Genomic DNA, 57671 nt, shown 5'->3' on the forward strand with positions numbered 1-57671 from the left:
AGGCACTAGATTATAGTAAGTTTGCTAAACATCTAGATGTGATCAGCTGGGATGCGTACCCTGCGTGGCACAACGATTGGGAGAGTACGGCAGATTTAGCGATGCGGGTTGGTTTTATCGATGACTTATACCGCAGTCTAAAGCGAAAGCCATTTTTACTAATGGAATCTACCCCAAGCGGTGTCAATTGGCATAACGTCAATAAGGCAAAACGTCCAGGAATGCACTTACTTGCATCGATGCAAATGGTTGCCCATGGATCTGACAGTGTCATGTATTTCCAATGGCGGAAATCACGCGGTTCATCGGAAAAATTCCATGGCGCCGTGGTTGATCATGATAATAGTTCAGAAAATCGTGTATTCAAAGAGGTTGCAAAGGTTGGCCAAACATTAGGAAAACTGTCTGATGTTGTTGGAACCAATCGTCCGGCAGATGTGGCGATCCTGTATGATTGGGAAAGCAATTGGGCACTAAATGACGCTCAAGGGTTTGGATTGGAAACCAAGCGATATCCGCAAACATTAGTCGATCATTACCGTACCTTCTGGGAACAGGATATTCCGGTTGATGTTATTACAAAAGAACAAGACTTTTCTTCTTATAAACTATTGATTGTGCCAATGCTATATTTGGTAAGTGAAGAAACCATTACACGTTTAAAGACGTTTGTTGCCAATGGCGGCAGATTAGTCATGACCTATATCAGCGGCCTTGTCAATGAACATGATCTAACGTATTTGGGCGGCTGGCACAAAGACTTGCAAGAGATGTTTGGCATGAAGCCGGTTGAAACTGATACGTTGTATCCAAGTGATAGAAACTATGTAAGTTATCGCGGCCAGGTATATGAATTGAAAGATTATGCTACTGTGATTGAGCTTGATACCGCCAAGGCTGAAGGTCAATACAAGGTAGACTTTTATGCCAATACCCCAGCGGTTACGAGCCATCAATATAATGAGGGTAAAACCTATTATATAGGCGGCCGTTTAGATGATGAGTTTCATCACGAATTTTATCAGGAGCTAATCAATGAGTTAGCACTAAAGCCAGTAGTTGCTGTAAAACACGAAAAGGGCGTTTCGGTGCAGGTAAGACAAGCTCCTGAACATGACTATATATTTGTTATGAATTTTACGGAGAAGAAGCAGCCGATTGTACTGGAGGACCATGTAAAAGATTTAGTTACTGGTGAGGAACTTACAGGTGAGTTGACATTGGGAACGTATGAAGTTCGTATTCTGGAAAAGGCAACAAATAATTAATGGATGATGATGAGCGTGGGCACTTCCCGCTCAGATTTATCCAATCTATAGAAAACATCCATTTTAATATATAAAGTGGGTGTCTTTTCTATAGATTAAGAGTTTTACAGTTTTATGGAAACGCTCTCTAAGGAATATAGCAATTTTCTTGCTTAATTCATAAATAACGAGAAGGTAGGGTGAATATGCGAGGATTAGTTAAGCCGTTTGCTTTCCTAGTAACAGTTGTATTGGCAGTATCTACACTTCTGTTCAATGGTCAAATCAGTTTTGCGGCAGAAAATTCACAAACACAATATTTAACAAACGGAGGTTTCGAAAGCAATTTTTGGAATGATCATTCATGGAATATTGAAACAAGCAATTGGGACAATTTTGATATTCAACAATATGCTTATGCAAATGATCCTTGGATGACGAAAGATGAAGGGGACCATGCTTTAAAGTATTGGATTAAAGATACGGCAACAGGGACTCCATCGTTTACTGCAAAGCAGATTATCCCGACACTTCCTGCAGGTAGTTATGAATTATCGGTTAAATCGATGGGGGGAGACAGTGCTCAAGCTGGTAGTGTTAGCCTTTTTGTTGGTACAGAAACAATAAATGCTGTGGCAACAACAGGCTACAATGCTTGGGGGACAATTACCTTGAAATTTGATTTAAAACAAGACACATCTAATCTTCAAGTGGGGGCTACTGTTACCGGAGCACCAATGGCATGGGGGTATTTAGATAATTTCACCTTGAAATCTGTTCCTAAGGCCGTTGATGCTGATATTTTTGTTAAAAGAGTAGATGGACTCGATAAGGACTTTATTAAAGGTGTTGATGTTTCTAGCATCATTTCTTTAGAAAACAGCGGTGTTAAATTCTACAATGAGGCTGGAAAAAAACAGGACATTTTTAAAACACTGCATGAGGCTGGAGTTAATTATATTCGTGTCCGTTTATGGAATAATCCTTATGATTTAAAAGGCAATGGATACGGCGGCGGTAATAACGATTTAGCCAAGGCGATTGAAATTGGAAAAAGAGCAACCGCTAACGGGATGAAGCTGCTAGTAGACTTCCACTATTCTGATTTCTGGGCCGACCCTGCTAAACAGCAGGCGCCAAAGGCATGGTCAAACTTAAGTTTCGAAGATAAGAAAAAAGCTTTATATAACTATACAAAAGATAGCCTGCAATCCATGGAGGCTGTGGGAATTAATATAGGTATGGTTCAGGTGGGCAATGAAACGAATGGAGGAGTTGCAGGGGAAAAGGATTGGACAAAAATTAGTGCTTTATTTAATGAAGGAAGTAAAGCAGTAAGAGCAGTTGATCCGAATATCTTAGTAGCGGTGCATTTTACAAACCCTGAAACAGCAGGCAGATATGCTTCCTATGCTAAAACTCTTGCTGAAAATAATGTAGATTATGATGTATTTGCAAGTTCCTATTATCCATTCTGGCATGGCACATTAAGCAATTTGACGTCTGTTCTAAAAAATGTTGCGGATACTTATGGGAAAAAAGTAATGGTGGCTGAAACCTCATACACCTATACCGCTGCAGACGGTGATGGACACGGAAATACCGCACCAAAGGATGCTGGACAAACGTTAAATTATCCAATAACGGTTCAAGGGCAAGCTAATTCCGTACGTGATGTCATTCAAGCAGTTGCTAATGTCGGTTCTGCTGGTATTGGTGTTTTTTATTGGGAACCTGCTTGGATTCCAGTGGGAACCCCTGATAAACTAAAACAAAACCAAATGAAGTGGGAAAAATACGGTTCGGGCTGGGCAGCTAGTTTCGCTGGCGAGTATGACCCTGATGATGCGGGCAAATGGTATGGCGGGAGTGCAGTAGACAATCAAGCAATGTTCGATTTTACTGGCCGCCCGCTTCCGTCCTTAAATGTTTTTAAATATGTAGATACAGGAGCCGTTGCCACTTTAAAAATTGATGAAGTCAAAGATCTGTCTATAAGTGCTATTGCAGGTGAGGATATTAGCTTACCTTATACAGTAGTAGTGACATATAATGATGGAAGTACAGGATATGCCTCTGTTACATGGGATAATGCTGCCCTTCAGCAAGCAATCAGCACTGGTGTTGGTACCTATGTGATTAATGGAACAGTCGAAGGTGGAATGGCTGTAAAAGCTAAGTTAGATATAAAGCCGCAAAACTTTGTGATAAATCCAAGCTTTGAAAATAGTGATCGGAGCATGTGGAAGATTATCTATGGAACGGGTACTACGCCGCAAGCCGATTACCAGCTAAAAGCATCAGATGCTAAATCAGGGGAGTATTCTCTGCATTTTTATTCAGGTACGGCTGTCGACTTTAAAGTGGAGCAGACGATTACTGGCTTAAAGCCTGGGTATTATAATTTATCCATGTTTTTGCAGGGGGGAGATGCCCAAAATCCAGAGATGTATCTATATGCTATATCTGGCGGAAAGGAATATAGAACAGATACCTCTGTAAATGGCTGGGTGAATTGGAGCAATCCTCAAGTTAATAACATTCTTGTAACAGAGGATGGAACCATCAGGATTGGAGCGCGTATAAAGGCTGATGGCGGGGCCTGGGGAAGTATAGATGACTTTAATTTATATCAGATAAGTAATCAATAAGATGTAATTAGAGGCGCATGAAAACGTTCATGTGTCTCTTCTCATTGTCAACTTTTTAATAATATTTTAGTAAGTTATATTCGATAGATGAGATTCCCTTAGCATGAATCTATCTTCCTTTTACCAAACCACTTCAAGATTCCCACTCTCCTAAACTATTCGTTTTAACCTCATCCCGGTATTGGAAACACGGAAACCTCTTGGTACGAAAAAGTTCCAAGTTGGAACCTTATGGAACCACTTTCCAAAATAGAATCTTCAATTATCGCATATTTTCAACAAATCATAATTGGCACAATACTTGCAAGTATATAAGTGACATTGTGATGTGATTCCCAAAGGAGTGAAATGTATGCGCTTAATTAATTCGTTGGCGGTAATTTTGAATGACAAATGTACCGGCTGTAAAATTTGTTCTCAAGTTTGTCCGACTTTAGCAATTACCATGGAACCTGTGCCAGGAACGAAGCATAAAAAGCTGGCTGTGGTCGAGGAGGAAAATTGTACGGGCTGTACGGCGTGTGAACAGCGCTGTCCGTTCGATGCGATTGAGATGACCAATCTGGAAGAGTCTCGTATGATCGGCGTGGATATTAGTCTATCAAACTATGAAGAAGTACAAAAGATTTGTTATGATGCCCATTTACATCCGGAGCAAATTGTTTGCTATTGTACCAGTACACGTGCCGACGAGGTAGCTGCGGCCATTCTTCAAGGAGCGGATACACCGGATAAAATCTCACAAAGAACCGGCTTGCGTACAGGTTGTACGGTAGAATGCCTCCAGCCGGCCATTCGCATGCTGAAATCGGCAGGTATTGAACTCGAAGCTCCTAAAGGCCGTTACCAGTGGTATGGAGAAACACCGACTATTTGGAGTATTCCGGACGAAGTAAAAGAGAAATATTCGAAACGTGGTTTCCATTTTGATGAGGATATTGAATTCCTGGAGAAGCTGCGTAACGCTCCATTATCAAGTGCAACTTGTCAACTTCAAGTGAAAGGGGAGGAAAAGTAATGTACCCAGCACCAATTAAACCACTTAATCCACGGCCATCACGATATGGTATCGACCCATCATTGGTGAAAAACCGTTTTGCTGAGCTTCCGGAGATGACCTCACTAATGCTAAACGAATTGTTTCCGGATGTTCCGGATGTCATTTATCCAAGTTCAGAAGGAATCTACTCAATCCGCCGCCACGCTGAGGCAGCACTCGAAAAAGTGGATCTATCGATGATCCAACCGAATCATACGGTGAATATCTTGGCTTCCCACCACGGATTTACACTTCTGGGCGGAGAACCGTATGCCGAATTATTAAAAACAGTCTATGACGTAGTTAAGCAGCGTACAGGCGCCAGGGAAGTTCGTTTACGTGCAGGCGTGGGTCTGCGCTTTAGAGAGACGGAAGAATATATTAAACGTTTTGAGTTGAATAAGCATTTTGATAGAGCAAGAGGAATGGCCCCAATTGATGAGGGCATTCCGATCGAAACGGAAATCGGGACGCTTTACGGGTTGAAATGGACGTATGATGCTACTTGGATTATTCACGTTCATAACAGTGACGTGCGTGAGGTTCACTTCCACCGCCAGGTAGACCGTGCGGTGAAGCCGTTTGGGATGTCTTATGCGCGGATTGAAACTCGGTCGACTTACCATCAAAACCTAGGACCGCGCGGAGCTAACTTCACTGCTCGGGCTATCTTTGAATCAGAGTTTGTCCAAAGCAAGTTCGTTGGAGCTGTGTTCCTCAACATGTCTCCAAGTGGTGTCATCAGCGTCGAGGCAGATAATGACCTGTACAAGATTAACGATGTCATTACCCTTAGTGGTTTACGTCACTACGGTAAAGTGTTCCAGCTGTTAGGCGAAATTGATGAGTGTATCGTTGGTTTGGACTTCCCATGTCCGGTGCCATATGTATTCTCGGCAGGGGTTATTTACTGTAACTTTGTTGGGGCCAACTGCGATTTGTTTGATCTCGATGAGAGACTCGCACCGTATACATGGTATGCGGAAGCGATGTACGGCAGAGACGGAAAACCGCTCGTTTCAGATGTAAAACCAGTCAATCCAGCTATTAAGATGGTCGTTCATAACTACGCGTGGATCGGATATCCGAGTGCATTCTTCTCTCAGCAGGTGCCAACGCTGGTAGTTGGAAAAGAACAAGCAGACCTGTTTGAACATGATTCGCAAAACATCGAGTATATGAAATACGCGATGGTAGCGGATAACTTACATGATTCCATGAACTTTGCCTATAAAACAACAGGAACAGACAAAGTCATCGTATTTGACGGTGCCGTTGGCGGGATCAATGTGAGCCGCTCCTTGGCAGATCATCTGATGGAAGTTGCACCAAGTGTCAGCGACAAAGTCGATAACATCCTAATGCCAAAATGGCTAAAGCAAAGAGGCATTTTGGTCAACGCATAGGGATTATTGAAAAACGAAGGGTCACCCTAGACCCCCAATATACAGTAAACGTTCACTTATTATGTATTGGGGGTCTGCCCCTTTTGAACATCCTCTCCAACAAGAATTTTTAAAAATGAAACCGGATTCATAGAATTGCTCTGTAATCGTAGCAAAATGATGAAAATGTGGAGGAAAAAATATGTCTAATTTGTCTAGCTCTTCAAATTTAGCAAGTAATCCAAATTCAAGTCCAACAACAGGTGTTAGTAATAGTCAAATGATAAAGGCCTCTATTGCATCTGTATTAGGATGGTCACTCGATCTTTTTGATTTATTTATTCTTCTTTATGTCGCTCCTGTTGTTGGTCAAGTGTTTTTCCCTTCCCATGTCCCGGTGCTTTCACTGGCAGCTGTCTACGCATCTTTTGCGGTAACATTAATTGTCCGTCCGCTTGGTTCCGCCATTTTTGGTGCTTATGCTGATAAGCACGGAAGAAAGGGTGCAATGACTGTAGCATTTATTGGTGTCGGACTGGCTTCTGCTTCATTCGGTCTTCTGCCTACTGTTGATCAAATTGGTATTGCCGCTTCAATCATTTTCCTTGTCCTCCGTATAGTTCAAGGGGTTTTTGTTGGTGGCGTTGTTGCATCTACGCATACAATCGGTACCGAATCTGTTCCAGCTAAGTGGCGCGGAACGATGTCAGGTCTGATCGGCGGCGGCGGTGCAGGTTTGGGAGCATTATTTGCATCGATTGTCTATCTTATTGTTACACAGCTTTTTCCAGGCGAGGCATTTAACGGCTGGGGATGGAGAGTCATGTTCTTCTCGGGAATTTTAAGTTCGGTCATGGGGATCTTTGTATTTAAATCACTAGAAGAATCTCCACTATGGAAGCAATTGAAGAAAGAAAAGGAAAACAAGAAGACTGTACAAATACAGCCAGAGCTTGAAAAATCGCCTGTTAAGATTATTTTTACAAAATATCGCTCCGTATTTTTTGTCAACTTGATGATTGTTTTTGGTGGTGGTGCTGGTTACTATTTAACATCCGGATACCTTCCTACACTCTTGAAGATGGTTAACAAAATTAATCCTACAACAGCATCGTTTATTCTAATGGGAGCTAGTGTTGTGGCCATTATTACACCGATCGCATTGGGATATTTAAGCGATCAAATTGGAAGAAAGAAAACCTTCTTAATTATCGGGGTTATCAATGTTATTGCGCTTCCGGTGCTGGGATTGGGATTGGGACATGCTACAAGTATCTCAGCTATTGCGTTTTATGCGATTGTGTTTTCAGGACTAGGCAATGCCGGATACGCACCTGTTATGATCTTTTTGAATGAGCGCTTCCCAACAGCTATCCGTTCCACTGGTACTGGTATCTCTTGGAACACAGGATTTGCACTTGGCGGAATCATGCCAACATTCGTTTCCTTGGTTAGTAGTGTAACTGGTGGCATTCCTGTTGCGCTGGCTTGCTTCCTTGTTGGAATCTATTTGATTTTCATAATTGGAAGTATCATTATTCCAGAGACAAAAGGAAACTTCTAAATCTTGTAAACTACAGGAGGTGAATAAACATGAAAATGGTCGTGGGTATTTCCGGTGCGAGCGGTGCTATATATGGCGTTCGCACCGTGGAAGCATTGTACCGGCTGGGGGTGGAAGTTCACCTTGTCATCAGTGAAACAGCCAGGAAAACGATCGAGTACGAAACAGATTATCGTTTTCAGGATGTTTATAGAATGGCTTCAGAGGTATATGAAAATCGTGATTTGGGGGCCGCTATTTCAAGTGGTTCTTTTAAAGTAAAAGGAATGATAGTCGCACCATGCTCAATCAAGACACTGGCCGGTATCGCTAATAGTTTTAATAATGAATTGCTGACCAGGGCGGCAGATGTTCAGTTAAAGGAACGCAGAAAGCTGGTGCTTCTTCTACGTGAGACGCCCTTACATCTTGGGCATATCCAACATATGATGAACGTTACCCAAATGGGAGGAGTGATTCTTCCGCCGGTTCCGTCTTTCTATCATTTACCTAAAACAATTGATGATATTGTAAATCAAAGTGTTCAGAAAGCACTTGATCAATTTGATCTTGAAGCTAATTTATTTACGCGATGGTCAGGTATGGAACATCCGATAGAAAAATGATAAATGAATGGACATGAGAGGAGTAGGGATATGTCTACATTAATCGATCAAAAACAGACTACATATTACAATTTCATCAATGGGGAATGGACGGAATCTTCTTCAAAAGAATTATTGGAATCAAAAAACCCGGGTACTGGTGAAGTGGTGGGCTACGCGCAAAAATCAACGGTTCAGGATGTGGAACATGCAATTGATACCGTTTTTCATGCGTTTAACACTAGTGACTGGGGCTATAATCCGAAGCGGCGCTACAACGCTTTGTTAGGTTTAGCACAAAAAATGGAAGAGAACAAGGAACATCTTGCTAGAGTTTTAACGATCGAGCAAGGGAAAACCATCAATGAATCCCGAGGCGAGATTGCCGGTTGTATTGATACCTTAAAATACTTTGCCGGTGCATCCCGGACCGTATTTGGGCGCTCGATCCAGCTTGAATCGCAAAATTTTGGGGTCATTGCAAAAGAGCCGATTGGCGTAGTTGGAATTATCAGCCCATGGAACTGGCCGGCCCTTTTGATGGTTCGGGAATTAGCTCCTGCTTTGGCAGCTGGTAACGGTGTAATTGTTAAACCGGCAAGTCTCACACCGGCTATTTCAGTGGAAATTTTCAAACTTATTGACCAAATTCCTGATTTCACCAAAGGGATAGTGAGCATTGTGACTGGACCTGGACGATCAATAGGTGCAGCGATGGGAACAAGCAAGAAGATCGATATGATCAGCTTCACTGGAGATACTTCCACAGGTAAGACGATCATGGAAATGGCAACAAGCAATATTAAGAAGCTGGCATTAGAACTAGGTGGAAAATCGCCCAATGTTGTATTTGCAGATGCAAATTTAAGGAAGGCAATCCCTCTGATAGGCCGCTCGATCTTTAACACCGCCGGACAGATTTGTATGGCCGGTTCTCGATTGTTAGTCCATGAATCAATTAAACATGAAGTGATTGCCGGCTTAAAACAATATGCGGAGAATCTAAAGGTCGGGAATGGAATTCTTGAAACAACGGATATGGGGCCAGTTATTTCGCAAAGTCAGTTGGATATCGTGACAGACTATATCGAAATGGGACGTAAGGAAGGAAAAATCGTTACAGGCGGTTACCGCTTAACAGGTGGGGAATACGATAAAGGCTTTTTTATAGCACCAACAATTATCGATGAACTGTCGTCATCCTCTAGAGTCGTGCAGGAGGAAATCTTTGGACCGGTTCTAGCTATTCAGTCTTTCTCTAATGATGAAGAAGCACTCGCCATGGCCAATGATTCCGATTTTGGACTCGCTGCTGGTGTCTGGACAACCAATTTAAACCGAGCCATGAAAATGTCGAAAGCAATTAAAGCAGGTACCGTATGGATTAACACGTACAACAGGAACTTCCCAGAAGCTGAATTTGGCGGTTATAAGCAAAGTGGTCAAGGACGTACTCGCGGTATTGATGGATTAAATGAATATTGTGAGACAAAACACATTCATTTTGAAATCGATTAATCAAAACAGGGATGCAAAGGAGGGAATACCGTGACAACAGGACACTTAGTAAAGGCAGCGGATTTTAAATTCTCGTTTAATCTTCCTACTCTAATTGAATTCGGGTATGGAAAGTCTGTTGAGCTGGGACAACGGCTTCAAAAGCTTGGAGTTAAACAGGTGTTTTTAGTAACGGATAAAGGGGTCGAATCAGCTGGGTTGCTTGCAGGATTAACTAGATCTTTGGAAAAATCAGAGATTTTATTCGATATCTTTACAGGGGTAGAACCCGACCCGAGTCTTGAGACCATCAAAAATGGTTATGAAGTTTTTGGGCAAGAAGTGTATGACTGTATTGTCGCAGTCGGCGGTGGAAGTCCAATTGATACGGCGAAGGGGATTCGGGTTGTTGCAGCAAATGGAGGCAGTATCGGTGATTTTGCCGGGGTAAACAGGGTTCCTGTTGCGCCAACGATTCCGCTTATCGCCATCCCAACCACATCTGGTACCGGTAGTGAGGTAACCATGTTCGGCGTTTATTCGGACTGGCAAAATAATGTCAAGGTAACGGTGACTAGTCCCTATATAGCGCCAACAATTGCGATTGTTGACCCTGCATTGACAATGAGTTTACCGGCAAAAATGACCGCTGCATCAGGAATTGATGCTTTGGCTCACGGGATTGAAACCTACTTTTCAATTCTATCCAGCCCTGCATCGGATGCACTTGCGATGGAGGCTATCCATATGGTAAATGGACATCTTCGCAGTGCAGTCGAACGAGGGCATGAAGTGGAAGCACGCGTTGGCCTATCACATGGCAGCTTATTAGCAGGGATGGCTTTTAATAACGGATTTTTAGGATTAACCCATGCGATTGGGAGCGCCCTGTCCGGACACTGTCATGTTCCACATGGGGTTGCAATTGGACTCTTACTCCCAAGTGTAATTGAATTCAATGCGGCTGCTCTTCCGGAAAAAGCAGCAAGAATTGCTGAACAGATGGGAGTGAAGGGTGAGAACCAGGAGGCGTTAGCATCTCAAGCAGGTGGTGCTGTTGCAAGCCTTGTTGAGTCAATTGGGCTTCCAACAAGACTAAGAGAGGTGGGGGTAACGGAGGAGAAGCTTGCTGATATTGCGAAGGATTCATTCAAGAGCGGGATGATGAAAATGAATCCGCGTCAGCCTTCTGACGATGAAGTTTTAGCCTTATTAAAAGCTATATTGTGATTATAAATGGGAAGAGGGATCGACAGTGGCTGCAAGTACGATTATTTTGGGCATTGCTTTACTTTATGTACTAATTACAACAGGCATAGGTCTCTACACCAAGAAATTTTCAAAAAGTTCTGATAAGTATATGACAGGTGGAAAAGAGTTTGGCCCCTTAATCATTGGTCTTTTAATGATGTCCGAGTTTATCGGTACCGGTTCAACTCTAGGGACGGCACAAACCGCTTTCGACAAGGGGATTTCCGCCTCTTGGAATCTAATTACTCTAGCGCTTGCGTTCATACTATTTGCTTATACTCTTGCCAAAAAGTTTCATGAACGAGGGGAGTATACCATTTCCGGTGCCATTTCCAAATCCTATGGAAAAAGCGCAATGGTTATTACTTCGCTTATTATGATTTATGCATTATGTGTAGTAAACGTCTCCATGTATGCAGGTGGTGCGGCAACATTATCTGCGATTCTTAAAATACCACATTCATTGGCAGCTATTTTAGTAGGATTGATCACTGTGGTGTATGTTACTGCAGGCGGAATGTTTGCCGTAGCTTATACAAATTTGATCCATGTGGCATTCAAGTATTTGGGATTAATCCTTGCCTTATCATTTGGATTGGCGGCTGCGGGAGGAGTTGCTGGAGTATCTTTAGACCTTAAACCCCAAATGTTTAGCTGGACTGGAATGGGCTGGCCTATGATTATTGCGTGGACCATTGCCAATATTGGGTCGATTTTTTCAACTCAATATATAATCCAAGCGGTATGTTCCACTAGTGACCAAGCACAGGCAAAAAAAGCAAGTATTTATTCAGGATTATTGGTTATTCCTGTTGGGATTATTGCGGCGGTAATTGGGATGGTTGCAAAAAGCCTGTTTCCAACTATTCCTTCAGCTCAGGCTTTGCCGATCATGACTACTTTGATGAACCCTGTTCTTGGTGGATTGGTCGTAGCCGGTTTGATTGCTGCGGTCTTTGGTACTGTTGCTGCAAGTACAATTGGTTCTGCGGCTTTGATACTAAAGGATTTTTATATTCCCTTTTTCAACAAAAAGGCAACCGAAAAGCAGAAGCTGCGGTTCTCCCGAATTGCGACTGTCGTGATGGGGCTGCTTCCGATCCCTTTTGCAATATTTGCTCCGCAAATTTTAACGACAATCTTTTTTGCTAGAGCATTGCGGACAACGATCGCGGTAATCGTTGTGCTGATGTTCTACTTCCCGAAATTCAGCAGCGGCCGCGGGGCAACCTGGGGAATGATTCTTGCCGTGATCATTACGACCGCTTGGTATTTGAATGGAAATCCGTTTGGCATCGATAATATTTATATTGCCGGTGTTACACCGTTGGTTGTCATGTTAATTGATCACATTTTCAAACAGCCAAAACAGGAGATTATTTTGTTGGAAAAAAAGGAGAATTTTTAAAAACCTTTTCATACAAAAAACCAAACGGAAATCCTTTTATTTGCAAATCTTTTTAAGGAGCAATATCAGCAAGTTTAACTTGTTGGTATTGCTTTTTCCTGTATCTATCAAATTCTATCAAATTGCAATTTAATTGTGAGCTGAGGTGTATCAACCATGTTCGTACAAACCTATACTCCCATCACACCAGCCGGCTGGTCGGTACTCTTGGGTATCTTACCATTGTTTATCCTTTGCCTGCTGCTTATAATGGGTTGGCTAAAACCAGCCCTTACCTATGGTTTGGTTTTACTTCTAACCGCCGGATTGGCCGGGACAGTGTGGGAAATGCCAGTACCGATGATCACAAGTACCGTGTTTTATGGGTTTCTTTTTGCTCTTTTTCCACTCTTTTATATGATTTGGAGTTCAATATTTTTATTTCAGGTGTCCGATAAATGCGGGTATATTAATCGGATTAAGAATACGCTGAAGACGGCCGAAAAGGGAATAGAATGGAAAGTGCTTCTCGTCGGCTTTGGATTGACGGCTTTTATTGATAGCACAGCGGGGTTCTTGGCTCCAGTGGCGATTGTTACGGCGCTTCTGGTGCAATTAGGCGTTGAACCAAAGAAAAGTGCGCTCGCCACTCTATCTTCCAGTGCGATACCGGCTGTATTTGGTGCAGTTGGAGTTCCAGTGATTCTCCTTGCCGAAGTGACTGATCAGCCTTTGGCGGAAACAATAAGGGTGGTTGCTTTTTTCGATATCATTCCTGCCCTGGCGGCCCCCCTTATTACCTGTTTAGCCACCTGCGGCTTTCAATCAACAAGGAAATTTTTTAAACAGATCTTTATTGGAGGCTGCAGTTATGCTGCCGCTACTTTGTTGAGTGTCCTTTTTATCTCTCCCTATTTAGGAGCGATTGTCGGTGCAGCTGTCTATATTGTTGTCATTTTTCTGTTAGGCATAAAGAATGGGATTTTTACAGAAAAATTGTCACCGAAAATATGGTTGAAAAGCTGGTGGCCGTTCGTGCTCTTAACCGTGTTTGTTTCCATCTGGAATATCCCATCCATCCAATCAGTATTGGGAATGGCAGGGAAAGGATGGCCCATTCCGTTTCTGGATCGACAGATTATGACAGAAGCTCCATTTGGACATGATGTGATATCTGTATCCTGGAAAAATAATTTTCTTGCCTCACCGGGAACAGCCATCATTTTAGCTTCGTTGTTTACTGCGTTAACATCTGGTATGGGCTTGCTAAACTGGATTAGGATGCTGTACTCTTCTTTACGTTCTGTTGGAATGGTGGCATTTAATTTATCGATGATCTCATCTGTTGGGTTTTTAATGGTTTATAGTGGTATTGCTGGTACGCTTGCCTATCCATTTGGACATTTAGCCGCTGGATATATGGTGGTAGCTCCACTAATGGGCTGGCTTGGAACCTTTTTAACGGGCAGTAATGCAGCTTCAATTGCCCTGTTTGGCGGTATGCAGGCTTATGCGGCCAAAATTACCGGTCTGCCCGCTGTTGGAATTGCGGCTTGCTTTGCAGTTGCGGCGGTCGGCGGGAAAATGATAGCTCCTCAAGCGCTCGAAGTTGCTGTTAAATCATCCGGTATGGATTCCAGTTCCGAGGCGAAGCTGCTCAGAAAACTGATCGTATTTAGTTTGTTGGTTCCCTGTCTATCCATCGTGGTGATTGTGATGTGGAAACTTTTTAGGACAGAATAGTTTCCATTTTGGAAGTGATAGGCACCAAAACTGGTCATTAAAGTGACTAGTTTATCGTCGTCTGTAATCATATAGCAATTGGCACAATACTTGCATTAGATTAATTGACTTGTGAAATTAAGCTCAGAGGAGCGGAAGAATGCGCTTATTAATTTATAGGCTGTTACTATCAATTACAAATGTAATGGCTGTAAAAATAGGTTAGAAGTAATTTTGAACATCTAAACATTTTTTATAAAAAATAAATAGAGTTACCTAACATTGATTTTATATAATAGGGGGAAATGCTAGTATGCGAGCTAAAACATTCAGGACATGGTTGCAGCACCTTCAATCCGAAGGCCGTCTGGCTGTTATTAATCGAAACGTCAGTTTACAGTATGAGATTGCCGCAGTAAGCAAAAAATTGGATGGAAAAAAGGCCACTTATTTTACAAATGTAGAAGATTATTCAATACCAGTTGTTTCTGGCATTTGTTCCAGCCGTGAAGATTTTGCTGAAGCACTCGAAACTGATCAATTCGGAATTATCCATAAGTTTAATGAAGCGGTGGCTTCGCCGACACCCTGTCGATTGGTGAATGATGCGGAGGCTCCTGTTAAGGAAAATATCATTCTCGGAGATATCGACTTAATGAAGCTGCTTCCGATTCCCGTTCATCACGAGAAAGATTCAGGCAACTATATTACAGCTGGACTGTTTATTGTTCGGGATCCTGAAACCCGCAAGCAGAACGTCGCCATTCATCGTCTACAGGTTTCAGGAAAGGACAAACTTGGCGTCTTACTCCTTCCACGCCACACATTTCATCTGTTTAAAGAGGCAGAGGAGGCGGGAAGGGCATTGGAATGTGCCATTGCTATCGGAGTAGACCCGGTTACATTACTAGCTTCGCAAGCAAGCACGCCATATGGTGTGGATGAATTAGAGATTGCCGGCAGCCTGCGCGGAGAACCATTGGAAGTGGTTCGCTGCGAGACGGTTGATATTGATGTACCTGCATCTGCTGAAATTGTCCTAGAGGGCAGGATTTTGCCCCATGTTCGCGAGCCGGAAGGACCTTTTGGAGAATTCCCCAAATATTATGGACCACGCAGTAATAAGGAAGTTGTTCAAATTAGTGCGGTCACGCACCGAAATAACCCGATCTTCTATACGATTGTACCTGCATGCTACGAGCACTTTTTATTGGGAGGGATTCCTCGGGAGGCAAGCTTGTTTCAAAGCATCCGTCAAACGGTTCCAGGCGTTAAGGCCGTCCATATGAGCCCAGGAGGAACCTGCCGCTATCATGCAATAGTGTCGATTAAGAAAAGAACCCAGGGAGAGGCGAAAAATGCGATTATCGCCGCCTTTGCGAACAGTTTCGACATTAAACATGTGATTGTCGTAGATGAAGAGATTGATATTTTTAACATGGAGGAAGTGGAGTGGGTGATTGCCACCCGCTTTCAAGCCCAAAAAGATTTGGTACTCATCCACGATTCCCAGGGATCGAAACTGGACCCTTCTACAGAGGATGGTGTAGGATCAAAGATGGGATTGGATTGTACCGTTCCGTTGAATAGTGAACCGATGCGTTATTTACCGGTATATATTCCGGGATACAATGAAGTGAAAACAGAGGATTATGTTGATTTTAAGGCCTCTATTAAAGCTGAACATCTAGAATAGTGAAAAGAATAGAAAACTAGTGATGTCTAACTAGCAATCAACTACGCAGCAGAGAGCACCCTTTAAATGATTGAAGACTGCTGCCGGGCCAAACATATTATTAAGACAGGAGTGGGAAAAATGGAAGGCAGCTTACTATCTATACTATTTTTAGGATTTATTCTTGGGATCAAACATGCGATTGAACCTGATCATGTCATTGCGGTTTCTACAATTGCTAGTCAAAGTAAAAAATTATGGCGTTCTTCTCTGGCAGGGGTTTTTTGGGGAATCGGGCATACTGCAACACTATTTTTAGTTGGAATCATCTTGATTATTATGAAGGGGAACATACCGGAAGAGTGGGCGATGTCCTTTGAGTTTTTAGTTGGGATTATGCTAGTTTATTTAGGCATAGCAAGTATTCTTTCCTTTAAAAAAGTCCATCATCATGAACATCAGCATAATGAGGTTGTTCATGATCATTTTCATCATCGCGCTGAAGGTGCTCCACACTTGCATGAGCATAAAAAGATTTCCTATCGTAAGTCTTTGCTGATTGGCTTAGTGCATGGGCTTGGCGGAAGTGCGGCAATGGTGCTGTTAACCATGAGTTCAGTTACAAGTATTTGGGAAGGGGCCGTATATATTCTTATCTTTGGCCTGGGAACGACCATTGGTATGCTTGGATTTACAACGATTATTGGCATTCCGTTTGTCCTTAGTGCGAAAAAGGAAAGTGTAAATTTAAAACTGACAAGAATTACCGGGCTAATCAGTACCGCATTTGGACTTTACTATATGTATAACTTAGGAGTAACAGAGGGCTTATTTAAAATTTGGATGCAGTAAATTGACATCTGATCTCATATTGGGATAACAGGATAAGCTATATTTCATAAAGTAGGGGTTGACCAGCTAAAACAAGCTAGTCAACCCCTATTCCTATGTATGGTTATTGTTTAGATGTGAATGGATATTGTGCCAGAGCCTCGCCTAGAACGGTCTGATAGACTCGTTTTCCTGAAATTCCGAGGGATTCAGCTACTTGTCGACAGGCTTCATATTCCGGAGCCACATTTACAATTTCTCCGTCCAAGAAAGCAATCTTGACCGGCAATTCACCAAAAGATGTTTTAACCTGGACAATTTTATGGGGAACGGCCCAACCACTGACTGTATAATGACGCATCCCGATGGTGGTTGTCTGACGTACTATTTCCTCTTGGATTTCTTTTTGCCGTTCAGTCTTACAGGCTACCCGAAGCTGCAATCCAGGGCGTCCCTTTTTCATGATGATTGGAATGATGTACGCATCCATTGCCCCAATGGATAAAAGGCGCTGGATGAGATAGCCTGCTAATTCAGGGTTCATATCGTCAATGTTGGTTTCAATCACAATCGTTCCTTTTTGGGGATTGGAAGATTTCACCGTTTGAGAAGAGGTGCACCACTCTCCAAGCTGAATCCGCAGAATGTTCGTGGAAGCATATTCTGGTCCGGCTCCATATCCTACTTTTTCCGTAATAAATGCCGATTGTGGAGCAGGTACAGCTAAGGTTCGAATGAGAGCAGCAGCTGCGGTGCTGGTTATTCCTCCAGCCGCTCCGGAAGTCAAGGTAGGGTATCCTAGTAATAATTGAACGGTTGCTGGTTCAGGAAATACTTTCCACCCCTCGTCATATTGGTTCCACCCGCTTCCCAGATTAATGGTGGAAACATAACATTCCGGTTCTCCTATCAAATGCCAGGCCAAGATGTTTCCAACCGTGTAACAGAGTATTTCTGCAGAATTCTCTTGATCAAAAGGTATCAGGCTAGGGTTCGTATCACGCACAACTGCTTCGGCTGCACCCCAGTGTTGAAAAAACAATTTGCTTTTTTCTTTTACTGTTTGTGGCAGCTCCCAGTTATCGATTATTTTTTCCATATCGGATAGATTCATAGAACCATGCAGTTTAAATGGATAAATACAGGCCGACGTTGCCGCAATTCCTTTCACTTTCATTCGCTGAACCGCAAGATCATTTTCATGTACACCAATTTTACCCATATACGAACGCCATTCATTTTCGGGTAATCCCAGATCGAACCAAGCACCTAATAACCTTTCGTTGTCCACCCCTTCGAAACATTCAATATATGCACCTGTCATTGCCGCCCTCTCCTTTCATGTCCCATTTTATTCGATTGTAGCATAAACAGGAAGCAGTCAAGAACAGGAAAAATATAACGAATCGAAGAGAGTTCCAATGCGGAATCATTTAAAGTTGCCATGCATACTAAACTGGAAACACATGGTTTCCGTTATTGTGGAAACCACTGATTGATAAATGGAACTATGTGGGTTCCATGGAATCGTATTAATCCCTATATTTACGCTTGGCACAAATCTTGCAATTATAAAAAGTGAAGGAAAGTCCAACGGCGTTAATTAAAATGAATGCGCTTCAATCATGATCGGCTGTAATACCGTCACAAAAAGGGTATTGAACCGAGCTGCTGAAATGGTGATGGCAGTGGAAACCCCAACAAATTCCAGTTCAAAAAGTACATCGATATCGCACACAGAGATCTATGTGAGTAGGAGGATGATCAGAAACATGTTGGAAATAACTCAGCACAAAAAAGAAGCAGCTGTATATGATTTGCGTGATACATTGTTTATACCCATTCAAGAACGCCTATTTACAGCACAAGTGGTAGCTACGAACTATGGGATATTGGCAAATAGCATGCGTGCTGTTGCGTTTGTAGATGAACTTGGCCTTGAACTATTAACTTGTTTAGAAGATGGCGCGGCAGTAAAGCCGGGGGATGTCATCTTAACCTTTCGTGGTACGCCGAAAAGTGTTGCTATAGCTGAAGACCGGGTGCTTGGGTCGATGATGGTTCCGTCCGGCTATGCCACTCGGGCACGGCAACTGCAGCTTGTTGCAGGAAGCAATTTGAAGGTGGTGTGCGGGGGATGGAAGAAACTCCCGCAGGAATCCAAGCCGGGTCTACACGCTGCACTGGCGGCAGGGGGGATTGGGATGCGAATGGTTGAAGGTCCGTTTGTCTATATCGATAAAAATTATGTTTCGATGTTTGGAGGAGTCGGCCAAGCACTTCAAGCGGCTGCACAGTTTCCTGACCATAAGACCGTGATTCAAATCCGTGGGGAATTGCAATCTATCGCTGAGGAGACAGAGGCAGCGGTTCATGGAAGAGCGAATGTCCTTATGGTGGATACAGGATCGTTGAACGATCTTAAAATTGTTCTACAAATCTTGGATCAGCTTAATGCCCGCCATCGGGTAAAGGTAGCTTTTGCGGGCAGCGTAACAGAAGAGACACTGCTTTTGCTTCGTGATGTTCCGGTTGATTTGGTCGATGTAGGTGCTTCGATTCTAAACGCTCCCCTACTCGATATGCGTCTAGAGGTTAAATTGTCCGAATAAACAGCCAGCAAAGAGAGTCATAAAAATTGAGGGAGGCGAAAAGAAGTGGAATATAGTCTTTTAAATAAAACAGAACTCCGTTTAACCGATGTATATCTAAGTGATTGTGATTTATCTGAAATTTCAAATACAGTGGCTGAGGTGCTAAAGCTCCCAAGGGACCGGGTATTTGTTATCGATGTTCGCGAGGATCATATCGCATTGGATTTACTCGTTCAGACCATAAATGATGATCAGTTTGTAGGGAAGAAAGAACAATTGTTAAAAGCAGTAGGTTCGCTTCCAGGTGTGAATTTTGGTCCGGAACCGGACATTCATTCCGAAGGAGTATTGGGGATGATTGCATTATCCCCAATAGAAGGGAAAAAGGTGGTTGAGCAGAGTGCAGCGATGGGTAACGAAATTCAAAACCGGATTCGCCGCCGTGTGAAGGTATTCCCTACTGGATTTGAAGTTGGAAGGGGCATGATCGAGGATACCAATACACCTTACCTCGAAAAACGGTTTACGGAAGCAGGATGCAAGGTACAAACTCATCGGCCGTTAGCGGATGATATTGACGAAATTGCAGGCGCATTAAGGCAGGCACTTGAACAGGGATTTGGCCTTATTATTACCACCGGCGGAGTGGGAGCTGAAGATAAGGATTGTTCAGTTGAAGCCTTGCTTAAGGTTTGTCCGGAAGCTGCAACCCCCTATATTGCAAAATTTACTCGCGGACATGGAAGGCACGTAAAGGATGGGATTCGGATTGGAGTCGCCAAGGAAGGATTAAGCTATGTGGTTACACTTCCCGGACCGAATGAAGAAGTGCAACTTTGTACAGATGTACTTGTGGAGAGTATCAGCCAGCAGCCCAAACCGGAAGTACTCGGAGAACAGTTGGCCAATCTTCTTCGGGAGCGGTGGATGAGAACAGTGGGCGTGCACGGTCATGCACATCATAGACATCATGGAAACCATACAAATTAAAAACTACTATTTTTATAGAAGGATAGAAAGGGAGAGTCTAGATGAGTCTGATAATCGAACAAGCAGTGAAACAATTATGGGAAGCAGATAATAATAAAGAGCCGATTGCGCCGTTGACAGAAATGTACCCTAATCTTACGCTCGAAGATGCATACGCAATTCAAAAGCAAGTCCAGGCTTGGAAACTCGATTCCGGAAGTCGTGTGATTGGACATAAGATTGGCTTAACTTCAAAGGCCATGCAGAATGCTCTAGGCGTTCCTGAACCAGATTTTGGTTCATTGTTCGATGATACCCTTTTACCGGAAGGAAGTTTTGTAGACTATCAGCAATTTCTGCAGCCAAAGGTAGAAGCAGAATTGGCCTTCGTGATGAAACATGATTTAAAGGGACCGGGGGTACACTTCCATGATGTGATCCGGGCAACGGATTATATCGTGCCCGCTTTTGAAATTATTGATAGCCGCATCAGAAATTGGGAGATTAAGATTCAAGATACGGTAGCAGATAATGCTTCATACGGGGCATTGGTATTGGGAAGCCATGGAATTCGAGTGAGTGACTTGGATTTACGGACGATTGGGCTGGTATTGGAGCAAAACGGTGAAGTCATCGATACAGCTGCAGGCGCAGCGGTGCTCGGTCATCCGGCGGCAGCCGTGGCATGGTTGTGTAACAAGCTGGCTGCATTTGGTGAAGGATTAAAAGCGGGAGATATCGTTCTCTCGGGCTCTTTTACAAAAGCATATGAGGCGAAGCCAGGAGATGTTTATACAGCCCATTTCGGCGGTGTTGGCAGCGTACAAGTTGGTTTTAAGGAAAGGTAAGTTTTTACAAAAACGCTAATTTCGTTTTAAAAATGCTAGGATCATAGAGCCTCACTAGAGTTAAGCGGATTTTCGAATTGCATGAATATAAAATAATTATTAAAAAGGGAGAGTTTCAGCATGTCACATCAATTAAAATATGAAAAGTTACTAGAGAATCTTAAAGGGTTTAACCGCGTTGCCGTCGCTTTTTCAGGTGGCGTTGACAGCACTTTTTTGCTTAAGGCAGCAGTGGAAGCTTTAGGAGCAGAAAATGTCCTTGCAGTAACATCTGATGCTGAGACTTATCCTGAGCGCGAGCTGAAAGAAGCTATGATTTTAGCAAAAGAAATTGGCTGCGAGCATGTGGTTATTCACACAAGCGAACTGAATATTCCGGGCTATGCAGAAAATCCAATCAATCGTTGTTACTTTTGCAAACAGGAGCTTTTCACCAATTTGATTCCAGTTGCCCAAGAACGTGGGTTTAATCAAGTTATTTTCGGAGCCATTGCTGATGATTTGAGTGACTATCGCCCAGGGTTTAAGGCAGCATTGGAAAAAGGAGTTCGTGCACCTCTGCAGGAAGAGGAGTTAACGAAAGCGGACATTCGTGCCTTATCCTATCAGATGAATTTACGTACTTGGGATAAGCCTTCATTTGCGTGTCTTTCTTCTCGGATTCCATATGGTGAGAAGATCACGCAAGAGAAGTTAACGATGATAGATAAGGCGGAACAATTCCTAATGGACCTCGGCTTCCGTCAAGTTAGGGTGCGACAGCATGAGAAATTAGCACGTATCGAAGTTGTACCACAAGATATCCAGAAATTGGCTGGTTTCAACGAAATGATTGTCAGCAAACTGAAGAGTATTGGATATATGTATATCACCATTGATTTGCAAGGTTACCGTTCTGGTAGTTTAAATGAAACAATCAAAACGCCTAAATTAACAATGGTTTAATAAATGGTTTCCAGCGTCTGTGTTTTAAGGTATAAATAAAATAAGTGTTAATTTTTAAATTAACCGCTTATTTTAGTAAATGGAGGGGGAAACAATGCTTCTCTCAGATATTACACAAACACCTGCATTTATGGTTGAGTCGAGCATGCTTCAGCATGAATACGACCAAATTGTAGCGAAGATGAAAGCGTTATCCACTGAGGTAATACCGGTCATTGATCAAGGATGCTGGGCCGGTGTATTTCAATTGTTTTCAAGTTCATTTCCTTCAGGGAAAGAAATGGGATTATGGTTTCAGGATACCCCCTTCTTCTACGAGGATACTGAGATAATAGATATAAAACTTCCTGTCAAGTCTAGTCTAGTTGGCGTGGTTGATAAGAATAATAAATTTATAGGGATAGCAGAGACAGGTAAAATAGTCGAACAGAAAAGAGTTATTTGGACTAAATATAAGGAAGTATATGAGCAGCACAAACATCTTGATGCCGTTATAGATTCTGCGTATGATGGAATTTTGATTACTGATGCACTTGGTGTGGTGACAAGAGTGAACCCAGCCATGTCCCGTTTTTCTGGCATTTTAGAAAACCGTTTTATCGGCCGGCATTTGACTGAACTGTTTAGCCAAGGGGTTTTTAAGGAACCTTCAATTACATGGAAAGCGTTACAGGAAAAACGAGAAGTAATTGGACTGCAGCGATATCCGACCGGTCAAGAACATATTGTAAGCGCTGTGCCCATTATTGATGAGTTTGGAAAAGTGCAGGGGTCAGTTGCGACCGTCCGAGATATGACCGAGCTTGCCAGGCTGCGGGAAGAATTGAATTTTGTGCAAAAACGCAGCCAGGAGTATCAATTAGAAATATTGAAGCTTCGTAAGCAAGTCCTTTCCGACGAAGTGATTGCCGTCTCTCCGAAAATGGTAAGCGTGTTTGATTTAGCAGGAAGGGTAGCCGATTTTGATTCTACTGTTTTGATTTTGGGAGAGTCTGGAGTCGGAAAAGAAGTTCTCGCAAATTTTATTCATAAGAATAGCCGGCGTTCGAAGGGGCCATTTGTAAAAATCAATTGCGGCGCTCTTCCTGCGGATTTGCTTGAATCAGAGTTGTTCGGTTATGAAGCAGGGGCTTTTACGGGTGCCAGCAGATCGGGAAAAAAAGGATTATTTGAGGCAGCCGAAGGAGGCATGATCTTCTTAGATGAAATCGGTGAAATGTCGACTTCCCTTCAAGTAAAAGTTCTCCGCGTCCTCCAGGAACAGGAGTTTACCCGGGTGGGAGGGGTGGAGCCGCTTCAGGTGAATTGCCGGATTATTGCAGCAACCCATCGGAATTTGCAGGAAAGAATTCAGCTGGGATTATTCCGGGAGGACTTATACTACCGGCTTTACGTGGTGCCGATTCATATCCCGCCATTACGGGAAAGACATGAAGACATTCCAGCGATGATTCAGTACTTTTTAAATCGCTACAATCAAAAACATGGAATTCAAAAAGTGATTGACTCGCAAGTCATCCATGCGCTAAAAAATTATTCGTGGCCGGGTAATGTTCGTCAGTTGTCTAATCTAATTGAGCGTTTGGTAGTTACGATATTTGAACCTACCATACTACTGCATCATCTCCCTGAGGATGTTATGACATTTGAAGGCCCGTTGGCAAGGACAGTGTACCATCCAGCAATGCCAAAGGGAAACTCGGAGGTTGCAATAGCTGCTTCCAATTCTGAAATGATAGAAATAACTGAATCCGATACCTATAACGCCTTTAATATTTTAGAACGTGATTTAATCATTGAATCACTCAGTCGATATGGTTCCATTCGGAAGGTTGGACAGGCTCTTGGAGTCTCACATACGACCGTAATTAAAAAGATGAAAAAGTACGGCATTACAAGATAGAGGAAGCACAGGTATTTTCATAAGACAAAGGAGGAGACAACATGAGTTTACAGGAAATATTACATCGTGTTCAGAAGGGTGCAATCTCAGTAGATCAAGCTGAACAAGAGATACAGGGGTTTGAAGATTTGGGATTTGTGAAAATTGACTATGACCGGGAATCCCGGACAGGCTTTCCTGAGGTTATTTTTGGAAGAGGAAAGACGGTTGAGCAAGTTCAAATTATTTTTTCCAAAATCTATCAAAAGCACGGCAAGGCCATGGTTACGCAAGCTACTGAAAAAATGGCCGAGATCATTCAGCAGGCTTTCCCTGATGCCAATTATGATCCGATGTCGCGTTTAATTACAATCGGTCATGGAGAAAAACGATTTGCAGGGAAGGTTGCGGTTCTTTCAGCAGGAACAGCGGATTTGCCAGTTGCCCAGGAAGCTGCTCAGACGGCTGAATGGATGGGAAATGAAGTCGATCGTATTTATGATGTTGGTGTAGCAGGCATTGATCGACTGCTCGCTCAGCGGAAGCGGATTCAGGAGGCCAGCATCGTCATAGTTGTCGCTGGAATGGAAGGGGCATTAGCAAGCGCCGTGGGTGGTTTGGTACGTCGCCCTGTGATTGCTGTTCCGACCAGCGTTGGTTATGGTGCCCATTTATCTGGATTGACACCGCTACTTTCAATGCTTACTTCTTGTGCCGCTGGTGTAACGGTGGTGAATATTGACAATGGATTTGGTGCCGCCGTGGCCGCTTCCATGATTCAGCAAGCCATTAAGGAAGGACCATTGGGCGAATAAGAGGGATTAAGTCTCTTCTTTGAGCTAGAGGAAGTGAACAAGATGGGACAAGAAAAATCTTGTCCTGTTGTTCTCTGGCTATACCGTAAGTTTATATAAATGCTGACTCGGGAGGAAATCGTAATGAAAGCGATTTATTTAGACTGTATTTCTGGGATTTCAGGAGATATGACATTGGGTGCGCTAATCGATATGGGGGCGGATTCATCATATATAGTGGATCATTTAAGGAAATTACCAGTGGATCCATTTGAAATTAAAATACATAAAATCATTAAACTTGGTATCAATGCAACCAAATTGGAAATCAATTTTCCATTATCCTCAGAAAATAGTGAACATATCCATAGTCATGAGTACAGTCACGAGCATGGACATAATCACAGCCATGACCAAGTTCACGAGCATGGACATAATCACAGCCATGACCAAGTTCACGAGCATGGACATAATCACAGCCATGACCAAGTTCACGAGCATGGACATAATCACAGCCGTGACCAAGTTCACGAGCATGGACATAATCACAGCCATGACCAAGTTCACGAGCATGGACATAATCACAGCCATGACCATGTTCACGAGCATAATCATAGCCACAGTCATGACCATGTCCACATGCATGGGCATAGTCATAGCCACGAACATGGGCATGATCATGTCCATCGAAGTGCAGCGATGATTTTAGAAATGATTGAGCAAAGTGATCTACCGCCGAGGGTAAAAGAGCGAAGTCTGGCAATTTTTAAAGAAATCGCGATTGCTGAAGGAAAAATTCATGGAGTCGATCCTAGTGATGTTCATTTCCATGAGGTGGGAGCAATGGATTCAATTATTGACATAATTGGTGTCTGCTTAGCACTTGAAAGTCTTGGTATTGACGACATTTATGCCTCACCTGTACCAACAGGGTCAGGAAAAAAGTGGATGGCGCATGGTTTATATCCAATCCCCGCCCCAGCGACGATGGAATTACTAAGGGGAATTCCGCTAGCTGAACTAAACGTTAAGGGGGAATTAACAACCCCAACTGGAGCAGGAATTTTACGAGCACTTGTGAAAGAATTTATCCTTCCAGGTGGATTTACAGTAGAAGAGATTGGGTATGGTGCTGGGGAGAAAGATTTTGATCATCCGAATGTATTAAGAGTGATGCTTATTACAGCATCCGACTTAAAAAAAAAACATTAAAAGCTGAAGATTTACAAGAGCGTGAATCAATTTTTGTGTTGGAGGCGCAACTGGATGATATGACAGGGGAAGGTCTTGGGTATACAATGGAGCGACTCTTGTCAGCGGGTGCACTCGATGTATTTTATACACCGGTTTACATGAAGAAAAATCGGCCAGGTACGCTTGTGACGGTCTTGGCATCCATAGAATCAGCTGATTACTGTGAAGAAATCTTGTTGGTTGAAACCACGACTCTTGGGGTCCGAAGATGTCATTGGAGCCGTAAAATTCTGGAAAGAAAATTTGTTATTGCTGACACACCTTATGGAAAGATAAAGGTGAAGCAGGCGTTTATGGAGAATAGAATGCTGCACCAAGCCCCTGAATACGAAGATGTGGCAAGAGCGGCAAGAGAACACCAGGTTCCCTTTCAAGAAATATATCAGTCCGCAATGAAATAAAAGAATTAAAATTTAAAAGAAGAGGTGCATAAAAGTATGCACCTCTTTTAGTTTGTGAGATTTTAGTGATATTTTAGTAAAAATATTGATAAATTTTACTCGAGCAAGTAAAATGAAAGTAAGGAAAATTGAAAAGGATTACATTAGCGGAGGACGATAAAATGAACGGTAAAGCACTAAACTCAAAATTTAATGAAATTTTTGAAACGGCACCTGAGAAGTCTTTCTTTGCTCCAGGGAGAATTAATTTAATTGGTGAACATACAGACTATAATGGCGGCCATGTATTTCCATGTGCGATTACGTACGGGACTTATGCAGTTGCTAAGAAGCGTGAAGACAGTAAAGTCCGCTTGTATTCTGCTAACTTCCCGGACAAAGGAATTATTGAGTTTACATTAGACCAGCTTGATTACAATAAAGATGACAATTGGGCTAACTATCCAAAAGGGATGATTCGCTACATTTTAGAGGCAGGATACCCAATCCCAACAGGTTTTGACTGTGTCATCGAAGGAAATATTCCAAATGGTGCAGGTCTTTCCTCTTCGGCATCCATTGAACTATTAACCGGGGTTCTAGTTGCAGGGTTGTTTGGTTTAGAAATTCCACGAATTGATCTAATTAAAATTGGCAAGCAGGTTGAGAATCAGTTTATTGGCGTTAACAGTGGAATTATGGATCAATTCGCAATTGGTATGGGCAAAAAAAATGCAGGGATTTTACTTGATTGTCAGACGCTCAAATATGAATACGCACCTATTAAATTAGAAAACTACAAAATTATCATTATGAATACTAACAAGCGCCGTGAGCTAGCAGACTCCAAATATAATGAGCGCAGAGGAGAATGTGAAGATGCTTTATCGCAGCTGCAGCAGAAGCTTCCAATCGAAGCGCTGGGTCAGCTTTCCGAAAGTGAGTTTGATGAGAATCAGTTCTTGATTACCAACGAAACAGTTCGTAAACGGGCGAAGCATGCGGTGTATGAAAATAGTAGAACATTGCGTGCACTTGAAGAACTTAAAGCAGGAAATCTAGAGACATTCGGGCAGTTAATCAACCAATCTCACATTTCTTTAAGAGATGATTATGAAGTGACTGGAATTGAGCTTGACAGTTTAGTAGAAGCTGCATGGAATCAGCCGGGCGTTCTTGGGGCACGTATGACAGGAGCAGGCTTTGGCGGCTGCGCCATTGCCATTGTTGAAAATGACCAGGTTGACAGCTTTATTGCTAATGTTGGCAATGCATATGCTGACAAGATTGGATATAAAGCTGATTTTTACGTAGCAAGCATCGGTGACGGCGCAAAGGAATTATAATATTGGAAGCTTGAAACTAAAATTAGCATAATTTAATAGTTATCAAAAATTAGGTGGCGATCAAAATGATTTTTCAACTAGTCCAACAATTAATTCAACAAGCGCTTGCTACTCAGTTAATCGAGCGGGAAGACGAGGTATACGCAAGGAATCAAGTACTTGCACTGCTGCAATTGGAGGAGTATAAGGAAGTTGAGATCGGGGGAAGTATCCCGGAAATTCCTGATCTCCTTGAACAAATCGTGGATTATGCAGTCGAGCAAGGTATCATCGAAGATATTTTTGATGTAAAAGATATATTTTCCAGTAAAATCATGAATTGCTTTATCGCACGGCCTTCGAGTGTGAACCAGCAGTTTTATGAAAAATATCAACAAAGTCCAGAGCAGGCGACCGAATATTTCTATCAACTAAGTAAAAACAGCAATTACATCCAGATGAAACGAATCCGACAAAATATCGAGTATAAGGCCGCGACCGAGTACGGCGAGTTAGATATTACAATTAATCTATCGAAACCAGAAAAAGATCCAAAGAGTATCGAACTAGAGAAGCTCGCAAAGAAATCCAGCTATCCGAAATGTTTACTTTGTATCGAAAATGAAGGGTATGCTGGAAGAATCGGCCACCCAGCCCGCTCAAATCATCGGATGATCAGAGTGAATTTAACAGATGAAAATTGGCATTTACAATATTCTCCTTATGTTTATTATAACGAGCATTGCATTGTCTTGTCGGAAACACATACGGATATGAAAATTAGTCCAGTTACGTTTGAAAGACTGTTGGCATTTGTGGAGCAATTCCCACATTACTTCTTAGGGTCTAATGCTGATATTCCAATAGTCGGCGGCTCGATTTTATCGCATGAGCATTATCAAGGCGGGAATTATCAATTTGCGATGGCAAAGGCGGGGGCTGATTGGAGCTTTACCATTGATGGTTTTCCGAATGTAGAATGCTCTGTCGTTAAATGGCCGATGTCGGTGATTCGTTTACGATCATCTGAAACAGGGAATCTGGTGGAAGCAGGAGCCCATATTTTTGAAAGCTGGAAAGCTTACAGTGATGAAGCCCTTGGTATATTGGCTGGGACGGGTGAGACACCGCATAACACGGTTACCCCGATCGCCCGGAAAAATGGTGACTTGTTTGAACTAGATTTGGTTCTCCGTAATAACCGGACAAGTGACGAACATCCGTTAGGAATTTTTCACCCACATGCTGATGTCCATCATATTAAGAAAGAAAATATTGGTCTGATTGAGGTAATGGGATTGGCAGTGCTGCCTGCCCGCCTTAAAGGAGAGCTGGAAGAGGTAGCTAACTTCCTGCTAGGTAAAACTGATGTAGTCGCAGACTATCATTTAGAATGGGCAAATGAATTAAAAGCACACTATGGAATGATTGCAAATGAATCGAATGTGCAAGCGATGGTAAGAGAAGAAGTGGGCAAGAAGTTTTTAAGAGTGTTAGAAGATGCTGGTGTCTTTAAACGGAATGAAGAGGGCGAAGCAGGATTCCGCCGCTTTATCGACACATTATAAACGTCCCTTAATTGAAAAAAGGAAGTGGAATAACAATGAAAATGGAAAAACAGCTTTTTGGCCGTTATAATGGATCAGATGTGATCGAATATACATTTAATAATGATTCAGGAATGTCTGTATCTTGTTTAAATTTCGGCTGTGTGATTACAAAAATCATTGTCCCTGACCGTAATGGAAAGCTAGAAAATGTGGTCCTTGGTTTCGATAACTTTGAAGACTATCCGAAATACTCGCCGTATTTCGGAGCTGTTTGCGGCCGTGTGGCAGGAAGAATTAAGGGTGCAAGTTTTGAACTGGATGGAAAAGAATATGTGCTTGCGCAAAATGAGGCACCAAACCATCTTCATGGTGGTGCTAAAGGGTTCGATTCAGTGATTTGGGAAACGACGCCGGTTGAGGATGAGAACGCTGTTGGGGTGAGATTTTTCTATCATAGTCCAGACGGGGAGGAAGGTTACCCTGGAAACCTGGAAACAACAGTAAATTATTTGCTTACAAATGAAAATGAGCTAAAAGTAACCTATGAAGCAAGGACAGATAAAAAAACAGTAGTGAATTTAACTAATCATTCTTATTTTAATTTAAGCGGGAATATCAAACGGGACTGTTGCGAACACTTGCTTCAATTGGAAAGTGACCGCTTTTTAGAATTGGCTCCTAATCTTATGCCAACAGGGGAAATGCCGGAGACGGCAAATACCCCATTTGATTTTACTACGGGAAGAAAATTGAAAGATGGCATGGAGACTTCCTATCCCCAAAATGTTTTGGTTGGAAAAGGTTACGACCACCCGCTTATTTTTTCAAAAGAAGGGGAAAATCGAATTGTGCTAAGTGAGGAAGAGAGCGGACGGATCCTTGAGATAACTACAGACCAGCCCTGCGTTGTTCTCTATACTTCCAATATGTTAGATGGAGAGTTTGAAATTTCAGGTGAAAAGGCTAGAAATTATTTAGGTGTCTGCTTAGAGACGCAAGGGCTGCCGGATGCCATCCATCATCCAAGCTTTCCATCGGTCACATTAAATCCAGAGGATGTATATCGTGCTAATACCACGTATCGTTTCTTAACCAATACGTTAGGTGATTAATTTATGGCCACAATAAAAGATATTGCTCAGTTAGCAGGGGTTTCGATTGCAACAGTTTCGCGCGTACTGAATTATGATACGACGCTTTCTGTCAGCGATGAAACAAAAAAGAGGATTTTTGAGGCAGCAGAGGAGCTTTCATATAAGAAAAAACCAGCTAAAAGGCAGGATTCCGGCAGGATTGCCGTCCTCCAATGGTATACCGAAAAGGAAGAACTTGAAGATTTATATTATATGTCGATACGGCTAGGTGTTGAAAACCGCTGTCGTCATCAGGGTCTCCAACTTGTTAAGTATTTCCAGGATAACTATGAAGAACTAAGAGAAGATACTGAGCTCCAAGGGTTAATCGCCATTGGTAAGTTTAGCTGCAAGCAAGTGGGTGAGCTCCGGTCCATTACGAAGAATATTGTGTTTGTCGATACCTCTCCAGATGAAGAGCAGTTTGATTCGATTGTGATTGATTTTGAGAAGGCGACAAAAAAGGTGCTTGATCATTTTATCGAAAAGGGTCATAAGCAAATTGGCTATATCGGCGGCAAAGAGGAATTTAAAGATAAGACTTCTGCAATTGAAGATGCAAGAGAAGAAACCTTTAAACGCTATTTAACAGAAAAGGGAATATTCGACAAGTGCTATATGTATAATGGCAAATTTTCGGCGGATGATGGCCATGCCCTGATGAAACAGGCTATCGGGGAACATGGTGATAACTTACCGACAGCTTTCTTTGCGGGAAATGACTCCATTGCTGTCGGGGCCTTAAGGGCATTACTAGAAGAAGGAATCGCAGTGCCGGATCGGGTTAACATCATTGGTGTTAATGATATCAGCATCTCGAAATATGTTTTCCCAACCTTGAGCACCGTCAAAGTTTATACGGAGTTGATGGGTGAGACTGCAGTTGATACTCTGCTAGAGCGAATCGAAGGCAGAAAGACTGCCAAAAAGATTCTTATCGCTACAAAACTCATTATTCGAAATAGCAGCTTTTAGAACATAAAAAGAGCCGCTTTGTCCACACTATTTGTGGATAAAGTGGCTTTTTTGTTTTTAGTCTAGAAATCCTAACTCAAAGGGGACAGTAAAATATGCTAAAAAGGCTAAAGGGAAAATCAAAATTATTTGCTATAACAATTTCATCTTCTTTACTTTATTCAGGTTTCACCTTTGACCTCGCATCCGCAGAGACCGAATATTTACCCAGAGTACAAAAAAGCCAAACATCTACTATACAAAAAAATGCCCCTTACCTGGCTGATGCAGCTTCCATTGACAGAGTTATTCGAGCCATGACCTTAGAGGAAAAAGCAAAATTTGTTGTGGGGGTAGGAATGCCTGGTATATCAAGAGGACCATTTGAAATAACAGGAGCGGTGGGTGGTACGTATGGAGTTCCGCGACTTGGTATTCCTGAATTGCGGTTGGCAGATGGGCCAGCAGGATTAAGGATCCGTCCTACAAGACCTGGGCAGAATCAAACCTATTTCGCAACTGCCTTCCCGATTGCCACATCATTGGCATCTACTTGGGATACAGCTGTGGCTGAAGCGGTGGGCGAGGCTCAGGGAAATGAAGTAAAAGAATATGGAATAGATCTGTTTTTAGCACCTGCTCTAGATATCCAGAGGAATCCGTTAAACGGCAGAAACTTTGAGTATTATTCGGAGGATCCCTTAATCTCTGGAAAAATGGCAGCTTCTTTTGTGAATGGGATTCAATCCAATGGTGTAGGGGCAACCATAAAACATTTTGCTGCAAACAACCAGGAAACAAACCGGATGATTATTGATACGATCGTATCCCAACGCGCGTTAAGGGAAATTTATTTAAAAGGATTTGAAATAGCCGTAAAAGAGTCCAGCCCTTGGGCAGTTATGAGCTCCTATAATAAAATCAATGGAACATATGCGTCCGAAAGCACTGATTTATTAACGACAGTATTAAGAAAAGATTGGGGTTATAAAGGCTTTGTAATGACCGACTGGTTTGCTGGTAAGGACCCAGTGGAACAAATGAAGGCTGGTAATGGTTTAATTATGCCAGGGTCGCCAAAAAAATCTAATCTTATTAGGTTAGCTGTAGAAGGCGGAAGATTAAACGAGAAAATACTAGATCGAAATATTAAGAACATTCTACGCATCGTCATTCAAACGCCTGAGTTTAAGAAATATCAAAATTCTGACCAGCCTGATTTAAAGGCACATGCAATGTTGGCAAGAAAGGCTGCTTCAGAAGGAATGGTCCTATTAAAAAATAAAGAACGAGCTCTGCCTATTAATAAAAATAAAAAGATTGCATTATTCGGGAATACACAGATTGAGACCATTAAGGGCGGGAATGGCAGCGGTGACGTAAACGCAGCCTATACGGTATCAATTGCAGAAGGTTTAAAGGAAGCTGGCTACCAAATTAATCAAGAGTTATTAAGTAAATATAAAACCTATATTGATTCATTACGCCAGCAAGAGCCATATAAAATTAAGCCGCATCCATGGGGTGAAGATTTTGGAAAATTGGCCCCAGTGATCCCTGAGAAACCTTTACAGGAGAGTGAAATTACTGCTGCCTCAAAAGACACGGATCTGGGGATCATCGTTATTGGACGAAATTCTGGAGAAGCTGAAGACCGAAAAGTGGTAAAAGGGGATTACCTTTTAAGTGATGCTGAACAGGATATGATTTCAAGAGTAACAACCGAGTACCATAACCAAGGGAAAAAAGTGGCAGTGATTCTGAACATTGGAGGGCCAATTGAAGTAGCAAGCTGGAGGGATAAGGTGGATTCCATTCTCGTAGCATGGCAGCCAGGTCAGGAAGCGGGAAATGCTGTAGCCGATGTAGTATCTGGTATAGTGAATCCTTCTGGGAAATTGACCACTACTTTTCCTGTAAAGTACAGTGATGTCCCATCAGCAGCTAACTTTCCAGGAACACCTGCTGAAAACCCAGCTAAAGTAATTTATGAGGAAGGTATTTATGTCGGCTATCGGTATTTTACTACCTTTGGAGTAAAACCTGCTTATGAGTTTGGCTATGGTTTATCCTACACAGACTTTGACATTAGCCATGTGCAAATCAACAAGGGCAAGAAATTTAAGGACAAACTCACTATTAGTGCCATGGTTGAAAATACCGGCAGCCTTCCAGGAAGAGAAGTAGTTCAGGTCTATGTTTCAGCGCCAGATGGAGGGCTTGAAAAGCCTTCAGTAGAATTAAGGGCTTTTGCCAAAACAAAGGTGTTACAACCTAATCAGCGTCAACTGCTTCATTTCAATCTCAATGCTAAAGACCTAGCTTCATTTGACGAAGAAAAATCCACTTGGGTACTTGAAAAAGGCACCTATACAGTAAAAGTAGGCGCATCGTCCGAAAATATAAAAGGGTCTGCAACTTATACGGTCGACCATGATGTGATTGTACAAAAAGTCAGTGATGTCCTAAAACCTAAAGTTGACTTTAAGCAGCCTACTAAACAATAAATTGAAAAAACCAGCTTGCATTAAAAGGAAATGCAGGCTGGTTTTTTCTTGGTTTCACCCGAGAAACTCGATTGCTATTAAGAAACAGCTCACATAATTCAGATTGTCGATTTTTGGGATGTTACGTATAATGGATCTATCTTATGCTTTGGGATTGGAGTTGTTATATGAGCAGATTTTCCATCATAGCGTATACAGTTGGAGGTTTGTTTTTTTTAATCAGTTGCTCATTTTCAATATTTTATGGTTACAAAGTGATTTCACATGATTTACCCAAAGAACAAAAAGCAGTAGTAAAGTATAACTACCATTTTGTGCTTATTCCAGAAGAGTTGGACAACGAATATTGGAAACTCGTAGAAAAAGGGGCAAAGGATGCGGCCCAAAAATATGGTGTTCTGCTAGAATATGCAGGACCAAAGCAGGCAAACATTGATGAGCATGTAAAGACGATTGAAATGTCGGCTGCCTCCAAAGTGGACGGCATCATGACCCAAGGATTGAATGACGAGCAATTCACTCCTCTGATTGACCGGGTCGTTGCCAGTGGAATCCCTGTAGTCACTGTTGATACGGATGCCGCTAACAGCAGAAGACTAGCCTATATTGGAACCGATAATTATTATGCGGGGTATTTAGCGGGCAAAGCTTTGATAGCGGATACATTTGGGAAAGTAAATGTGGCGATTATTACCGGCAGTTTTTATGCCAACCATATGCAGCAGCGGGTCAAGGGGTTTGAAGATGCCGTTAAACCGGAGAAAAGAATCAATATAATCGACGTGGAAGAATCCGAGATTAGCAGGGTAAAAGCGGCAGAAAAGGCAAATCAAATCCTGCAGGAACACCCAGAGGTAACAGCCTTTTTTGGGACAAGTGCCTTAGATGGAATTGAAATAGCGCATGTCGTAAAAAAATATCATAAACAAAGGCAGATTTATATTATTGGCTTTGATACGCTTCCGGAAACACTTGATTTTATTAGAGAGGGTACGATCAATGCAACCGTTGTTCAGGAACCCTATCAAATGGGATATGGGGCGGTTAAAACGATGATTGAGCTTATCCAAGGAAACAAAGTCCCGCCAATTGTTCATACCGATACTCGAATCTTAAGAAAATCAGACTTACCTTTGAGTAATCAGCACCGAAAGGCGGCTGATAACTGATGCTATTCCGGATAAGATCGAAACTGTTATTATATTTTATTGTTCTTGTCGTTTTACTTACCTCAGTTGGGATGTTTTTTTATGACCGAAGTGAAAAACTGGTTACTGAATACGATGAAAGTTTTGAACGATTTCTTTTGCTTAATGATATTTCACAAAGAAGTAATTTTCTGACAGAAAAGCTTCATGGGTATATTTTAGATAAGGAAAAATCGTATCTTCAAGACTATCGAAGCGAAAAAATCAAATTAATTAAGGACCAAAAGAGACTAGTGAAAGTGATGAACACCAATGATGTGACACTCACGAATTATAAAAATATGATTGATAGCTTTTTAGATGAGGGAGATGCCACGATAGGCGCATTCCAGCAGGATCAGATTAACCAATACTCCAGTCATTTTAATGAAGTTTTGAAGGTAAACTCCTTCATCCAAGAAAGTACACTTGCCTTATTAAATAATAAATTAACAGACTACCAAAAATTTTATGACCAAATGGAGCAGCAAAATCATTTTTATAAACTCTTGTCGATATCCCTGTTTGCGGCGGCTTTTTTCCTTAGCACTTTGCTTGCGTTATGGATATCGGGCGGGATTACCAAACCCATCAGTTTGTTATCAAGAGCCGCTAAAGAGATTTCGAAAGGAAACCTTTCCGGTGAGGATATTAAAATAACCACTAAGGATGAGCTCAAACTGCTAACAGAAACATTTAATCAAATGCGCAGTAACCTTAAAGTACTAGTCACCGAAATCAAACAACAAGGAGAGCTCGATAAGCTGTTAAAAGAATTAGAGTTAAGAAGTTTGCAAAACCAAATGAATCCGCACTTTTTATTTAATACGCTCAACACTGTTTCTAAGATGGCGTATCTTGAGGAAGCTGAGGAGACGTCGAGACTGATTGAAGCAGTTGCGGCACTATTACGCTACAATCTAAGTGATTTTGATAAAGTTTCAACTTTAAGAGACGAAGTCAGTATTGTGAAAGAGTATTTCTTTATTCAAAAAACAAGATTCGGCGACCGTATTCAATTTATCACGGAAATTCAGGAAGAATATCTAGATATTGAGATTCCAAGTCTCATTTTACAGCCTTTAATTGAAAACGCATTCATCCATGGGGTTGAAGAATATGAAGAAAATGGTGTTATTGAGCTTCATATATATCGGCTGAATGACTATATCAATGTTGAAGTAATTGATAACGGAGCAGGCATGGACGAACGGACGAAGAGGAAGCTCCTTCTTTATGCAGATGGATTGGACAGTGAAGAAAATGTGGAACTGGATAAAACGAAGGAACAATCCAATGGTATTGCAGTGAAAAACGTGATTAAAAGGCTGCAGCTTTTTTACCAACAAAAAAATGTGGTGGAAATTGAATCAGAATTATACAATGGAACGATTTTCCGACTGAAGATACCTGTAAAGGTTAGAGGGGGAAACAAATTTGTTGAAAATTCTTATAGCAGATGATGAAATACTTGAACGAAAAGCGGTTGCTAAAATAATAAAAGGCTCGAAGGTGGACGTAACGGTTATTGGGGAAGCGCAAAACGGGAGAATCGCCATTGAAATGGCCCAGGAACACCGGCCGGATATTATTTTTATGGATATCAAAATGCCGGGAACCGACGGTGTCCAAGCAGTAAAAGAGATTAAAAAGTTTGAACCAGACATTCGTTTTATCATGGTTTCTGCTTTTAATACGTTTGAGTATGCCAAAGAGGTAATGCAGCAAGGGGTAAAGGAATACATCCTCAAGCCGAGCAGTAAAAAGGATCTTCTTGATAGCTTGCAGCGGGTTGCAGATGAGATTCTTGCAGAACGAAAGGCAAAGGAAGAACAGCAGAACTTAAGAGAAAATCTTAACCGTGCCGTTTCGATTGCGCAAAAAGAGTGGGTATCTTCTCTTTTAATGAATCAAGTACAAGATATGACCTTTGATGAGTGGAGCCAGCTGCTTGGCGTGGAGATTATATCCGGCTATGCGATGTTATTTACCTTAAAGCAAACCTCTAAGACCGAACTTACTTCTCAAGAAAAAGAGAAATGGTATAGCTGGCTAAAAGATACGCTAAAATCTATTGTGGTCAAGCATGAAATTATGGTGGGGGCGATGATGGAGTGCCAAGTTCCTGTCCTATTTCTTTGTAAAAAGTCAGCGGAGAAGACCCATTTTAGAACAAACGCAGAAAGCATAATCGAGAACCTCTATCGTCTCTTTAAACAAGTAAACTTTAGCGCAGAATTAAGGATTGGGATTGGCCACCCTTATAACCATGCCCATGAGCTGAATAAATCCTATCATGAAGCAATACTTGCACTTGAGGAGCTTTTAAAAACGCCTAACCGCCAATATTTATTTTATAACAAGCAGGGGCCTGCCTTCGAATTACCTTCTGACTCAGAGATCATTGAGGTGGAGAAGAGGCTGCTTGATAGTGTCAGACAGGGTGATGTCAATCAGGTGATGCTGATCTTTGATTCCTTTGTGACAAAACTTGGGTCAAATAATATAAAAGCTTCCTTTGTAAAAAAATCGTTCGAGGAGCTGTTTATACTCCTTTCGCGTATGCTTCATGATCTTGGGATTACCTATGATCGGATTCCTAACATTGATGAGTCAGAGGATATTCGGATGGTACTAGAAGCGGGAAAAGCTCACTTACTTGCGGTTGTTCAGCATGTTCAGGTATGGCGGAATAATCATGCAAAGGGAATGCTGCAAAAAGCCAAGGATTATATTGAAACGCATTATGCTGATTCAATCACATTGGAATCTGCAGCTGAATACGTAGAACTAAGTCCGTTTTATTTTAGCAAGCTATTTAAAGATCGATTTGGAATGACCTTTATAGATTACTTGACGGAGATTAGAATCAAGAAAGCCAAAGCGGAAATGCTCGACCCGGGAAAGAGCATGAAGGAAATCTGTTATTCTGTCGGCTACCGGGATCCAAACTATTTCAGCAGGGTGTTTAAGAAACTAACAGGATTGTCGCCAAGTGAGTTTCGTAAGGCAACGGTAAATTAGGATTATCTCGTTGGGGCCAATTTCGTGTGAAATTGGCCCCTTTTATTTTAAACAGTTATATTACATTGATGTTTCAAAGATTGCAAAATAATCTAGATAATCGCAAATATGTGCTATAGGTCGCCCCTACTGTAACTGTTGCCCCCATGCTAATATATTTGCAAGGGCTTACATTAGGGCTGAATTAAGCTCCAAGAAAACAGCTTAATAGGGTCTTTATAACACAGTAAAGGGAGATTGATGAGTGTGAAGAAAAAAGGTTTGATTCTATCTTTAACAGTTGCATCTAGTATTCTTTTAGCGGCAGGCTGCAGCAGTTCCACGAGCGGTTCTGGAGATTCTGCAAGCAGCAAAGACAGCAAGCTGCCAGCTGTTGGAGCAACCATCTATAAGTTTGATGATAACTTCATGTCTTACGTACGCCGTGCAATGGAAACTTCAGCAAAAGGAAATGTTAACTTAATGCTGAACGATTCACAAAATGACCAGGCCAAACAAATCGAGCAAGTGGATACGTTAATCGCTAAAGGTGCAAAGTCGCTGGCAATTAACCTAGTTGATCCAAAAGCAGCTCAAACCATTGTGGACAAAGCAAAAGCTAAAGATATTCCTGTCATCTTCTTTAATAAAGAGCCAGATGAAAGTGTACTACAAGGCTACGATAAAGCCTACTATGTCGGAACAACTTCATCAGAATCAGGCGTGCTGCAAGGTGAATTAATCGCTAAGGCTTGGGAAGCGAACAAAGATAAGTGGGACAAAAACCATGACGGCAAGCTTCAATATGTTCTATTAAAGGGTGAGCCAGGACATCCAGATGCGGAGGCTCGTACAAAATATGTAGTTGACACTGTGAAATCTAAGGGTATTCAAGTAGAACAATTAGCAATGGATACGGCGATGTGGGATGCAACCAAAGCGACTGAAAAAATGGATGCTTGGGTTTCTAAGTATAACGATAAAATTGAATTTGTCATCGCTAACAATGATGGTATGGCTTTAGGAGCTATTTCATCACTAGAAAAAGCAGGCTATTTCTCTGGCGACAAGTTTGTCCCAGTTGTAGGTGTTGATGCAATTCCAGAAGCACTTGAAATGATCGAAAAAGGCAAAATGGTTGGTACTGTCTTGAATGACGCGAAGAACCAAGGTAAGGCAACGATTGACCTAGCTGCAAATGCTGCAAAAGGCAAGGATGTTCTAGACGGGACAGAGTGGAAGCTTGACGACAAGAAAGCCGTTCGTGTTCCTTACGTTGAAATCACAAAAGACAACATCCAAGTTGGTAAAGATGCTTATAAATAGAAAAGCGGAAGCGCCTTGCCCAGGGGCGACCGGCATAAGACGAGCCGGCGAGAAGGCTGCCCTTTAGCCTTCTTGACGGATTGGCTTATGACCCGAGCCCCTAGGCGCTGGAGCTAGACAAATAGAAAAGCGGAAGCGCCCGTTTAGCGGCGTATGGACTGGAGCGCTTTGACCGAGATAAAGGAAACACGAAGAGCGATAGCGATTCGATGTTGACTTATCGTAGGGCAAAGAGCGAAGTCGACTCGCCGCTGGGAGCTGGAGCTAGACAATAAGAAAAGCGGAAGCGCCCGTTTAGCGGCGTATGGACTGGAGCGCTTTGACCGAGATAAAGGAAACACGAAGGGCGATAGCGATTCGATGTTGACTTATCGTAGGGCAAAGAGCGAAGTCGACTCGCCGCTGGGAGCTGGAGCTAGACAAATAGAAAAGCGGAAGCGCCTTCCGGGGGTGGAAGAACCATCCCCCATAGCGCTCTTCGAACGAAGGAAAAGATTATGCTTTTCCTTCGTTCGGAGAACTAAGCTTACACACTAGTAAAGCTGGAAACCGTGAAAATATTAAATTCAGATAGTTTTTATTAAATAGATATGAGCCGGACTAGGAAAGGCCGCTCATATTTTTAAATGGTTAAGTTAGGAGGTTCACTTATGACAGGATCTAGTACTGCCAATCTACTTGAAATGCAAAATATTACAAAGCGATTCCCCGGGGTACTTGCTTTAGACAATGTTACCTTGAAAGTGAAACCGGGTTCGGTCCATGCCTTAATGGGTGAAAACGGTGCAGGGAAATCGACCCTAATGAAATGCTTATTTGGAATTTATTCGATGGACGAAGGCAAAATTACCTTTAATGGAAATGAGGTTTCATTTGCTAACTCCAAACAAGCCTTAGAAAATGGCGTTTCCATGGTGCACCAGGAATTGAACCAGGTCCGCCAGCAAAATGTTATGGATAATATATGGCTGGGGCGTTATCCAAAGAAAGGTATTTTCGTAGATGAAAAGAAAATGTACGAGGATACCGCTGCTATTTTTAAAAGTTTAGACATTAATATCGACCCGCGCAGTAAGGTTAGTTCATTATCGGTTTCGGAAATGCAAATGGTCGAAATCGCGAAAGCTGTGTCCTATCATTCAAAAATTATCGTAATGGATGAGCCAACATCATCTCTAACTGAGACAGAAGTCAATCATTTATTTAGAATCATTAAAAGGCTTCAAAGTGAAAATGTCGCGATCATCTATATCTCGCACAAAATGGAAGAAATCTTAAAGATCTCTGATGAAGTCACGATCATGCGTGATGGTCAGTACATTGCAACCAGAAGTGCAAAGGACTTAACAACAGATGAGATTATTAAGTTAATGGTAGGCCGTGACTTATCACAGCGCTTTCCGGCCAAGGAAAACAAGCCAGGGGATGTGATCTTGAAGGTTTCTGATTTAACAGCAGAAACACAGCCTTCTTTTACAAATGTTAGCTTTGAGCTGAAAAAGGGTGAAATACTTGGAATCGCTGGTTTAGTTGGTTCCAAGCGGACAGAAGTTGTCGAAGCAATCTTTGGAATCAGGGCATTGAAATCCGGAAAAATTGAGCTGAATGGTAAGGAGGTTAAAAATCATTCTCCACAGCATGCCATCAAAAACGGATTTGCACTTGTAACCGAGGAGAGACGGTCAACAGGAATATTTTCAGATTTAAGCATTAGCTTTAACTCGATTATTTCGAACATGAGGCAGTACAAGACAAAGAGCGGGTTTCTATCCAATAAGAAAGTAGCGGACGATACTCAATGGGTCATTGACTCAATGAAGGTAAAAACTCCATCGCAAAAAACATCGATTGGCAGTCTATCCGGCGGGAACCAGCAAAAGGTTATTATCGGGCGCTGGCTTTTAACAAAGCCTGATATTTTATTGTTGGATGAACCAACTCGGGGTATTGATGTTGGGGCAAAGTTTGAGATTTACCAATTAATCAACCAATTAGCTGCAGAAGGAAAAGGAATTATTATGATCTCTTCCGAAATGCCGGAGCTATTGGGTACTACCGACCGAATTCTCGTGATGAGTAATGGAAAAGCAGCTGGGATCGTTGATACGAAGACGACTTCCCAAGAAGAAATCATGCGATTAGCCGCATTGTATTAGGAGGCGACAAAAATGAGTACAGAAGCTTTAAAAAAATCGGGATCTAAGGATGTACAAAAATCGAAATCAGGTTTCTCAAAATGGATTGTTGATAATGTCATATATTTGGTATTACTTCTACTAGTAGTTGGGATTGTGGTAGCATCCCCGGATTTCTTATCGATGACGAACTTAATTAATATCCTCAGTCAGGCATCTTCACGTGTTATTATCGCCCTTGGGGTAGCGGGAATCCTGATTTTAGCCGGTACTGACCTTTCAGCAGGCCGGATGGTCGGATTAGCAGCGGTTGTTTCAGCTTCCATGCTTCAAGCAAGTGATTATGCTTATAAAATGTACCCACATTTACAAGAATTACCGCTTTTTGTTCCAATTATTATTGCAATGTTAGCAACTGGTTTGATTTCTGCTATCAGTGGTGTGATTGTGGCTAAGTTTCATGTTCCGCCATTCATTGCCACTCTTGGTATGATGATTGTCGTGTACGGTACTTCTTCTATCTACTTTGACCGTCCTCCATATGGTGCACAGCCGATTGGCGGTTTAAGCGAAAAGTTTACAACGTTTGCACAACGAGGAATAAAGCTTGGGCAATATGAATTTCCATACCTGATCTTCTATGCCATTATTGTATCACTCATAATTTGGGTGATTTGGAATAAAACGCAGCTTGGTAAAAATATGTATGCAATTGGTGGAAATCCTGAAGCAGCAAAGGTGTCAGGGGTTAACGTAGCAAAAAATATCATCATCATCTATATGATCGCTGGTCTTCTTTACGGCTTCACAGGTGTTCTTGAAGCAGGCCGTGTAGGCAGTGCCACAAACAATACGGGTAATATGTATGAGATGGATGCGATCGCTGCCTGTGTAGTCGGCGGAGTGTCCCTAACAGGTGGTATTGGAACAGTACCGGGGATTGTAACCGGGGTTCTTATTTTCCAGGTTATCAACTATGGATTAGCTTTTCTGGGGGTAAGCCCGTACATCCAATTTATCGTAAAAGGTTTAATCATCATCGTCGCAGTAGCCTTCGATATGCGCAAACACGCAAAGAAAAAATAAACAAAACCAAAGGCAGCCTCCAACTTGGAGAGCTGTCTTTTACTATATGAACGATGGAAACATAACTATGTTTATTATCTGTAAAATAGATCGTTCGATATTATAGAATATCTTTGGGGATTAGTGGAAGAAGTGAAGCATCGTGGTAATTACTTAATAATATGAGTTATGCAGGTTAAATGAGTTCGAAAAATAATATATTTCAGAAATATTAAAATTAATAAATAATATACTAGACGAATGAAATTAATTGTATTACAATACTAAATATCAATTAATTCAACGACTAAACATACCTTTTCTACGAAACTACTAATTAACGGATGTTTATGTCAGAAAAATCAAAAAATATATATAAGGGGGATTATCATAATGAAGAAGAATTTTGCAAAGATGTTTATGGCTTCAACATTACTGGCTGGTGTATTAGCAGGATGTTCGGGAGCGAAAGATAGTGCCGGCGGCGGCGATACCATTAAAGTTGGCGTGAACTTAGAGCTTTCAGGAGGAGTTGCTTCTTACGGGGAGTCACTAGCTTCTGGGATCAACCTTGCTGTTGATGAAATTAATAAAAAGGGCGGAGTTGACGGCAAGAAGATTGAGCTTGTAAAAGTGGACAATAAATCTGATGCAGCTGAAGCTACAAATGGTGCCATCAAGTTAACCAGCCAAGATAAAGTAACAGCTATTATCGGTGCTGCTACAAGCGGTGATACCGTTGCCCAAGCGGAAATCGCTGATAGCAATAAAACAGTTTTATTAACTCCATCAGGAACAGCTCCAAACGTAACGGTTACAGATAAAGGGAAATTAAACGAATACGTATTCCGTACTTCATTTATTGACCCATTCCAAGGAACAGTTGCAGCCAACTTTGCAGCTAATGAATTAAAAGTTAAAAACGTTGCCATCTTTGCAGACAGTGCAAGTGACTATGCGAAAGGTTTGGCAGCTTCATTTAAAGAAACGTTTGAAAAAGCAGGCGGTAAGGTTGTTTCTGAAGAGGCGTATGTTGGGAAGGATACAGACTTCCGTGCAACGTTAACACGCATTAAGTCTAAGAATCCTGAATTTATCTTTATCCCTGGATATTATGAAGAAGTTGGTTTAATTGTAAAACAAGCCCGTGAATTAGGAATCACTGCTCCACTAATGGGTGCAGATGGCTGGGATTCACCGAAATTAGTAGAATTAGCTGGTGCCGATGCGTTGAACAACACATTCATCACAAACCACTATTCTTCTGAAGACCCAGACAAAAAGATTCAAACATTTGTAGCTGCTTATAAAGAAAAGAACAATGGAGAATCGCCGAATGCTTTCAACGCCCTTGGTTATGACACTGTCTATCTATTAGCAGATGCAATCAAGAGTGCAGGCAGCACGGACTCAACTAAAATTAAAGAAGCTTTAGAAAAGACTAAAGATCTTTCTCTTGTAACAGGTATTGTGACAATCGACAAAAACCACAACCCAATTAAATCGGCAACTGTTTTAGAATATAAAGACGGTAAGCAAGTATTTAATACAAAAGTAGATCCTAAATAAATCGAGGATTCTCTCAAAATATGATTTTGAAAAAGACTTTTTCGCTAGTATGGCGAAAAAGTCCTTTTTTTTTCGTTTAAGAAATTAAAAAATTTTCGCTTGTGGATAACTGTTAATAAAACGACTGTCTACGTGTGCTCCAGCGCCTAGCCCCTCGATGGTCTACAGCCACTCAGGGAATGAAGGCAAAGAAACTCTTCTTTCCCTGAGCTTTTTATGCTTGTCAGGGCTGTTCAAGGCGCTTGCGCTTTTGTTCTTGGCATGGTTCTTGCATATTAATCTAGCAAAAAGATAATTACTTCGCTTTTAATTTCAGGAGGTGCTTTTGAAGTGAATAAGATTATTTCATTGGAAGAAGTTTCATCCATTTTTAGAAATGGTATGAAGATTATGACTGGGGGTTTTATGGGGGTCGGTACACCTCAGGAGCTTGTTTCAGCCTTGCTTGAAGCAAATGTACAGGATATAACCTTGATTGCAAATGACACCGCCTTCGTGGATGCGGGTATAGGGCCTTTAATTGTAAATAAACGCGTGAAAAAGGTGATCGCTTCACATATTGGGACAAATCCAGAAACCGGCAGGCAAATGATATCTGGTGAAATGGAAGTAGAACTAGTACCACAAGGGACTTTGGCTGAACGTGTACGTGCCGGGGGCTCAGGATTAGGCGGAGTGTTAACTCCTACTGGGGTGGGAACGGTTGTCGAAGAGGGAAAAGAAAAAATTACAGTCGATGGTCGTGAATATTTGCTTGAAAAACCACTTCGTGCTGAGGTTGCTTTGTTAAAGGCTTATAAAGCTGATAAAGCTGGGAATTTGATTTATCATCGTTCTGCCAGAAACTTTAACCCCTTGATGGCATTGGCTGCAGACACTGTAATTGTGCAAGTCGAGCAGCTTGTTGAGGTGGGAGAAATTGATCCAGATGAGGTCATGACACCTGGAATTCTCGTCGATAAAATTTATGTTCAAGGAGGCTGTCAGTAATGACTACTACACTTGTAAATGCAAAGCAAATTATTTCGGCGCGTGTGGCAAAAGAAATGAAAGATGGAGATGTTGTAAACCTTGGCATTGGGCTGCCAACCATGGTGCCCAACTACCTGCCTGAGGGCGTAAACGTAATCCTGCAATCGGAAAATGGATATGTCGGTCTTGGTCCTTTAGAAGGCGAAATTGATCCGGATTTGGTTAATGCCGGCGGACAGCCTGCAGGTATTATTCGCGGCGGTGCTTTCTTTGACAGTCTGTTTTCCTTTGAACTAATCCGCGGCGGGCATGTCGATGTTACTGTTCTTGGAGGGCTGGAAGCAGATGCGAAGGGAAATCTCGCCAACTGGATGGTTCCTGGAAAAATGGTTCCTGGCATGGGAGGGGCAATGGATCTTGTGACAGGTGCAAAAAAGGTGATTGTTGCGATGGAACATACGGCAAAGAATGGTTCGTCTAAAATCCTCGAGCAGTGCCGTTTGCCTTTGACCGGTAAGGGTGTAGTTGACTTAATTGTAACGGAATTAGCTGTTTTCCGTGTAACAGAGAATGGTTTGGTCCTAGAGGAACTTCAAGAGGGTGTTGATTTAGAAACTGTAAAGAAAAAGACAGAAGCTTCTTTTGCTGTAAGTCCGGCAATAAGGTGAATAAGTTTTGGCGGAAAATCCCTAAAAGGATGATAATAACGGTAATTCCGAAAAAACGGAAAATTCCGTCTTTCAGGAAACAATTACAGTGTTTTTTCCGGAATAACGGAATCGTTTCAGCTAGGGTTGCGTTTATTTTAATAAAATGACCTTGGCATAATTCTTGCAACTAAAAAGAAGTAAGCTTATTAATGGAAACGCTTACCCACTGAAGGTAAACGAGGAAGCTTATAAAAACAATTAAGGGGGATTTACATGGAATTATTTGTTATTTTACTGGCACTCGGGCTGCTGATGTTTGTAGCCTATCGTGGATTTTCAGTCATTTTATTCGCACCATTATGTGCACTCCTTGCCGTATTACTTATTGATCCAAGCCATGTATTACCATTCTTTTCTGGAGTATTTATGGAAAAAATGGTTGGATTCATTAAAAACTATTTTGCTGTCTTTTTATTAGGGGCGATTTTTGGAAAACTGGTTGAAATGTCAGGGATCGCAGAATCCATCGCTAAAACGATTGTTCGTTTACTTGGAGCAAAACGTGCGATGCTGACGATTGTTTTATTAGGAGCGATTTTAACCTATAGCGGCGTAAGTTTATTCGTAGCTGTTTTTGCTATTTATCCATTTGCAGCACAAATGTTTAGACAAGCAAATATTCCTAAAAGGCTTATTCCAGGTACGATTGCTCTTGGTGCCTTTACATTCACAATGGACGCTCTGCCAGGAACACCGCAAATTCAAAATGTAATCCCAATTAACTTCTTTAAAACAGATATTTATGCGGCACCAACACTTGGAATCATCGGAGCTATTTTTGTTCTTGTTCTGGGGCTCTTGTATCTTGAAACAAGAAGAAGAAAAGCAGAAAAAGCTGGTGAGGGCTATTACGGCTTTGGTACGGAAAACGCTGCTGCCGCTGAAAAACTGGAAGAAAAGGAAGCATCGGCTCCAGATTTGACCTCACAACAATCCGTTCTAAAACAAATTTTAGCTTTTGTTCCACTCATTCTTGTGGGAGTGACAAATAAATTATTTATAACATACATTCCAAAATGGTATCCAAACGGATTTGATTTTTCAGCGATCGGCTTGAAGGTTTACACGGTCGACGTTACAGCGATGGCCGCGATTTGGGCGATTATTATGGCATTAGTAGTCGGTATTATCTCATCTCTTCTCTATGATTGGAAAAGGGTTACGAAAAACTTTAAGGAAGGGCTGAATACCGCAATTGGCGGGTCCTTGCTGGCAACGATGAATACAGGTGCCGAATATGGATTTGGCGGCATCATCGCCGCACTTCCTGGCTTTGCAAAAATTAGTGACGGGATTTCTGGTACATTCACGAATCCACTTGTAAACGGGGCGGTCACAACAAGTACACTCGCTGGTATGACTGGCTCAGCCTCAGGGGGAATGGGAATTGCGTTAGGTGCAATGGCCGAGAAGTATAACCAAGCAATCGCCGCAGCCAATATTCCGCCAGAAGTAATGCACCGCGTGGTCGCCATGGCATCAGGCGGAATGGATACACTTCCGCACAACGGAGCCGTTATTACCCTGCTTGCCGTAACAGGATTAACACACAAACAATCCTATAAAGATATTTTTGCTATAACGATGATTAAAACAGTAGCTGTATTCTTTGTTATCGCACTTTATACTGTCTTTGGAATCATATAAGAAAAAGAGATTACTGCAATTAGGAGGCACATATAAATGAGCATGTTACTCGAAGGAAAGACAGCATTCATTACCGGGTCAGCGAGTGGAATTGGGTTAGAAATAGCAAAAACTTTCGCTCAAGAGGGAGCTAAGGTAGTCATTTCCGATTTAAATGCTGAAAAGAGTGAACAGGTGGCGGAAGAATTAAGGGACCAGGGTTTTGAAGCCTTAGCCGCACCGTGTGATGTAACAAACGAGGAAGCCTTTAAAAATAGTATTCACCAAGCCTATAAAACTTTTGGCCGGCTTGATATTTTAGTCAACAATGCCGGGATGCAATATGTTTCACCGATTGAAGAGTTTCCAACGGAGAAGTTTGAACTCTTAGTAAAAATAATGTTAACGGCCCCCTTCATTGGCATTAAAAATGTTTTCCCGATTATGAAGGATCAGGGCTTTGGCCGGGTGATTAATATGGCGTCGATCAATGGGGTGATTGGTTTTGCTGGAAAGGCTGCCTATAATAGTGCAAAGCATGGTGTCATCGGATTAACTAAAGTTGCGGCATTAGAAGGGGCGACTAGTGGGATTACGGTTAATGCGCTCTGCCCGGGATATGTCGATACACCGCTCGTAAGAAATCAGTTAGCTGACCTCGCTACAACAAGAAATGTCAGTTTAGACAGTGTAATTGATGAAGTTCTTTTACCGCTTGTTCCACAAAAAAGACTATTATCTGTTTCGGAAATTGCCGATTATGCAGTGTTTTTAGCAAGTGATAAAGGAAGAGGAATTACCGGCCAAGCCGTTATTTTGGATGGAGGGTACACAGCGCAATAATTCTTTAGAATCCTATTCGTTATTGGATAGGATTTTCTTGTCGTTTTGGGAATTATAAAATTTTCGCTTGTGGATCACTGTTATAAAAGGACTGTCGACGTCCAGCTCCAACGCCTAGCCCCTCGAGAGCATAAGCCAATCCGTCCAAAAGGTTAAAAAGCAACCTTTCAGCCGGCTCGTCTTATGCTTGTCGGGGCTGACCAAGGCGCATGCGCTTTTGTTCTTGTGATGAAAAATCTTCTAATCTATTTATTACCAATCATCCTTTGTTATAATAAATATATCCAATACAGCAAGGGTGTGAATCTATGACTAGAGGAATGGAAGCGATTCCACACGACTGGCATGAACAGATTATCAATCTATTAGCGGAAAGAATCGTCGTGACCGACCGTGAAGGAACGATTATCTATATTAATGAAGCCTATTGTGAGTTTTTAGGAACAACTATTGAAGAAGCGATCAACCGCCCTGTTCAGGATGTGATTGAAAATTCAAGAATGCATATTGTCGCTAAAACAGGTAAAAAAGAGCTGGCCGCCCTGCATCCCATTAATGGAAGTGAAATGATCGCAAACCGGTACCCTCTTTTCGTCGATGGGAAACTTGTAGGGGCCCTTGGGACTGTTATGTTCCGCAGTCCAGAAGAATGGCGGATGTATAAAACTAAGATTCAGCATTTAGTGGAGGAATTAAAATATTATAAAACTAAAGTAGAAAAAGAATTAAAGAGTAAATACTTTTTTCAGGATTTAATTGGCAGCAGTGAGCCCTTCCTCGCGGCAAAAAATTTGGCGGAGCGAATTTCAGCCAGCAACTCCTCTGTCCTTTTAATAGGGGAATCCGGTACAGGAAAGGAATTGTTTGCCCATGCCATTCACAACCACAGCCTGCGTTCCTCCTTGCCGTTTGTGGCAATTAACTGTGCTTCCATACCTGAACATCTCCTAGAATCAGAACTATTTGGCTATGATGATGGTGCTTTTACAGGAGCGAAAAAGGGAGGGAAAAAAGGGCAGTTTGAAATGGCACATAATGGTACACTTTTTCTAGATGAAATCGGCGATATGCCACTTTCGATGCAAAGTAAGCTGCTTAGAGTTCTGCAGGAAAAAGAAGTCCAGCGGGTTGGCGGGCAAAAATCCATTCCTGTCGATGTTCGTATCATTGCCGCTACACATCGCGATCTAGAAAAAATGGTGGACGATGGTGAGTTTCGCCGGGATTTATATTATCGCTTAAATGTAATAAAAATTGAAATCCCCCCTTTGAATAATAGGAAAGCTGATATAAAGTTAATATCGATGAGTCTGTTAAAAAAGCTGGAACGGAAGTTTTTTCGAACAGGAATTGAAATTTCAAAAGAAGTGGAACAAAGATTAATGGAGCATTCTTGGCCTGGAAACATTCGTGAACTCGAAAATGTGCTGGAGCGGGCCATAAATGTCCTTGATGGACAAACCATAGAAGTATTCCATCTTCCATTATATTTACGCGAACTAGAATTGCAGAGTTCTAGCCAAGTTGATAGTCCCGTTACCAACATAAAACCTGTTGAAAAATTGTCTTCGTCAATTATCCCGTTAAAGGAAAGACTGGCTCAAGTGGAAAAAGAAGCAATTTTAAATGCGCTGACTGAGACAAATGGAAATAAACAGGAAGCAGCAAGATTGTTGAAAATAGGCAAAACGAGATTTTACGAGAAATGTAAGTTATATGATATAAAATAGATTCTCTATCTTATACAAAAATTAGGATGATCGTCCTGCAATAAATTGCATCTTGCATATAGAAACAGTACTAACTCTGTTTAAGATAAGAGAGATAGTGTAAATTTGACAAAGTTTGGGTGGGAGTACGTTGGTTCTTTTAGACTACATTATTAATCTCTCCATTTTTTCTCTATTGGTCAGTACCCCGTTAGTCATTGGTTCATTTATTAATCATAAGCCCATAAGAAATTGGCGTTATTGGGTTGGGGTTTATGCCGGAATCGTATCTGTTGTCTTAATCAAGCTATCCTTTCAGCAGCAAGGCTATTCTTATGATATTCGCTATGCACCAGTCATTTTGACATTTGTCTACTTCGGCCCGTTGCCAGGAATCATTACAGGTATTTTTGCATTAGTGACGAGATTACTTGAAAGTGGTCAATGGACCACAGCCATTGTCGGCTGGACGGCTATTATTATTACTTTATCTATTTTTCACGTTGTAACAAAACGACTTTCCTATGTGAAAAGAAGCGTTTTATTTTACGCTGCATATGTCGCAGTTTATATCATCATTGTACCGGTCATATTTCATGTATTTAGCGATAAACCCTTATTTCATATTCAGTATTTATTGTTTGTGATGCTGGGTGTAATTATTGGCGTATTACTGATAGAATCCCATGAGAAACTGGTCCGGTTAAACCGCGGTTTGTCAGACATGTACAGACTAGTGGAAGCAAGTGAAGCAAAATACCGATTAATTGCCGAAAACACGTCAGACCTTATTATGTTGATGAATAAAGAACACGCTATTAGTTATCTTTCCCCTTCTCATGAACTTGTATTAGGCTATCCATGCTCTGAATTAGAGGAACATAGATGTTTCATGTTACTTCATCCTGATGATAAACCGATGTTCCTAGATGCAATTAAGGGAATGTTTGAATATAGCGAACTCCAATCGGTGGAAATTCGATTAAAACATAAAGATGGACACTGGATAGAATTTGAGTCTAAGTGTATGCCTGTTAAGGGTGAAGAAGATACTGTTGAAAATATTGTCATTATCAGCCGGGATATATCAGAACGAAAAAAATCTGAGGAAGTTCTCTTACAGTCGGAAAAGCTATCGATTGTCGGGGAGCTGGCTGCAGGTGTTGCTCATGAGATCCGGAATCCATTGACAACAATCAAAGGTTTTGTTCAGTTATATAAAGCAGAAAATAGTTCGATTGTATATAATGATTTGCTTTTAAGTGAATTAGAGCGGATTGAATCGATCACAAGTGAACTTCTCTCTCTTGGAAAACCGCAAGCCGTTCAGTTAGATCAAGTAAATCTAGGGGACTTACTTGTAAATACAGTCGAGTTACTTTCTCCGCAGGCACATATGAACAATATTAAGTTTGACTTAAAGCTTGAGGGGGGCCCTTTTATTATTAAAGGGGAAAAGAATCAACTAAAACAGGTTTTCCTAAACGTAATAAAGAATGGGATTGAAGCAATGCCCATTGGCGGTGATATTCAAATTCAAATGGGCAAAGACGGAGCAAATAATTGCGTGATTTGGATTCAAGACCACGGACTGGGTATCCCTGAGGAGCTGCTTCCTCGTTTAGGCGAGCCGTTCTACAGCCTAAAAGAAAAAGGTACAGGTCTTGGTGTCATGATCTGCCGCAAGATACTGAAACAACACAATGGAAGTATTACTTACAAAAGCAAACTAAACGAAGGAACCAAAGTAGAAATTAAACTACCACTAGTAAGTTGATAATAGTTAAATGGGTGACAGGCACCACCCGTGGACAATGTCCACGGGCGGTGCCTGTCACCTTTTTTTATGTTTGCAAGTTAAAAACTTTTGTTATATTTGAAGGCTTTGAGGGTGGTATATAATGACCAACTTGGCATATTTATTTACTATCAAACGTTTGATGAATGGTAACAGCAGTTGGTTCAGATGAATATAATTCCGAGTTGACTGATAGGAAAATTGAATTTTCTATAAGGAAACAGGGGAGGAATACGATGAATACCGTTCTGATCATTGTAAATATCGCTGTTTTACTATTGCTTATGTTTGGTTTATTTATGATGCAAAAAAGGCATGTGTCATTTTCTAAACGAGTCTTCACGGCTTTGGGTTTAGGTATTATTTTTGGTTATCTCATTCATTTGATTTATGGTAGTACACACGAAGTGACCACCACATCCATTGATTGGTTTAACATTGTGGGGATCGGATATATAAAACTACTCCAAATGGTTGTGATGCCGCTTGTCTTTATTTCAATCGTTGGGGCGTTCACAAAGCTCAAATTGACTAAGAATATTGGGAAGATCAGTTTCCTTGTCATTGGTATCTTGCTTGGGACAACAGCTATCTCTGCAGCGATTGGGATTGGCTCGGCATTAGGCTTTGGTCTCGATGGCATCCAGCTTACTCAAGGAGATGCCGAAAAGGCACGAAATGATCAATTAGCAGAAAGGGCTGCAGGAATTGAAAATATGACCCTGCCCCAGCAAATCATTGAATTAGTCCCAAGTAATCCATTTCAGGATTTAACAGGTGCGAGAGCAACTTCCACGATTGCGGTTGTCATCTTTGCTGCTTTTATTGGGATTGCCTACCTTGGGGTTAAACGAAAGGACCCGGGACCTGCCGAGTTTTTTGCTAAAATCATTGACACTCTCTACTCGATTATCATGAGGGTTGTCACCATCATCCTGCGCCTGACACCTTATGGGATTCTTGCGATTATCACAAAAGTGACAGCAACAAGTGATTATGAGGCAATAGTAAAACTAGGAAAGTTTGTGGTAGCCTCCTATGTGGCATTGATCATCATGTTCCTTGTGCATCTGCTCTTCTTGTCGTTGGCAAAATTGAATCCGTTCAGATATGTGACGAAAGGACTTCCAACCTTAACCTTTGCGTTCACTTCACGTACAAGTGCAGGAACATTGCCAATGACCATTAAAACCCAAACTAAGGATCTAGGGGTTTCAGAGGGAATCGCCAATTTTGCTGGGTCATTTGGTTTAACAATCGGCCAGAATGGCTGTGCAGGAATTTATCCAGCGATGTTAGCGGTGATGGTGGCTCCAAGTGCCGGGATTGACCCGACAAGCCTATCCTTTATTGTGACACTTATTCTGGTTGTAGCTATTAGCTCATTTGGCGTTGCCGGAGTTGGCGGAGGGGCCACGTTTGCCGCCCTAATTGTCTTATCGGTCAAGAACCTTCCAATTGCAATCGTCGGCCTGCTCATTTCAGTTGAGCCCCTGATTGACATGGGACGGACAGCGTTAAACGTTAGTGGGGCGATGACAGCAGGAGTCCTCACAAGCAAAGCAACAGGAGAATTCGACGAGGAGACCTATGCACAACCCAATATCGCAGAAGCCTAAAAATAGTGACAGGCACCGCGCGTTGTCCCTTCGCGGTGCCTGTCACCTTTTTTAATGTTTGCACTTATTTAAGCGTATATTTGTTGTTCACGTTCTTGGATAACATCCGTGTAATGGCAGATGAGGTTATTTAATATATGATTCCAGCTCTGGGTTAGAGCATAGTTTCTGCCAGAGAGCCCCATTTTTTGCCGTAGCAATTCATTTGTTAATAGCTGCATTATGGCTGCCGAAAAATCCTGCACATTACTAGGGTTACACAAGAGTCCGGTTACCCCCGGCTTAATAATATTCTGCACACCACCCGATTTAGCACCTATCACTGGTGTTCCGCTAGCAAGTGATTCCAACACCACATTTCCAAAGGTTTCGGAGGCTGAAGGGAAAACAAATAAGTCAGATGCCGCATAGACTTCTGCCAAACGCTCCCCATCTAAATATCCTGTAAACGTCATATTGCCCGGTGCTTGGGTTTCAAGTTCCTCCCGCAGTGGACCGTCGCCAATGATTAGCCAATGAATTCTTTGATTAATGTCTGATGGAATAGACTTTGCTGCAGCTAAGAGGGTAGATAAATCCTTCTCAGGTGCTAATCGGCCAACATACGTCAATATAAAGGAATCTTGCAGGCTGTAACGGTTTATAACGGATTTCTTATCATAATAAGGATGAAACAGCTGGCAATCCACACCTCTCGGCCAAAGCTCAAGATTGGTAAAACCATGCTGCTTTAATAGTTGGAATGTTGCTGAAGAGGGGACGAAGATCTTTTTACAGGTTTGATAGAACCAGTGCATATAATTCCAATGTAGTTTCGATAGAAATGGAAGGCTATAACTCTGTAAATAATCGTCAAAATTGGTATGGTACGAGCCAACAAGTGGGATATTTAGTTTTTTTGAAAAATATACTCCACAAAGGCCGATGTTAAACGGGGTGGCTACATGAATTAGATCAGGTGAGAAGTTTAGGAGTTCCGACTTCATTTGAGAAAGGTTTGGAAAAGCTAACCGGCATTCAGGATACATGAAAAAGGAAAGGCTCTTAGAGCGGTGAATATGGCAAGAAGCATGTTCCTCTGTAGGAGAGGCGGGTGCAAATAGTTTAAAGGTAATGTTTTGGTTCTCTAAGAAGTTAGTCAATCTTTTCAGCGTTCGGGCAACACCGTTTATCTCAGGATAAAAAGTATCAGTGAAAATGGCAATTCTCATATCATCCCTCCTAACATTCCTATCTTACAAACATAACAAACAAAAACAAATAACTCCGGTGAGGGTGCCAAGCATGCCGCCAGCAAGGATATCAGAAGGATAGTGAAGTCCTAAATAAATTCTAGATATCCCTACACACGTTCCTAAAGGAATTAGTACAAATGCAAGTTGCGGTATGGATAAAATATAAGGGGTTACCACGGAAAAAATGGCCGTTGTATGCCCTGATGGGAAGGAATGATCCTGTAAAGGATTAGTCGGAAACTTGGTACTTTCTATCATCAAATATGGTCTTTTTCGTGGAAACAGCTGTTTGATGACATGGACTGGGATATGGCTTGCCGATAATGCAAGTGCGCTGCTAATAGCCGTTAATCTAGGTTCACCTGTAGAGATTATGATAAGAAGAAAGGAAGCTGCGATGGTGATATCTGCCCCTCCAAACTGTGTAATAATTCGGAAGAATAGATTTAACAGCTTTTTATCGTAATGTCGATTTACTCGTTGTAATAAGCGGCATTCAAATCCATAAACTGCATGGATTATCTTCATCATGGTCACTTCCCCCTCCATAAGGTTACATTGTAATGTCAGGTCTCCCTACAGATCGATACGTAATCGGATACTGTTGAACAGCCTGAAGTGAATAACAATTACGGCCATCAATAACTATTGGTTTTTTCATATGTGTTAGATAGACCTCTAAAGGAAGATGTCTTATTTGTTCCCACTCTGTTGCAATAATGGCAAGTTCAGCGTCTGTGAGTGCTTTTCGAATATCTTGGCTATAAGTAATCGTATCACCTAATATTCTCTGAGCATTGGGTATAGCAATGGGATCATAGGCACAAATATCGGCACCTTCCACAGACAGTTCGTTGACAAGGGTTAAAGCCGCTGACTCACGGACATCATCTGTATCTGCTTTAAACGCTAATCCAAGTAGGGCAACTTTTTTCCCTTTTAATGATCCGGTCAGCTCTTTTGCTTTTACAATCGGAAGCGATTGTTGACGATTATTTACTTGAATGACCGCATCAAGCAGGGGGAGAGGCTGTTTCAAATGCCAGCCAAGCTGTGCAAGTGCTTTTGTATCCTTAGGAAAACAGGCGCCGCCATAGCCAATTCCAGCTTTAAGAAAATGAGGGCCAATCCGTTTGTCCAGCCCGATTCCATATGCTACTTCCTCTATGTTCGCCCCGACATTCTCACAAATGCATGCCATCTCATTAATAAAACTAATTTTTGTTGCTAAAAAGGCATTGGAAGCATATTTAATTATTTCGGCACTTCGGATGTCCGTTTTGTAAATTGGGATCTGCAAAGGCTGGTAAAACTGTTCCATAAAGGCTGCCACTTTGGGGTCACTGGTGCCGATCACGATACGGTCTCCATGAAAAAAATCAATAATGCCAGTACCCTCACGAAGAAATTCGGGATTAGCAACTACTTCTGCTTGAAGGTTAGGAGGTTTTCTGCTGTCAATGATTTGTTGAATGAGCTCGTTCGTACCCACTGGAACAGTACTTTTTGTGCACACAATGACATCCTGCTCAATATAGTGAGCGATGGTATGGGCAACCACATGAATGTATTTTAGGTCTGCTGAACCGTCATGTTGTTCTGGGGTACCAACTGCAATGAAAATCAGCTCAGCTTTTGAGTATGCATCATACGGATTGATGGTGAAATTCAGCTGTTTGTTATGTAAATTTTTCACTATAAGGGACTCTAACCCAGGCTCATAGATGGGAGAACGTCCGCATTGCAGCATATCAATTTTCTCTTTTTGAATGTCTATGCATGTCACTTCGTGTCCCAGCTCCGCTAAACAAGCACTAGTGACCAATCCTACATACCCTGCTCCAGCAACCGTAACCTTCATCCAATCCCTCCAATGATTTGTTTACTCTATTGTATTAGCGGATAATGGATTTTTTCTAAACCTAGTGTAAAGAGAGTGTTAAGACTGTGTTAGTTTTAGTTAATAGGCGAAAATGCATTTAAATTATAATACTTGAATCCGAGATAAATACTAGGTACACTTAAGATGTTCTAAATGAATAATTAATGAAATCGAATTAAACCCTATTAGCGTAGCAATGAACGCCATTGTTTTGTTAATGAAAGAAAAAAGGATGGGATGAACATGGATCAATTTCATCAAGGGCCAAATATTTATGTCGGTGAGGTTAATATAAAAGTAAAAAATCTAGATTATTCCGTTACGTTTTATCAAAATATTATCGGTCTTCAGCTATTGGAGCAAAGTGAACGGAAGGCTGTTCTAACCGCTGACGGACAAACTCCCCTGTTAACGCTGGAAGAACCAGTGGATGTCATTCCGAAACAAGAGCACATGTCAGGGTTGTACCATTTTGCGGTATTACTTCCAACGCGTGCCGACTTAGGAGACTTTTTACGCCACTTAATCTTGACAGGGTACCCGCTAGGAGCAGCCGATCATTATGTAAGTGAGGCATTGTATCTGAATGACCCTGATGGTAATGGGATTGAAGTTTATCGGGACCGTCCGTCTCTTGAGTGGACCTGGAAAAACGATTTGGTGGAAATGGCCACTGAAGAGTTGGATGCAGAAGGGATTCTAGCGGATGGTACGGGTGAGTGGAAGGGCCTTCCATCCGGAACAATTATGGGGCATATTCATCTCCATGTAGGTGATTTAGAAAAAGCAAAGGATTTTTATACAAAAGGAATTGGCTTTGAGGTTGTGAGTTACTACCCGCAGGCGGTATTTCTTTCGTCAGGCAAGTATCACCATCACGTCGCTATCAATACTTGGCAAGGTTCAGGGGCCCCAACACCTCCGGAAAATAGCGCTGGTTTAAATTGGTATTCCCTCGTCTTCCCTAATCATGAGGCAAGAGAGATAGTCAGGAAACAACTAGAGCAAATTGGTGCTCCTATAA

General features: G+C 41.8%; 44 protein-coding genes (2 of these 44 running past the window's edge). 40 read left to right on the forward strand and 4 right to left on the reverse strand.

The window, feature by feature from the left end:
• The 12 genes from M3226_RS16065 to M3226_RS16120 all read left to right on the forward strand — a co-directional run.
• Positions 1 to 1268: the 3' portion of a beta-galactosidase gene (locus M3226_RS16065; protein WP_285857871.1), read on the forward strand. It extends 799 nt beyond the left edge of the window; 1268 of the gene's 2067 nt are visible here — the last part of the coding sequence; its start codon lies off the left edge, out of view; its stop codon occupies positions 1266 to 1268.
• Positions 1269 to 1453: 185 nt separating this feature from the next.
• Positions 1454 to 3898, forward strand: a complete 2445-nt coding sequence (locus M3226_RS16070) for a glycosyl hydrolase 53 family protein (RefSeq protein ID WP_251566795.1) — start codon at positions 1454 to 1456, stop codon at positions 3896 to 3898.
• Between the two features lie 352 nt (positions 3899 to 4250).
• A complete protein-coding gene (locus tag M3226_RS16075; protein ID WP_144567164.1) occupies positions 4251 to 4916 on the forward strand; it encodes a (2Fe-2S)-binding protein in 666 nt (221 codons plus the stop codon).
• Entirely contained in the window at positions 4916 to 6343 is a 1428-nt protein-coding gene (locus tag M3226_RS16080) for a hypothetical protein (RefSeq protein ID WP_144567165.1), read from the forward strand. Before M3226_RS16075 ends, M3226_RS16080 begins: the two co-directional genes overlap by 1 nt.
• A gap of 181 nt (positions 6344 to 6524) precedes the next feature.
• Entirely contained in the window at positions 6525 to 7886 is a 1362-nt protein-coding gene (locus tag M3226_RS16085) for an MFS transporter (RefSeq protein WP_098531119.1), read from the forward strand.
• Between the two features lie 29 nt (positions 7887 to 7915).
• Positions 7916 to 8491, forward strand: coding sequence for a UbiX family flavin prenyltransferase (locus M3226_RS16090; RefSeq protein ID WP_098531118.1), 576 nt, complete (start codon positions 7916 to 7918; stop codon positions 8489 to 8491).
• Positions 8492 to 8521: 30 nt separating this feature from the next.
• The gene (locus M3226_RS16095; RefSeq protein ID WP_251566797.1) at positions 8522 to 9988 is read left to right on the forward strand and encodes an aldehyde dehydrogenase family protein; all 1467 of its coding nucleotides are present in this window, start codon (positions 8522 to 8524) and stop codon (positions 9986 to 9988) included.
• Between the two features lie 30 nt (positions 9989 to 10018).
• Entirely contained in the window at positions 10019 to 11197 is a 1179-nt protein-coding gene (locus tag M3226_RS16100) for an iron-containing alcohol dehydrogenase family protein (RefSeq protein ID WP_251566805.1), read from the forward strand.
• Positions 11198 to 11222: 25 nt separating this feature from the next.
• Entirely contained in the window at positions 11223 to 12626 is a 1404-nt protein-coding gene (locus M3226_RS16105) for a sodium:solute symporter family protein (RefSeq protein WP_251566807.1), read from the forward strand.
• 156 nt (positions 12627 to 12782) lie between these two features.
• Positions 12783 to 14348, forward strand: coding sequence for an L-lactate permease (locus M3226_RS16110; RefSeq protein ID WP_251566809.1), 1566 nt, complete (start codon positions 12783 to 12785; stop codon positions 14346 to 14348).
• A gap of 292 nt (positions 14349 to 14640) precedes the next feature.
• The gene (locus M3226_RS16115; protein WP_251566810.1) at positions 14641 to 16023 is read left to right on the forward strand and encodes a UbiD family decarboxylase; all 1383 of its coding nucleotides are present in this window, start codon (positions 14641 to 14643) and stop codon (positions 16021 to 16023) included.
• 120 nt (positions 16024 to 16143) lie between these two features.
• Positions 16144 to 16854 (forward strand): HoxN/HupN/NixA family nickel/cobalt transporter, encoded by a 711-nt coding sequence (locus M3226_RS16120; protein ID WP_251566922.1) that lies wholly within the window; start codon positions 16144 to 16146, stop codon positions 16852 to 16854.
• Positions 16855 to 16957: 103 nt separating this feature from the next.
• Here the strand turns inward: M3226_RS16120 and M3226_RS16125 are convergent, their stop codons facing one another.
• Positions 16958 to 18157 carry a LarC family nickel insertion protein gene (locus M3226_RS16125; protein ID WP_251566812.1) on the reverse strand — a complete coding sequence of 400 codons (1200 nt, stop codon included), beginning with the start codon at positions 18155 to 18157 and terminating at the stop codon, positions 16958 to 16960.
• Positions 18158 to 18605: 448 nt separating this feature from the next.
• Between M3226_RS16125 and M3226_RS16130 the strand changes: the two genes are divergently transcribed.
• The 27 genes from M3226_RS16130 (at position 18606) to M3226_RS16260 (ending at position 53530) form a co-directional block, all read left to right on the forward strand.
• Positions 18606 to 19445 (forward strand): hypothetical protein, encoded by an 840-nt coding sequence (locus M3226_RS16130; RefSeq protein WP_251566814.1) that lies wholly within the window; start codon positions 18606 to 18608, stop codon positions 19443 to 19445.
• Positions 19446 to 19490: 45 nt separating this feature from the next.
• Positions 19491 to 20417, forward strand: a complete 927-nt coding sequence (locus M3226_RS32505; RefSeq protein ID WP_251566816.1) for a molybdopterin-binding protein — start codon at positions 19491 to 19493, stop codon at positions 20415 to 20417.
• A gap of 41 nt (positions 20418 to 20458) precedes the next feature.
• Positions 20459 to 21244, forward strand: coding sequence for a 2-keto-4-pentenoate hydratase (locus tag M3226_RS16140; RefSeq protein ID WP_251566818.1), 786 nt, complete (start codon positions 20459 to 20461; stop codon positions 21242 to 21244).
• Between the two features lie 120 nt (positions 21245 to 21364).
• A complete protein-coding gene (gene larE, locus M3226_RS16145; protein ID WP_144567176.1) occupies positions 21365 to 22189 on the forward strand; it encodes an ATP-dependent sacrificial sulfur transferase LarE in 825 nt (274 codons plus the stop codon).
• Positions 22190 to 22283: 94 nt separating this feature from the next.
• Positions 22284 to 24092: a sigma-54 interaction domain-containing protein gene (locus tag M3226_RS16150; RefSeq protein ID WP_251566820.1), complete on the forward strand. Its 1809-nt coding sequence runs from the start codon at positions 22284 to 22286 to the stop codon at positions 24090 to 24092.
• A 41-nt stretch (positions 24093 to 24133) separates the two neighbouring features.
• Positions 24134 to 24886 (forward strand): nickel pincer cofactor biosynthesis protein LarB, encoded by a 753-nt coding sequence (gene larB / locus M3226_RS16155; protein ID WP_251566822.1) that lies wholly within the window; start codon positions 24134 to 24136, stop codon positions 24884 to 24886.
• 123 nt (positions 24887 to 25009) lie between these two features.
• On the forward strand, positions 25010 to 26077 hold the full coding sequence (gene larC / locus M3226_RS16160) for a LarC family nickel insertion protein (RefSeq protein ID WP_251566824.1): 1068 nt from the start codon (positions 25010 to 25012) through the stop codon (positions 26075 to 26077).
• A gap of 59 nt (positions 26078 to 26136) precedes the next feature.
• Positions 26137 to 26520 carry a nickel insertion protein gene (gene larC / locus M3226_RS16165; RefSeq protein WP_251566826.1) on the forward strand — a complete coding sequence of 128 codons (384 nt, stop codon included), beginning with the start codon at positions 26137 to 26139 and terminating at the stop codon, positions 26518 to 26520.
• Between the two features lie 161 nt (positions 26521 to 26681).
• Positions 26682 to 27845 carry a galactokinase gene (locus tag M3226_RS16170; RefSeq protein ID WP_251566828.1) on the forward strand — a complete coding sequence of 388 codons (1164 nt, stop codon included), beginning with the start codon at positions 26682 to 26684 and terminating at the stop codon, positions 27843 to 27845.
• A gap of 65 nt (positions 27846 to 27910) precedes the next feature.
• Positions 27911 to 29392 carry a UDP-glucose--hexose-1-phosphate uridylyltransferase gene (gene galT, locus M3226_RS16175; protein WP_251566829.1) on the forward strand — a complete coding sequence of 494 codons (1482 nt, stop codon included), beginning with the start codon at positions 27911 to 27913 and terminating at the stop codon, positions 29390 to 29392.
• Between the two features lie 35 nt (positions 29393 to 29427).
• A complete protein-coding gene (locus tag M3226_RS16180) occupies positions 29428 to 30486 on the forward strand; it encodes an aldose epimerase family protein (protein WP_251566831.1) in 1059 nt (352 codons plus the stop codon).
• Between the two features lie 3 nt (positions 30487 to 30489).
• A complete protein-coding gene (locus M3226_RS16185) occupies positions 30490 to 31482 on the forward strand; it encodes a LacI family DNA-binding transcriptional regulator (RefSeq protein ID WP_251566833.1) in 993 nt (330 codons plus the stop codon).
• 95 nt (positions 31483 to 31577) lie between these two features.
• Positions 31578 to 33968 (forward strand): beta-glucosidase, encoded by a 2391-nt coding sequence (locus tag M3226_RS16190; protein WP_251566834.1) that lies wholly within the window; start codon positions 31578 to 31580, stop codon positions 33966 to 33968.
• A 167-nt stretch (positions 33969 to 34135) separates the two neighbouring features.
• Complete coding sequence (locus M3226_RS16195) at positions 34136 to 35137, forward strand: sugar-binding protein (RefSeq protein WP_251566836.1); 1002 nt, start codon at positions 34136 to 34138, stop codon at positions 35135 to 35137.
• Complete coding sequence (locus tag M3226_RS16200) at positions 35137 to 36618, forward strand: sensor histidine kinase (RefSeq protein WP_251566838.1); 1482 nt, start codon at positions 35137 to 35139, stop codon at positions 36616 to 36618. Before M3226_RS16195 ends, M3226_RS16200 begins: the two co-directional genes overlap by 1 nt.
• Positions 36593 to 38179 (forward strand): response regulator transcription factor, encoded by a 1587-nt coding sequence (locus M3226_RS16205; RefSeq protein WP_251566840.1) that lies wholly within the window; start codon positions 36593 to 36595, stop codon positions 38177 to 38179. The genes M3226_RS16200 and M3226_RS16205 overlap by 26 nt, the downstream gene beginning before the upstream one ends.
• A gap of 240 nt (positions 38180 to 38419) precedes the next feature.
• Complete coding sequence (gene mglB, locus M3226_RS16210; protein WP_251566842.1) at positions 38420 to 39484, forward strand: galactose/glucose ABC transporter substrate-binding protein MglB; 1065 nt, start codon at positions 38420 to 38422, stop codon at positions 39482 to 39484.
• A 650-nt stretch (positions 39485 to 40134) separates the two neighbouring features.
• On the forward strand, positions 40135 to 41640 hold the full coding sequence (gene mglA / locus M3226_RS16215) for a galactose/methyl galactoside ABC transporter ATP-binding protein MglA (protein ID WP_251566844.1): 1506 nt from the start codon (positions 40135 to 40137) through the stop codon (positions 41638 to 41640).
• A 12-nt stretch (positions 41641 to 41652) separates the two neighbouring features.
• The gene (mglC, locus tag M3226_RS16220; protein ID WP_251566846.1) at positions 41653 to 42705 is read left to right on the forward strand and encodes a galactose/methyl galactoside ABC transporter permease MglC; all 1053 of its coding nucleotides are present in this window, start codon (positions 41653 to 41655) and stop codon (positions 42703 to 42705) included.
• Positions 42706 to 43077: 372 nt separating this feature from the next.
• Complete coding sequence (locus tag M3226_RS16225; protein ID WP_251566848.1) at positions 43078 to 44253, forward strand: ABC transporter substrate-binding protein; 1176 nt, start codon at positions 43078 to 43080, stop codon at positions 44251 to 44253.
• Between the two features lie 330 nt (positions 44254 to 44583).
• Positions 44584 to 45243 (forward strand): acetate CoA-transferase subunit alpha, encoded by a 660-nt coding sequence (atoD, locus tag M3226_RS16230; RefSeq protein WP_308211950.1) that lies wholly within the window; start codon positions 44584 to 44586, stop codon positions 45241 to 45243.
• Positions 45243 to 45893 carry a 3-oxoacid CoA-transferase subunit B gene (locus tag M3226_RS16235; protein WP_251566850.1) on the forward strand — a complete coding sequence of 217 codons (651 nt, stop codon included), beginning with the start codon at positions 45243 to 45245 and terminating at the stop codon, positions 45891 to 45893. Before atoD ends, M3226_RS16235 begins: the two co-directional genes overlap by 1 nt.
• 255 nt (positions 45894 to 46148) lie before the next feature.
• Positions 46149 to 47582 carry a GntP family permease gene (locus tag M3226_RS16240; protein WP_251566851.1) on the forward strand — a complete coding sequence of 478 codons (1434 nt, stop codon included), beginning with the start codon at positions 46149 to 46151 and terminating at the stop codon, positions 47580 to 47582.
• A gap of 36 nt (positions 47583 to 47618) precedes the next feature.
• Positions 47619 to 48404: a 3-hydroxybutyrate dehydrogenase gene (locus tag M3226_RS16245; RefSeq protein WP_251566853.1), complete on the forward strand. Its 786-nt coding sequence runs from the start codon at positions 47619 to 47621 to the stop codon at positions 48402 to 48404.
• Positions 48405 to 48712: 308 nt separating this feature from the next.
• Entirely contained in the window at positions 48713 to 50134 is a 1422-nt protein-coding gene (locus M3226_RS16250; RefSeq protein ID WP_251566854.1) for a sigma-54 interaction domain-containing protein, read from the forward strand.
• Between the two features lie 130 nt (positions 50135 to 50264).
• Complete coding sequence (locus M3226_RS16255) at positions 50265 to 51890, forward strand: ATP-binding protein (protein WP_251566856.1); 1626 nt, start codon at positions 50265 to 50267, stop codon at positions 51888 to 51890.
• A gap of 257 nt (positions 51891 to 52147) precedes the next feature.
• Positions 52148 to 53530 carry an L-cystine transporter gene (locus M3226_RS16260; RefSeq protein WP_251566858.1) on the forward strand — a complete coding sequence of 461 codons (1383 nt, stop codon included), beginning with the start codon at positions 52148 to 52150 and terminating at the stop codon, positions 53528 to 53530.
• Positions 53531 to 53598: 68 nt separating this feature from the next.
• Here M3226_RS16260 and M3226_RS16265 read toward each other — a convergent pair whose 3' ends face one another.
• The 3 genes from M3226_RS16265 to M3226_RS16275 are packed head-to-tail and all read right to left on the reverse strand — an operon-like array spanning position 53599 to position 56626.
• Positions 53599 to 54741, reverse strand: coding sequence for a glycosyltransferase family 4 protein (locus M3226_RS16265; RefSeq protein WP_251566860.1), 1143 nt, complete (start codon positions 54739 to 54741; stop codon positions 53599 to 53601).
• Positions 54742 to 54765: 24 nt separating this feature from the next.
• A complete protein-coding gene (locus M3226_RS16270) occupies positions 54766 to 55296 on the reverse strand; it encodes a phosphatase PAP2 family protein (RefSeq protein WP_374110615.1) in 531 nt (176 codons plus the stop codon).
• A gap of 22 nt (positions 55297 to 55318) precedes the next feature.
• Positions 55319 to 56626 carry a UDP-glucose dehydrogenase family protein gene (locus M3226_RS16275; RefSeq protein WP_251566862.1) on the reverse strand — a complete coding sequence of 436 codons (1308 nt, stop codon included), beginning with the start codon at positions 56624 to 56626 and terminating at the stop codon, positions 55319 to 55321.
• Between the two features lie 264 nt (positions 56627 to 56890).
• Between M3226_RS16275 and M3226_RS16280 the strand changes: the two genes are divergently transcribed.
• Positions 56891 to 57671 carry the 5' portion of a VOC family protein gene (locus M3226_RS16280; RefSeq protein WP_374110616.1) on the forward strand. It continues 65 nt past the right edge of the window, so 781 of the gene's 846 nt are visible here — the first part of the coding sequence; it begins with the start codon at positions 56891 to 56893; its stop codon lies off the right edge, out of view.

The organism is Neobacillus cucumis (genome assembly GCF_023715505.1).

Bases quoted from the DNA above. Each gene is read 5' to 3' on its own strand.
- M3226_RS16070 (WP_251566795.1), top strand. From the start codon at position 1,454: ATGCGAGGATTAGTTAAGCCGTTTGCTTTCCTAGTAACAGTTGTATTG.
- M3226_RS16150 (WP_251566820.1), top strand. From the start codon at position 22,284: ATGCTTCTCTCAGATATTACACAAACACCTGCATTTATGGTTGAGTCG.
- larB (WP_251566822.1), top strand. From the start codon at position 24,134: ATGAGTTTACAGGAAATATTACATCGTGTTCAGAAGGGTGCAATCTCA.
- M3226_RS16260 (WP_251566858.1), top strand. From the start codon at position 52,148: ATGAATACCGTTCTGATCATTGTAAATATCGCTGTTTTACTATTGCTT.
- M3226_RS16240 (WP_251566851.1), top strand. From the start codon at position 46,149: ATGGAATTATTTGTTATTTTACTGGCACTCGGGCTGCTGATGTTTGTA.
- mglA (WP_251566844.1), top strand. From the start codon at position 40,135: ATGACAGGATCTAGTACTGCCAATCTACTTGAAATGCAAAATATTACA.
- M3226_RS16200 (WP_251566838.1), top strand. From the start codon at position 35,137: ATGCTATTCCGGATAAGATCGAAACTGTTATTATATTTTATTGTTCTT.
- M3226_RS16080 (WP_144567165.1), top strand. From the start codon at position 4,916: ATGTACCCAGCACCAATTAAACCACTTAATCCACGGCCATCACGATAT.
- M3226_RS16195 (WP_251566836.1), top strand. From the start codon at position 34,136: ATGAGCAGATTTTCCATCATAGCGTATACAGTTGGAGGTTTGTTTTTT.
- M3226_RS16115 (WP_251566810.1), top strand. From the start codon at position 14,641: ATGCGAGCTAAAACATTCAGGACATGGTTGCAGCACCTTCAATCCGAA.
- M3226_RS16235 (WP_251566850.1), top strand. From the start codon at position 45,243: ATGACTACTACACTTGTAAATGCAAAGCAAATTATTTCGGCGCGTGTG.
- M3226_RS16185 (WP_251566833.1), top strand. From the start codon at position 30,490: ATGGCCACAATAAAAGATATTGCTCAGTTAGCAGGGGTTTCGATTGCA.
- galT (WP_251566829.1), top strand. From the start codon at position 27,911: ATGATTTTTCAACTAGTCCAACAATTAATTCAACAAGCGCTTGCTACT.
- M3226_RS16075 (WP_144567164.1), top strand. From the start codon at position 4,251: ATGCGCTTAATTAATTCGTTGGCGGTAATTTTGAATGACAAATGTACC.
- M3226_RS16270 (WP_374110615.1), bottom strand. From the start codon at position 55,296: ATGATGAAGATAATCCATGCAGTTTATGGATTTGAATGCCGCTTATTA.
- M3226_RS16190 (WP_251566834.1), top strand. From the start codon at position 31,578: ATGCTAAAAAGGCTAAAGGGAAAATCAAAATTATTTGCTATAACAATT.
- M3226_RS16275 (WP_251566862.1), bottom strand. From the start codon at position 56,626: ATGAAGGTTACGGTTGCTGGAGCAGGGTATGTAGGATTGGTCACTAGT.
- M3226_RS16225 (WP_251566848.1), top strand. From the start codon at position 43,078: ATGAAGAAGAATTTTGCAAAGATGTTTATGGCTTCAACATTACTGGCT.
- M3226_RS16085 (WP_098531119.1), top strand. From the start codon at position 6,525: ATGTCTAATTTGTCTAGCTCTTCAAATTTAGCAAGTAATCCAAATTCA.
- larC (WP_251566826.1), top strand. From the start codon at position 26,137: ATGACAGGGGAAGGTCTTGGGTATACAATGGAGCGACTCTTGTCAGCG.
- larC (WP_251566824.1), top strand. From the start codon at position 25,010: ATGAAAGCGATTTATTTAGACTGTATTTCTGGGATTTCAGGAGATATG.
- M3226_RS16180 (WP_251566831.1), top strand. From the start codon at position 29,428: ATGAAAATGGAAAAACAGCTTTTTGGCCGTTATAATGGATCAGATGTG.
- M3226_RS16245 (WP_251566853.1), top strand. From the start codon at position 47,619: ATGAGCATGTTACTCGAAGGAAAGACAGCATTCATTACCGGGTCAGCG.
- M3226_RS16140 (WP_251566818.1), top strand. From the start codon at position 20,459: ATGAGTCTGATAATCGAACAAGCAGTGAAACAATTATGGGAAGCAGAT.
- M3226_RS16125 (WP_251566812.1), bottom strand. From the start codon at position 18,157: ATGACAGGTGCATATATTGAATGTTTCGAAGGGGTGGACAACGAAAGG.
- M3226_RS16120 (WP_251566922.1), top strand. From the start codon at position 16,144: ATGGAAGGCAGCTTACTATCTATACTATTTTTAGGATTTATTCTTGGG.
- larE (WP_144567176.1), top strand. From the start codon at position 21,365: ATGTCACATCAATTAAAATATGAAAAGTTACTAGAGAATCTTAAAGGG.
- M3226_RS16250 (WP_251566854.1), top strand. From the start codon at position 48,713: ATGACTAGAGGAATGGAAGCGATTCCACACGACTGGCATGAACAGATT.
- mglB (WP_251566842.1), top strand. From the start codon at position 38,420: ATGAGTGTGAAGAAAAAAGGTTTGATTCTATCTTTAACAGTTGCATCT.
- M3226_RS16090 (WP_098531118.1), top strand. From the start codon at position 7,916: ATGAAAATGGTCGTGGGTATTTCCGGTGCGAGCGGTGCTATATATGGC.
- M3226_RS16110 (WP_251566809.1), top strand. From the start codon at position 12,783: ATGTTCGTACAAACCTATACTCCCATCACACCAGCCGGCTGGTCGGTA.
- M3226_RS16265 (WP_251566860.1), bottom strand. From the start codon at position 54,741: ATGAGAATTGCCATTTTCACTGATACTTTTTATCCTGAGATAAACGGT.
- mglC (WP_251566846.1), top strand. From the start codon at position 41,653: ATGAGTACAGAAGCTTTAAAAAAATCGGGATCTAAGGATGTACAAAAA.
- M3226_RS16095 (WP_251566797.1), top strand. From the start codon at position 8,522: ATGTCTACATTAATCGATCAAAAACAGACTACATATTACAATTTCATC.
- M3226_RS16130 (WP_251566814.1), top strand. From the start codon at position 18,606: ATGTTGGAAATAACTCAGCACAAAAAAGAAGCAGCTGTATATGATTTG.
- M3226_RS16170 (WP_251566828.1), top strand. From the start codon at position 26,682: ATGAACGGTAAAGCACTAAACTCAAAATTTAATGAAATTTTTGAAACG.